Here is a 57,671-nt window from a genome sequence, read left to right as displayed (position 1 = left end):
TCTGTACAATTTCACATGAGAGTGGTATCAAAAGTTATTATTTACTTAATTTGCAGCAGATTAAGAGTAGCCCTAGCGAATTTAGGGTAGATGCAAAGTAATTAATCAAAAGTTAACTTTTAACTGCCATTTCCAGGAGAGGAGACTCTTGAGCGATTTGTTTAACAATCGCTTTGCCAATTTCTAGAGAAGATGTAGCTGCGGGAGAGGGTGCATTGCAAACATGAACAGAGTTATCACCTTGGATGATTAAAAAATCGTCTACCAAGGAGCCATTATTCATTAATGCTTGTGCGCGAACTCCTGCATGGGTGGGTACTAAATCTTCTGCTTGGACTTCGGGAATCAGTTTTTGCAAACTTCTGACAAAGGCGGCTTTACTAAAGGAACGAATAATTTCTTGAATGCCTTCATCAGCGTGTTTGGCAGCTAGTTTCCAAAATCCGGGATAAGTCATCACTTCGGCAAAATCCCGCAAGTCAAAATCGGTTTTTTTGTAACCTTCGCGTTTGAGACTGAGAACTGCATTTGGCCCTGCGTGAACGCTATTATCAATCATGCGGGTGAAGTGAACACCCAAAAAGGGAAAGTCCGGGTTAGGAACGGGATAAATTAGGGTTTTGACTAGATAGCGTTTTGCAGGTGTGAGTTCGTAGTATTCACCTCGGAAGGGGACGATTTTAGCTTCAGGATTAGCTTTTCCTAATTGTGCAATGCGATCGCTATGCAATCCGGCACAATTGATCAAAAATCTGGTTTGAAAACTACCATTGTTAGTTTCAATTACCTGATTTTTACCACTCGCAGAGATTTGCAGAACTTTGGTATTGAGGCGTAAATCTCCACCTTGCTTTTGAATTAGTTCAACGTATTTTAAACAAACTTGTTTGTAATTAACAATGCCTGTAGATAAGACCCTAATTCCACCTACACAACTAACATGAGGTTCGATTTCTTTAACTTCTTCAGAACTAATTCTCTGCACTGCTATGCCATTATCTAAACCTCGTTTGTAGAGGTTTTCTAGTCGTGGTATTTCTTGGGTATCTGTAGCCACAATTACTTTACCACAAACTTCATGTGCAATATCATGTTTTTGGCAGAACTCTACCATTGAGCGACTACCATCACGGCAAAATTGAGCTTTAAAACTGCCTGGTTTATAGTAAATCCCTGAATGAATTACGCCGCTATTATTACCTGTTTGATGAAATGCCCATTGACTTTCTTTTTCTAATACTAAAATCTTGGACTGGGGATAGCGTGTTCCTAAAGCCATTGCTGTAGAAAGTCCAACTATTCCCCCACCAATAATCGTAAAATCGTACATGAGAAATTCTTCCCCAATCTAAAATCTCAAATCCAAAAGCCAAAATTGATCCAGCGGTTGTCGGTGGTATGAGAACATAAAGTTATCATAAAACTTAGACAGTACAAGACTTTCAACTCTGTCACCTGTCACCTGCTATGTCACCAAACTTTCCAAGGAGCTTTATCATTTTTCCATAGCTCCTCTAAGTATTGTTTATCTCTTAAAGTATCCATTGGCTGCCAAAAACCATTGTGTTTATAAGCTGATAGCTGTTCCATATCAGCTAGTTTTTCTAATGGTTCTTTTTCCCAAACAGTGCTGTCATCAGTAATAAAGTTAATTACTTCAGGTTCTAGGACAAAATAACCACCATTAATCCAAGCACCATCACCTTCAGGTTTTTCCCGAAAACTAGCAATTTTAGTTTGTTCCTGTCCTAAAGAAATTGCTCCAAATCTTCCTGCTGGTTGGACTGCACTCAGTGTTGCTAAGGTTTTTTGTTCTTGATGAAATTTGATTAATTCGGTAATATTTACATCACAAACACCATCACCATAAGTAAAGCAAAAAGTGTCATTACCGATATGTTCTCTAACTTTTTTTAAGCGTCCACCTGTCATGGTATTATCACCTGTATTTACTAAGGTTACACGCCAAGGTTCAGCATATCCAGAATGTATACTCATCTGGTTAAACCGCATATCAAAAGTCACATCTGACATATGCAAGAAGTAGTTAGCAAAATACTCCTTGATGATGTAACCTTTGTACCCACAACAAATGATAAATTCATTAATACCATGAGCCGAATATATCTTCATGATATGCCAGAGAATTGGCTTACCTCCAATCTCAACCATCGGCTTTGGTCGGATACTGGTTTCTTCACTGAGGCGTGTACCCAGACCGCCAGCCAAAATTACCGCTTTCATGCAATTACCTCAAAGATTTATTTGTCTGTCGGTTATTATTTGATTTGTTTGGGATGAGGAGGATGCACAACAAATAGAGAAACCATCTAGATAAAAAATTAACTTCTATATAGTTTTCTCTATAACCAATCTAGAAATAATTTAACTGCAAACTGCGTAAAAATTATAAAGAATCAGTAAAATTAAAATATTTTATATGTAAAAAAACAATGAATACCAGTAATAATATTTCAGATTTATACATCCAACAAAAATCTATCAATATAATATAAATACCCTCAAAGAGTACCTACCTCTAGAGGGATACTTAGCTATCCAATCCTGATAAATGAGATCAAATTCAGCTAGTTAGGGCTTGCTGATAGCGGAGCGTGGCTTAAGCCATATAAACGCAAAAACACTAACAGATAAAACACTAACAGATAAGGCTTTCAGACTTTTTGATGTGAACAAAGTGCAAGGTTTTTCCAGGAGGAGTTTCAGAAAGAAAGCTCACAAATATGATAAGTATTCAACCTGACATGATATGAACACTTATGGATTTTGCGGCTTAACTTGATTAAGAATAGTTGAATTTTGGAATAAACTATCACATTTTTTGGAGACAATAACACAAATATTACTGAGAGCTTGCTGGTAGTTATCCATATCCTCATCCTCAAGATAAATTTGAGCAGATTTTTCTAAATCCTCAATAGCTCGAGCATGGTTTTCTTGCTCTTTACTTTCTCCATATTGTGCTAATTCATAATGAACCATACCTCGTTTGAGATAAACTTTAGCCATGCGGGGATTGATATTTAGGGCTTGGTTAAAATCAGCAATCGCCTGTTTATATTCTTGAGCATAATTACTGCTATATTGGGCAAATTGATAACGGGCAAGACCACGCTGAAAGTAAGCTTCAGCTTTATGAGCATTCAGTTTAATTGCCTCGCTAAAATCCGCAATTGAATTTTGGTATTCTTGTTGGAAATTACTGCTATATTTAGCTATTTGAGAACGAACAATACCCCGTCTAATATAAGCTTCAGTCTCACGATAATTGATGTCAATAGCGGTGTTAAAATTGTTGATAGCTTTTTTATACTCTTTGTCAGGGTCGCTACTATAATCAGCCAGCATATAATAAACATTGCCGCGATTTACCAAGGCTTTAACTTCATGGGGATTAATTTTTAGCGCCTGATTATAATCTGCTAATGCTCCTTCGTAATCACTCAAATTATAACGGGCATTCCCTCTATTGATATACAATTTAGAAAAGTTAGGATTTCTTTTGATACCTTGGGTAAAATTTTCAATTGCTTGTTCATAGCTCCGCTTTTGATAAGCATCATTACCTTGGTTATAGTAATCTTCAAAAGTGCGCTTGTCAGTCTGAAGAATATTATTTTCTGTGCTAGATATTAAGCTTTGTTGAGTGTAAGGATTTTGGGAAACAAAAGGACGAGTAAATTTAATCATTACGTCCAAATACCCCAATAAACCAACACCTAACAAACAAAAAATAATAGTATAAAACTTCAATTTGTTTGGCTTTTTGGCTGGTTGATAAGCATAAACATTTTGGTTAAATACTGGTTGCCAATGATGTAGTGGCGATGTGGGAATACCTGGCTTGCGTAGCCGAGGAGTTTGGATATGGCGCTTTCTGGATTTGCGGCGTGGTTTGAGATGTTCTCCAGAAGCAATCCCCTCCAATGATGGAAAAGGATCACGTCCACCTAATTGTAAAGCACGTTCACACCAAGGACATTTATCGAGGTGGTGATGATAGAAATGCTGAGGATTTACAGCACAAGTGACCAGGCTTTCTTCGGCCTCAGCTATTGCTGACAACCAAGCTTGAGCAGTAGGACGCAATTCAGGGTTGCTGTTACCATCTTCAAAACAACGCACAAACAGTTCCTGTAAGCGGGGATGAAGCATCTCCCAAGGGGGTGCTATGGGGGTGGGCAAATAAGGAACTTTTTGCTTTTGACTATAAGTGAAATGACCAGCAACTATTCTGGCTTCATAAGCGGGTGGGTCAAACAGACCTTGAAAAATTCCTGAAAATGGATGAGTGCCTTCCATTAATAATTGAAATATCAGCACTGCCAACCCAAATAAATCATGGTAACTTTCCCGATCATAGTCAGCAAAAGTTTTATTTTGTAGTTCTGGAGGTGTATACTCTGGTTTACCTACTGAACAACGATAAATAATATTTTGCTCTGGATCACGTACTTGGAATGAATCTGTATCTACTAAGGTGACTAATGCCGTATTACTCACCAAAATATTGGATTCATTTACATCCCCAATACAGTATTGACTCGCGTGCAAAGCTGCAAAGGCAGTTGCTAGATTACGCGCAGTACGCAGTAAATATTGATAACTAAATAACGGGCAATTTTGGCGACGAGTTCCTGGATTGTAAAAATCCATAATCGGCCGCATTCCCTGAATGCGCGGCATTAAAAAGCCGATGATGCTACCACTGCCATCCGCTGCTTGCAACAATTCCTGTGGCCAAGCGATGGAAATATGCCCCAAATTAGCTGTAGGGTTTTCGGGGGGATTGGCAATCATGGCCTGAAGTTTGTGAGCATAGGTATCAATTGGCTTGTGATAGATTTTTGCCACTAAATTTTCATCTGATGGCACTGCATAAACACAAGCTTCACCGCCACGCCCCAAACTAACAGTGAGATTGAGAGTTTCTTGCTTGGGAAGACAACGAAGTACCTGCATGGTGGAATAATGCTTAGAAGAAGTGATTAAAATTAGTCAACTGTTAAAGCCGAATGATGGGGTAATGGCAGGGAACAGGATTGAACATCTTTTTGTTACTGTTTTTATGATAACTGTCTGTTCTCATTCCACTGACAACCACTATAAATAATTTTGACCAATGATCCCTTAATGGTACAAGCCCCCGCATTTATCCGTGGGTCAATCCAAAATCCAAAATCCTGTGAGAAAATTACTTTGACTGTTTATGGCGCTCATGAGTTTCTTAATGCTGCTATCACCAAGGTCAAATCATCATCAGTTCGTTGGGTAATTCGCTCAGAGCATAAAAACTTTACTAACTGTTCTTTGGCCATAGTCTTATCCTCAGCATTCGCTACAAACTCGAATAAAGGTAAAAAGAATGGTTTGTGAGGCTCACCCACTAGCATATTCAAAGCCAGCATTTGTAGTCCATCGGTAAGAACACTAATATTGACTATTTCTTGATGCCATATTTTGATTTGTGCTGTCTCTAAGGCATCAGGTGAAGTTAAAAATGTGGTTTCATTAATGTATTCACCGCTCTTAGGGATGGTTAGGGCTATCAGGTTGCCTGTGCTATCTTTGGCTACGGCTAAACCATCACCGATTTGGGCTACAGCTACAACTTTTGGTGTGGCGATCGCAATAATTAAGGTAGTTGCTAAATCATGGGGTTGATGTTTGCCAACCTCTGCCTCATCTTCTACTGCTTTTTTGGCTGCTAACATAGCATCAGTTAGCAAACCCTGTAACAAAGCATCATCAGCAAAAGTGTTATGGCTAATTTCACTGTGTGAGATAGATTTTGTTGCCGTCTCCACAGCAATCATCGCTCCCACCTTACCCAAAGTTGCAGAACCAGCCCCATCTGCTGCGGCTATCACTAACACATTATTGGGCAATATTTGCCAATGGTGAGCATCTTGACACAACTGCTGGTTTTTGATGTGGCTAGTCCCACATACAGAAGCGGACACTATCCGCCATTGAGAAATCTGTTTTGGTGTGTTCATAACTTTTTTCACAGCTAAGTGCTGTAATTTTGATTAACCCAACCTTACACAGTCAAGAGTTATAGCAGTTGCCAGATAGCTGAGGAAATAGAGTGGGAAAAACTCACACAGGAAAAGATTTTCACCTCTGTTCCCTGCTATAACTGAATAACTGTTAAACAGATCCCCAACCTATTGGCGGTAGTGCTACTTGTTCATCTACTTTGGAGTGGGAGACAGCGGACATACTAGCTGAAAGCCACACAAACATTTCAATAAAGTTTAATCCTTTTAGCTTGAGTGGAGTACGCACTGCTATTTGATTTAATCTGGTCATGTTCGCATCTTCTACTCCTACAGTAAAAAAAGCAACGCGCTTATTTGCTTCATCTCCTTGTAGACGCTGTACTGCTTGCTCAATGACATTATCTAGCTCACCTTGCGGTTCACCATCTGTAATCATAAATACCCAAGGACGGTAGTAAGCAATGCCATTAGCGCGATATTGGGATTTACGTTCTTGAATTATTTCTAAAGATTTATGAATTCCTGCCCCCATTGTCGTTAGCCCTTGGGCTGTTAGAATAGGTGGGTTGAATTGATCTGCGGTGACAAAATCTTGCACAACGTTAACATGAGTATCAAATGTCACAATTGCCACTTCTACTCTTCTAGCAGCTAAGGAATTTTTTACTAGCTCATCCTTAAAGGTCAGCAGCCCTTGATTTAAAGCCTCGATTCGTTCTCCCTGCATTGAGCCAGATGTATCTAGCAACAGCACGCAGGGACAACGTGGTTCTGGGTTTTCTGCAAATTCTACGACTTCATCTAGTTTTAGTGTATCCAGCATAACCTTTTGTGTTATGTTATAGTCCAAAGCTTTAATTTCCTTTTCTCAAAGTATATAGTTTCCCAGACTAGTACGACTAGAATAATGGTATTTGGGGGTAGATCGCTGAAATTTCATTAATTCACTTATTCTCAACAAATTCTCTATTTCAGGAAACTTGAATCACCATATAGTTGATTTCAATCTCATTGATGAGGAGGTGTGAACATTATTTGTTGTAGTGGATGTACCATAATTTATTCAACAAATTCGCCAGATAATAATCAATATATACATTTACCTAAATAAAAAATTTAAAGATTTTATGTTGATTAAAAACCCGAAAATAATCATCATTAATTGATATGCTTATTGTTACACTGTAAAAAATTGAACTTGCAGTTGCAAGCAAATGATATAATAAGTAGAAAGTAACAGGTTGTTACTGAGTGTTTTTTTCTGGTTGGTATTTTACATTTAATTATCTCTCACTACTTATTATTTACCAATTGATGATTGATCACAGTTGTCAGTTGGATGAAAACAGGCAGTTCTCATCAACCACAAATCCAAGAAGACTTTCAAACCTGTTCTCTTCTATAGCAAAATATAAAATGGAATCCAATACTTAACCGGAAAACTTTTCTTTTTCAAGATTAAGTCAAATTTTTAGAAAAAACTGTAAAAATATGAATAATACTGGCACATTTAACAAACTATCTCCTGAAGGTTTATTAAGACAGTTAACTAACTGCTCGGATACTACTTGTTTACAAGTCTTGAATAACTCAGTGTTGTGGTTAATATACTTAGATCAGGGCAAAATTATCTATGCTACCCATTCAGTAGAACCTTTTGATAGATTAGAACGACATATACGTCGTCTTAGTCAGCAAATCCCACAACTGACTAATGAAATTAGAGTGCAATTACGTTTGACTTTTGAACCTGATTGGCAAACTCAGTCAAGTAAGCCTGAGCATAATTTCAACAGTCAACTGCCAGAATATCAAGCTATTCACTGGCTTGTGACGCAACAACATTTACCCTCTCACCAAGCAGCATTACTGATTCAAGAGTTGGTCAAAGAGGTGATTGAATCATTTTTGCTGGTTAGAGAAGGAACTTATGTTTTAACAGAACCAGTCAATAGTATTCCTAAAATTTGCAAGCTGGATACAGAAAATATTATAGACCGTTGCCAAAAACGGTTGCAAAATTGGCAATATTTCACGCCCCAAATATCCTCTCCTTTTCAACGTCCATACCTGCTGATTAACAGTAAGTTCTATGATAAACAACTACCAAAACTACAAGAAAATATCACTACCTGGATGAAGGGTTTTAGCCTGCGTCATTTGGGAGTCATTATGAATGTGGATGAAGTGGAACTGGCTCGAATTTTATACCCTTATATACTTCAGGGTTCAATTATTTTACATGAACCAGATCCTCCATTTGATAAATTACCTAAGACATTTACAGATTTTTCAGAATTTCCTCAATATAGGATACCAGTAATTAATGAAAAATCTTCCTCTGTCGAAGTATTAGCAGATGTAGCTGATGGAGTAGAAGATTATATACCTGAAACTTCTACTTTATCAACAGCAACCCTTGAGCAGTCAAACATACCCAATAACATAGAATCTGGTGAAGAAACCGTAAACACTGCTACGATAACCGCTAAGAAAATCTACAAAATTATTTCTGTAGATGATAGTCCGACTATTCTCAAAGAAATCAGCCGTTGTTTAGAAGATGAAAATGTGGCTGTAGTAACGATTAACGATCCAGTTAAAGCGGTGATGTCTATTATTAGGCATAAACCGGATTTGATTTTATTAGACCTGAGTATGGCAGGAATTGACGGTTATGAGTTATGCCGAATTATCCGTAACAATTCCATGTTTAAGGAAATCCCGATTATTTTTGTGACAGGAAGTAAGGGAATTGTTGATAAAGTAAAGGCGAGAATGGTAGGCGCTTCTGGTTATTTAACAAAACCTTTTACTCGTGCTGAGTTGCTAAAAATGATTTTTATGCATTTGGCATAGTTGACTTTTGGCAATTGTAGCTTTATTCATTCCACTCAGAAAGGATTGAGATCCCCGACTTTTGAGATCAGTCTGGGATCTTATTGTTAAGGAAGAGTTTGGTAGCAACCTGATTTTTCACATTTAATCAATTTTTATCAAAATCACACTTACTGAAATTCGCTGTTATTAAGAATTTGACAGCAAAACGCATATCTAATTTATGAAGATATGTATTGCAATTTTTTAATGATTTTTAATGATTTACTTAGTCCATTTTTGGTATTATGTCAGTTGAATTGCGTAAGTGCTTAAAAATTGATTTTACTCAGGGAAATAGATGGTAGAGTTTAAAACCGGATGGATCGTTGATGAAACTGATGATAGAGATTATTTCTTAGAAACTGTTATCAGCAAATTACCGCCACAGGAACGAGAAACAGAAGGAAAAAATATTAAACTTGAACGGGCTTTATTTGCTAATGATGATGATTCACCTATATTAAGAAGAGCATTGCGGTTAGTACCAGAAGAAGAATGGAAGGCGAAAAGACACAGATATAATCAGCCTACCTATTTATTTTTACCTTTAGTTAAAAGTAAGAAATATCAAAAATATCTGGCATCATTACAAAATCAAGATTTATTTTTACCAGAATCAGTTGATTTAAGAGAGTGGTTTTCTCCAGTTAAAAATCAAAAAAGTATACCAGCTTGTACAGCCTGTGCAGGGGTAGCTTTAATGGAATATTTTCAAAATCGCATGAATGGGAGTGTGAATAAAAATTCTGCTCCTCAAAATGAAAATGATGTTTCTGATTCAAAACAAGAGAATCTTTCTTGGATGTTTCTTTATAAAGTAACCAAAGAATTGATGGGCTTAACCAATAAAGCAAAAGTATCAAATGAAGATGAGGGAGCTACAATTAGAGATACATTTAAAGCAATGACATTGTTTGGTGTAGCCCCTGAAAAATGCTGGAATTCTGATGTAAAAACCTTAAATGATGAACCTTCACCATTTTGCTATGCTTATGCCCAAAATTATCAAGCGACTCATTATTTTAGATTAGATAAACAGGATGAATCTCAAAAAAGTAAAGAGGAGGTATTGGAAAGTAGAAAAATATTATTAGTCCAAATTAGAATTGCTCTAGCTTCTGGGTTTCCGGCAATTTTTGGGTTTCGTGATGCTAATATTCTGGAAAACAATATTACTAACGATGACCAGATAAAAGAAAAGTCGGAGAATATCGAGAGGTTAGGGCAAATTGATGTAGTTAAAATTAATAATTCCAAAAATCAAGAAGGCCATGCACTGGTGGCAGTTGGTTATGATGATAATATGGAATTTAAAAATCCTAATAAGTCTGAAGAACCTTTAAAAGGTGCATTTTTGGTTAGAAATTCTTGGGGAACAGAAACATGGGGAGATAAAGGTTATGGTTGGCTTCCCTATTATTATGTTGAACAAGGTTTAGCGACTAATTGGTGGTCTTTATTAAATGCTGAGTGGATTGATTTTAGTGGAGTTGGGTTAGAAGTGAGTCAAAGTGGAAGTTCTATATTTGAAAACATAAATTGTAGTTGTTGCAATAAACCGTGGGAAACAGCAAGTTGTTGTCATAAAAATTGTTGACAAATATCAAAAACTTCTTGAATATTTTGTTTGTTTTGGTCTTTATTAATTAATAAATAATCTTTGATATGTAAACAACTATCTTCTAATAAATTGCTGATATTTGAATTTTCTTTCAAATCCCAAATTTTAATTGTAGTGTCTCCACTAGCAGAAATAAGCGTCCAGGGATCTTGAGGATTAAAACTTATATCTTTAATATCTTCTTGATGTCCAAGTAATTGGATTTCATATGATGTTGTATTTTCATCTGTTGAGACTGATGGTTTATAATTTTTCCTTACTTTGTCTATATCCCAAAATAAAATACCTTTATCTATATCACGATAAGATGTCGCTATTTGGTTATTTTGGTTAAATGCTATACTGAGTAAACCTAGATAGGATTGAATTTTTCCTATTACAGTATAATTTTTGGTGCTATCTAAAATTTTAATTTCTCCATTATTTTTAGCAAAAGCTAATAGTTTTCCATCTGGACTAAAACGAATTTTATTAATTGCTGTATTATCTCTATTAATCGATTCCCATATTTTTGTTTTATTGGGAATATTCAATATATTAATATTACTACCTTGATAACTATAAGCTAAAGTTGCTGTGTTTGCGTCAAGACGAAAATCTAAACTAAAGTTCTGAGAAATAGTATTATTATTAATTGGTTCTTTAAAGATAGTTGTAACTTGCTCCAGTTGACTGTATTCACTTAATTTAGCAGTATTAATAGTACCGTCAGCGCAGGAGAAAGCAATTATTTTATCATCTTGTCCAAAAGTCACATCATATATATATGTATTGGATACTTTTTTAGTTGAGATATTGACTAATTTATCATCAACTATTTTCCATAATATTAAGTAACCATCTTCACTCCCAGAAACAATAATATCATTATTTTTGTTACTAAACCTAACAACATTAACTGCATTATTTGTAATTAAAAATGTATCTAATAATTTGCCTTTTATACTCCAAAGCTTAATAGTGTTATCAGCACTGGCAGAAACAATTTTATCTCCATCAGGACTAATACTAATACTCCACACTTTTTTGCCATGACCTTCTAATCTATTTCTCTCCTTAACTCCATATACTATAGTTTTAATGTCATCTCTAATTTCATTGGTTTTGTCTTTATCTAAATTAATTTTGTTTAATTTATCTAATGCTTTAACACTTGTCATCAATGCACCAATTTGATCATGTTTATCATAATAATCTTTTTTAGCTTCGTCACGTAAGTTGATAACAGACAGTAACTGTTCCTTATCTTTTTGCAAATTAATTCTGTATGATAATATTCCTAAAGAGGCAGAAAATAATAACAATCCACTAACAATAATAGTTGCAATTTTTTGAAATCTTGCTACTTGAAGTTGAATTTCTGCAAATTTTTGAAGTTTCCTTACTTGCTCTAATTCCCTTTCAATTCTGACAATTGTTTCTTGCTGATCTTTATCCCTTTTTTCTATACTCCTGCGAATATAATCTTCCTCTTGTTCAGGGAGTTTTTCTAAAGTTCTCTCTTTCCATTCTTCAATAGCAGCTAACCTCGCACCTGTGAGTAAAGCATCATCAGATTTATGGTAAATTTCTCGCCATTCTCGACAAGAAGTTTGTAAACTTTGACTTAAACGAATATCATCACGACTGTCTGTAATCCAATTCTTTAATAAAGACCATTCACTAAATAAAGCTTCGTGAGCAACTTCTACTGTTTTTTCAGTGGTGACAATTAAACGAGCATCTACTAAACGACTGATAATATTATTTAATTGTGATTCTGAATTAACTATCTCTTTTAATCTTTCCCAATTTGCTCGTTTTCTAGTAACTTCTTTTCCATCCCCTAAATTTACCAACTCCATCGCAAATAAACGACGGATAAACTTTTTATCATTTTCAGCAGTGAGACTATTGTAGAGACGATTTGCTGTTTTTTCTAATGCACCTTTTACTTCACCAATTTTTTGATAACCTGCAAAGGTTAACTGGGAATTTTCATTAGATTTATTTTGAATACAAGCATCCCATAATTCCTTTAAAGCATATTGCATTAAGGGTAAAGCGCCGGGTTGTTGTGCTACATCATCAATAATTTTTGATACTAAACCAGATTCAAAGGTGACACCATGTAATTTCGCAGGTTGTGCGATCGCAACTTCCAATTCTTCTAAAGATAGGGGTTGTACGAGATAAGATGTTATTTGATTTTGATTAATTAAATTTGCTGCTTCGGGATATTCAGCGCATTTATCTAAAAAATCTCCCCGCATAGCAATAATTACACGAGTCTGTTTTTCTTGGTTGGTGACTTCATTGGCAATTAATTGAATAAATCTAATTCTTTCTTCTTCGCTTTGGGTAAGAGTAAAAATTTCTTCAAATTGGTCAATAAATAAGATATAAGGTTGATTATCTGGATGATGGTCGAGAACTTCTTGTAATTTATAAAGAGGATGAGAACCTGGAGTTAAAATCTCCCTCTTCCAGTTACTACTACCCGCAAAATAATTATCACTCAATTCATGTAATAAACCCGCTTTCACTAAAGAGGATTTACCACATCCAGAAGCACCAATTACAGCTAAGAACCGAGAATTAGTCAGGCGTTCTAACAATGCTCTCACTGCATTTTGTCGTCCATGAAATAGATAAGCTTGCTCTAAATCAAAAGACTTTAATCCTAAATATGGATTATCTATATTGAGAGTAATTTCAATATTTTCTAAATCATTTTCTTGAGGAGGATAGGTTAATAATTGAATAGATTTTCCCCAACCAAAACGAATAGCTTCTTGCACTGAACCGTACAACTCTCGGCTAATACTGTCAAATAAGCGGTCGCCAGTAATACTTCTTTTTGGATCAGCGTTTTCTTCGGAAAATGCTTTAATTAAAGCAGTAGTAAAAACACTGTGGGATTCACCCTTAATAATTTTGCCTTCTTGAAAACTGCGACAACCTGCAATTAGATAATAATCTTTTTGGGCGCTAAAAGCATTGAAACTACTTTCTAATAGATTCCTTTCAATAAAATAACCACTGTGACAACAGTCTAAAATTACAACTAAGTTACTTAAATGAGAATTGCGAATTTCTTCATTGAGTTTACTAAAGGGAATACCATTTTTTTGTCCAATGATGCGACTACCATCTCTCTCTAATTGACAATCTGAGGCTGCTAAAAAACCTTCAGAATTTCCCAAATAAGGTGAAACTGTTATTCCATGTCCAGTAAAATAAATCAGTGCTTCGCTATCTTCTGCTTGTTTTGATAAGAACTCCTGTAATTGTTGCATTACTGACATTCCTGTCACTGGTTGATTTACCATTTCAGGATAGTTATGGTTCTCGATATTACGGCGGTAGGGATAACGTCTGACTTGTTGAAAATTGCCGTATTTTTCCAGTATTTGGGCAATTGCTTCAGCATCACCAGTTGGTGTTGGCAATTGACCAAAGTAACTATACTGAGAAATACCAATTACAAGTGCATATCGAGTCATAGGTAAACAAATGGTAATTGTTGTTGACAATTATCTCAATTTAGGATGTTATAGATACCAGTACGATAAACTATTTTGAGCGAAAAATAGTTAAAACTTTAGAAAAAGTAAATTTCAATTTATGTCAGAATCCCAATTAGAAATTCTCCGCTTTGAAGAAAATGGTGAATCTTATGAAATTTATATAGAGTCAAAAGGTAAAGAAGATGTATCTCTACCTAGCCCAGTTTATGATCATGACACGGGTGAAATTGGCATGGGAGATAATCCCGCATTGGTAAAATTGCAGCAAGCCAAAAAAATGATGCGGGGTTATGCGATGTATGCTGTCAGTGCTTTTAAGGATTTTGGCGCAGCAGAAATTGAGGAAGTAACCCTGAAGTTTGGAATGAAAATTGGTGGGAAAGCTGGCATTCCTTTTATTACGGAAGGTAGTGCTGAAAGTAATTTAGAAATAGAGGTAAAGTGTAAATTTCCTCCTAAAAACACTAATTTACCTGGATAAAATCTTTGTGTTCTGAATGAAAATAGTGATAATTTTGGACTTTTAACTAAGTTTAAAGTTGTAATCTGTACGCATATTCTCTAGGATTTTTCCACTTTGATTCAAAAACAAGAGAACCTGTTGTATAAGTTTACTTCTAGGCTAATCTAGGGATACTATACTGACTACTATACAGGTGAGAAAGTCCCACTTGTACAGATTAATCACTATTAAAGTAATTACCTATGGCACAAGTTGTATTAGAGAACGTTTATAAAAGTTTTCCTCCTCGCAAGGGGGAAGGTGTGACGACACAGATGTCATCACCAGAAAAAGAAGGTGCAGATAGTATAAATGTCCTGCGGCGCATTAATTTAACCATTGCCGATGGTGAATTTATGGTGCTGGTGGGTCCCTCTGGTTGCGGTAAAAGTACCTTGCTGCGGTTAATAGCTGGGTTAGAGGTGATGACTGGGGGTAATATCTGGGTGGGCGATAGCGCCAGTGCGCCCGCAGGGCTTCGCTTGATTAATGATTTACCTCCCAAAGAACGAGACATTGCAATGGTGTTTCAAAATTACGCCCTTTATCCGCACATGACGGTGTATGAAAACATCGCCTTTGGCTTACGTCGGCGCTTGGGAAATAGGGAAACTGTTTCTTCACCTTTACTACGCAAGTGGGGAGAAAATGTCCTGGTAGGAGTGACGAGAAAGTTGCCCAAAGGACTGCGTTATCTTTCTGAACAAGAACGAATAGTAGATCAAAGAGTGCGGAATGTTGCCCAATTATTACAAATTGAAACTTTATTAAATCGTTTACCCAAACAGTTATCTGGAGGACAAAGACAAAGGGTAGCATTAGGAAGAGCGATCGCCAGAAATCCCCAAGTATTTTTAATGGATGAACCATTATCTAACTTAGATGCGAAATTACGGGCGGAAACTCGCGCCCAAATTGTGAAATTGCAGCGTCAGTTGGGAACAACAACCATTTACGTCACTCATGATCAAACTGAAGCCATGACAATGGGCGATCGCATTGCCATTATGTCTGGCGGAAAAATTCAGCAAGTCGCACCACCATTAGAACTCTACAACCATCCTGCTAACCGCTTTGTAGCAGAATTTATTGGTTCACCACCAATGAATTTTATTCCTGTAGAATTTCATGCACCTTTATTAATTACCCATGCTAACTTTCGTTTCACCCTGCCAGAAGTATGGGGAAGACCATTACAAAAATATGATGGACAAACTTTAATTTTAGGTATTCGTCCAGAACATTTAACTTTGAGTGTACCCGCCACCAAAAATTTACCTGTGAAAGTAGATTTGGTAGAAAATTTAGGGAATGATAGTTTTTTATCTGTGAGAATTGATGATCCAGATTCACCAAGTACAGAAGGTCAATCTTTGCAAGTGCGAGTTCCTCCCGATAGATTTATTAGTTTAGGTGAGCAACTTTGGTTATCACTTATTCCTGAAAAGATTCACTTTTTTGATCCAGAAACCGAGTTAGCAATATAGCAACAGCTAAGGTGGTTAGGACATCAACAAATGATAAAACCCAGTAAGAATTCAGGAGTCAGGAGTCATAATTATTCCAGTCAGGTGGGCATTGCCCACCTATTTTTGTTGTTGATATATAGCTGTAGACAAGTGTAGTTAGGACATTTGCCAACACTAAAACTTAGACTCTTAAACCCGGATTTCTCACTGTCACCTGTCACCTGTCACCTGTCACCTGCTATAGTTGATGTCCTAATATTGATGGCTATAGCTATAGGAATAATATTTGATTGTTTTGAAGCTGGGTACACTTTAATCCTTTACAATCCTCTTGCCTAATTCACAATAGTATAAGTTGACTAAAACCTACTTCCTTTCTGGATGGGTTGTTTCCTCTGGAGAAGGAATAGCTAATTGGTTAATTGCGGCAATCATCTGATACAAACGCCCCAAATCACGCTGATTGAAATACAAAACTAACCGGGGTAAATCCGATGTTTCATCTTGACCTTCTTGGGGTAATGCCTGACTTTTCTTAATTCTGCCTGCCACCAGAATGTCACTGAAATTATCATTTAGTGCTTCTACATCTGCATCTAATAACTCTTGTTTGAGGCGGATGATCAATTGATCACCTACATAGCGACTAGAGTGATAAACTTGATAAAAACGGGTAATGGCATTGCAAGCAACTTCCAAATTATCTGTCACCGTGTACAGACTAGGATCATCTGGACTAACAAGACCTTTTGCCACCAATTGTTGATCAATATATTGACTCCAAGAATGCCAATAATCGCCACCAGGAGGATCAATTAAAACTAAAGGAACTGGACCAAATTTACCTGTTTGGCTTAATGTCATACATTCAAAAGCTTCATCCTGAGTTCCAAAGCCACCAGGAAATAAAGCCACAGCATCACTTTCTTTGAGGAGGAATAGCTTGCGGGTAAAGAAATATTTAAAATGAATTAGTTTAGGGTCTCCATTAATAATTGGATTTGCCTCTTGTTCAAAAGGTAACTGAATATTTAAACCAAAAGAATTATCTCGCCCTGCACCTTCTTGACCCGCGTGCATAATTCCACCACCACCGCCTGTAATCACCATAAATCCCAACTGACAAACAGCACGTGCAAACTGCACTGCCATTTCGTACTCAGGGGTTTCTGGCGCTAAACGAGCAGAACCAAATATAGTCACTTTGCGGATGTGCCGATAGCCATAAAAGAGTTGGAAACCCCTTTCCATATCTGCTAAAGCCGCAGATAAGATTTTCCAGTCCAAACGGTCAACTTCACTATCAGCCAAACGCACTATAGTAGCAAGTGCCTGCTGAATAAATTGCCGATGTTTTAAGGTCGGTAAACGATCTATTAATTCAGCAATATCAGCTTGGAGAGATTCTAGTATTTCAAATGAAGTTTCAGAAGTCATGAGAACTGCCACAACAATGGCATTATATTTTATCTAAATTTCAGTCAATCACAAACTTCAGTCAATCACTTTCCTTTTTTGTTGAGCTTGGGTGTAGGCGAGTAATGAGCAATGAGTGGAAATCCTAAGCAACCACTCGGTACTGCGTACTCCACTACTGTCACCTGCTATATATTTGTTCCCAATTGACAAAACAAGGACATACCCGTAATAAAAGATACATCCTTACCTGTAAAATATCTTAATTTATGTAGAAAAAGTTTTCTGGAGACGCAAATGTTACGCCTCAGAAACTAATTTACAATTATTAACCTAAAGCTCTAGGCAATGGACGACTCATTGACAATCTTCCGCCTTAGCGCAGTTACACCAGATACATCTGTAGTTTGTCCTCTGACAGACGATTTGTGTTTCACAGAAACCTGCTTTTTAGTACAAGTACCTACAGGTCTTACAGTTACATCTTTACAGATGTAGCAAAAGTCTTCTTGGAACATTCAAGATAGAAGTTTGTAGCCAATTGAGGTTTAAAGATACTTTTCCAAAGTTGTAGCTAATGTAGATTTAGGTACAGCACCGACAACCATATCCACTTTTACTCCCTCTTTAAAAATCATTAATGTGGGAATGCTACGGATACCATACTGACTGGCAACTTGAGGATTTTCATCAGTGTTGACTTTCACAACTTTGATTTGTCCTACATACTGAGCGGCGATTTCCTCAACGACAGGAGCTACCATACGGCAAGGACCGCACCAAGGAGCCCAAAAATCAACTAAAACAGGAACATCGCTATCGAGAACTTCCTGCTTAAAACTAGAATCTGTAACACTTGCAGCTGCTGACATTCCTAAAAACCTTTGACTATTATATTTATCAGTTTCGTGAAAATTCTACCATAGCAAAAACATCAGCTTAGGAGTTAAGGATGTACATTTGCAAAGAACCTATAGAATTTATGTCTGAACATAAGGAACCGCCCGAACAGTAGTCCGGGCGGAGTGTGGTGTGAGGAGTGAACGGAAACATGCGTCTCCGCTATCTCTATTGTAGGCGACATCTGGAATTTTTCCAGAGATTGTTTAAGGTACTGAAAAAATTTTTATTTGTCAGTTGTTAGTGGGAACAGGGAATAGGGAACAGGTAAGAGGCAAGAGGCAAGAGGCACTCATGCAAGAGGCAAAAAGTATTATTCTCCTTCGCTCCCCTGCTCCCCTACACCCTACACCCTACACCCTACCCCCTACACCCTACACCCTATTATTTACCCATACCCAATTGTTGGGCTTTTTGGTAAACTTTACCTTCCGTTAACAGGGAAGGAGCAATAACAACTTCAACTTGCTGCATTTCTTTGATATTTTTTGCTCCTAATGTACCCATGCTGGTTTTTAAAGCGCCCAGGAGATTATGAGTACCATCATCTAATCCGGCTGGGCCTGTCAGTATTTGCTCTAGAGTACCTGTCGTACCAACACGAATACGAGTACCACGGGGTAAAACTGGGCTAGGAGTTGCCATACCCCAATGATAACCTCGTCCAGGGGCTTGGGCGGCTCTAGCAAAGGGAGAACCAATCATCACTCCATCAGCACCACAAGCAATACATTTACAAATGTCGCCACCAGTAATTAAACCACCATCAGCAATAACAGGGATATAGTTACCAGTTTCTTGATAGTAATCATCTCTGGCTGCGGCACAGTCTGCGATCGCTGTTGCTTGCGGTACACCTACACCCAAAACCCCACGAGAAGTACAAGCAGCACCAGGGCCAATGCCCACCAAAACTGCTGCCGCACCGGCTTTCATTAAATCCAAAGTGACTTCATAAGTCACACAGTTACCCAATACCACTGGAATGGGCATAGAACGGCAAAATTCTGCCAAATCCAGAGGTGTAATAGACTCTGGTGACAGGTGGTCTGTAGAAACTACCGTCGCTTGGATAAAAAATAAATCAGCCCCAGCTTTAGCTACAACTTGACCGAATTTACTAGCACCTACTGGAGTAGCACTCACAGCTGCAATACCGCCCTGTTGTTTAATTTCCTGAATACGTTTTTCAATTAATTCTGGCTTGATGGGTTCGGCGTAAAGTTCTTGCATCAAGGAAACAAATTCATCTTTGCCCACAGATGCAATCCGATCTAAAATCGGGTCTGGGTCAGCATAGCGAGTTTGGATACCCTCTAAATTTAGAACTCCTAATGCTCCCAATTGGGACAAACGCACAGCCATCCCTACATCAACAACACCATCCATTGCACTGGCAATAATGGGAATTTCTCGCTCAATATTGCCAATTTGCCATTTAGTATCCGCTAAACTCGGATCGAGTGTTCTGTTACCAGGTACTAAAGCAATTTCATCAATGCCATAGGCTCGGCGAGCCTTTTTTCCCCGCCCAAGTTGAATTTCCACGCTTTCACTTTTCTCAAATCTGTTTAAGCTAGGGTATCAAATTGTGGCGATATTGGGTATTGGGTAGAAATCAATTCAAAATTCAAAATAGTGCTTCCAGCAGGCTACGCCAACAAAATTTCAACTTCAACAACTCCTGTCTACAGTTATAGCAGGAGGCAGGAGGCAGAGGGCTGTCTTGCAGGAGGCAGGAGTAAAAGCCTTGTTATATCTACGTTTCAAGGATTAATAATGTCCTAATTATCCTGGCTACAGTTATACTAGCCGCTCCTCCTGACACATACACCCTATTTTCGCTCATCTGTCACCTGCCACCTTTTCTTTTGCACCTGTGTAACCAGTTGCTACCCACAAAATAGCTCTGGCTCCATCACGGATAGATTTTTCAATAGGTTCTGATGCTTGTTCTGAGGGAACTGACACTGCTTTGAACTCAATACCTCGACTCCCTAAAACAATCTCGCCAATCACACAAGCGCGGCGCATATGAAAATCAGAAGTGATTAAATAAACGCTTTTAATCCCCCGTGCTTGCAAGTCATCTACGAGCGTAGTAAAATTAGTAACTGTATCCACAGCTTCATAATCTAAATTTAATCGGCGGGGATCAACTCCAGCTTTAGTAAATACTTCTCTTGTATATCTAGGCGGACTACCCCCAGTAATCCATATTGGTATATGCGGATGCTTTCTAGCAAAATCTGCTGTGAACTTCTCCCTTTCTAAACGTCTAGTAGAACCGCCCAAAACTAACATAGCTTGTGGATGTACAATTTGGTTTTGTACTTCCTTATATCCCCACCACACCAACAAGGGTACGATAAAAGACATAAGTCGCAAATATTTACCTGTAAACAGTAGCTTATTCAAGGCTCTATATGTGTGTCTGCAAAGACCAGGATTTTATTTAGAAATGATATGGAGTAAAAAAGATTTGGGGTATTTTGATTTTGAGAAGCATTTGATTCCAGGAAAATAGACTGCTGGCAGCAGTAAGGAGAAAGTTAGGTGATAAGGGCAAGAATTTTCCTGGATCTGTTAACCATTAGACCTCTTGCAAAAGTACATTTTGCCATGAGTCTCATCCTGATTGCTTCTTCGATGGATTATCCTAACCTAGATTTGACAACCCATGATATGGGTGCAACCCATTTTATTGATGAAATTGTTTTGAGACACTAGTAGGGAAGAGTGATCATCTTGTACATTTTGTAACTTAATGCCATAATTGCGAATCATTGAATATGGCAGCCGTCAGGATAATTAGGACTGCCTTAAATTTTGGGATCTTAGTCAGACTAAATATTAAAAAGCTCACTGTTATATAAGTAGTCGTGCAAAATAAATTTTATAGTTAGGAGAGGGAATAGGGAACAGGGAACAGGGGAAGTGTGCGGAGTGTTTTTCAAGAATCAAATATGATTCCTATATAAATTGCTACTTATATACGACAGTTTTTCACCTATGCAGTCACTGAGATATTCATTTCCTAATTTATGTTATCAGGATAGACTGGAAGATTTGTTCAACCAGCACAAAGAATTACCTTGTCCGTAGAGTTGTATGGAAGACATGAATTTTTCATTTCTACGGGACTGGTGCGACTTGAACGCACGACCTGACGCTTAGGAGGCGTCCGCTCTATCCAACTGAGCTACAACCCCAAATGTGAAGCACAAATAATTATAGCAGTAGTTTTACTCTGATTGCCAACTCTGATCCCAATTCCCTCCACCTATTTCTAAACCGCAAAGATTACTACTTGCTGTTAAGATAATTTTAGATTTACTGCCATGTAATTCTCGCAATTCTAAATCTAGTTTTCCTTGCATGGTGTCTCGACAACAGAAGGTTAAACCTTGGTTAGTGGGTGCGCGTAGGAGTGTACCTGGTAAGTCCGTAGTTCCTGTCAATTCAACTTCATAACTAGAGTTTTTGGCTTGCATTTGCCATCTTCCCCAAGGTTGAATTTGCCAATGTACTTGTGAGTTCCAAGGAACAAATTCATAAAACTTGCCTTGGTAATGTATACCAATCATAGCTACAGATTCCATCCACCACAAAACACCACGCCTTCCCCCACCGGCTGTTAATGCTAAATCAGGTTGATTATCAAAATAATTACAATTGAACCAAAACCATTTTTGAGGAAAAGCACCACCCCAATTTTTTTCTGCGTAGGCTGGGGCGTTGGTAAATTCGTAAATTTTTCCATTCCAGTCTATGAACCCAGTGGCTAAACCATGGGCCATTAAAATTTGCCATCCTGGTTCAAATATCTGCAAAAATGATAGCCAACCAGCGGTTGATTGCTGAATACTATTTTCATCACCCCAAGCGTATATAGGTTTAATTTCATACTGCCAACGACAATAATTATTTGTGGCAGGGTCAGTAATAATGCCTTGATTTAACGTTGCTGTGGCTTGATAACCTTGTTGAACATGATGTGCAAATTCCCTAGGCAGAAGATATAAAGGAGGAACTTGCAGATTAGTTTTACCCCAATGTCCTAAAGCTAAGACATCCTGACGCGCCCAAAATTTGTTGACATCAGGAAAAGTTCGACAAAGATATTCATCGTCTGGACCAAGGACTTGGGCTGCACCACCACTATCAGACTGCCCACCAATGGGATCTTCAATAGAGTACATGAAGGCGAAGGTTTGCCTAATGGCGGGTAATGTAACGCGATAATACCAACCTTCAAAAAAACGGCGACTGCTACCGTCCCAATGGTAGCCGCTATGGGGGGTTTGGGTTAGATTTAGGAAGTTTTTGGGCAGACTAACCATAAATTTTCAACATTAAAGTTGTGTATTTTGTGCGTTCAACCTCGTAATTCCGAAACAGAATTCAATTCTCAATTATCCTTTTCCAAGACAATTTCTGTGTATTTTCATGCCAATGCCAGCGTAATAGATTAGCCGGTTGATTGGCGCTAAGTTGTGGTAAATTGATTGCTTTTCTGGGTGCATCTGTAGCTAGGAAAATAGCTGTTTCTATATCACAAATTCCCCATTTCACTAAATTCTGTACTCCCGTCAACAAAGGTAAAGTCGTACCTGATAAAGTCCCATCTGCTAATCTAGCTGTACCATTAATAACTTCAATGTGCCGACTATCCCAAGGATACAATCCATCTGGTAATCCTAGTGGTGCCAGGGCATCACTAACAAGAAATAACCCTTTACTAGCACGGAGGAGAATTTCTAACATTGGGGAGACAATGTGCTGTCCGTCCGCAATAAAACTGCACATCACATCAGGGTGGTTCATGGCTGCACCTAATAATCCCGGTTCACGGTGATGTAATGGTGGCATGGCGTTGAAGGCGTGAGTTACCATTGTTGCACCTTGCTCAAAGGCGCATTGTGCTTGTGCGGCGGTGGCTTGGGAATGTCCTAAACTAACGGTAATGCCCAAGGAACGTAAATAAGGGATGACTTCACCTGTGGGATCTAATTCTGGTGCTAAGGTGATGATTTTGACAACTGAGGCATAATCACCTAAAACCCGCTTGACTTCGTTCATGGTCAAGGGTAATAAATATTCTGCGGGATGTGCGCCACGTTTACCGTAGTTTAAAAAAGGCCCTTCCAGATGGACTCCGAGAATTTGCGCCCCTGATTTTTGGTTGTACTTGGAGATTAGGGCAAGCGATCGCTGTATATTTTCTACAGAAGTTGTGACAATGGTGGGTAAATAGCCATCCACACCCACATTCCACAAAAATTGACAGATTTCATCTAGCATCTGGGTGTCTTTTACTGTCAAGTCAGGGAATGCTAAACCGAGTCCTCCGTTGATTTGCAAATCAACCCCACCCAGAGAAATCCAGTCACCAGCGACATCCAAAATTTGTAAATCTTGTGGTGCCACTCGTTTGCAGACTCTACCCATCGGCAAAATCTGCTCAATCATGCCATCTTTATTCACCCAAATCATCTGTAAATCTTGATAACCGGGTACTCTTGCATTGATAATATCTACGTTTGACAAGATGGAATTTAGTGTTGCTGTGGTCATTAACCTAGCCAAAAATTTCTCAATCTAAAAACGATTGTAAGCTTTAATCTAAAATTCAAAATCTAAAAATCCAAAATCTAAAATTCTATGACTCTTCAAGTTGGTATTATCATGGGCAGTGATTCCGATTTGCCCACAATGAAAGATGCGATCGCAGTTTGTGAAGAATTTGGGATTGAATGCGAAGTAGCGATCGTCTCTGCCCATCGTACCCCAGAACGGATGGTGGAATATGCCCAAACCGCACACCAACGAGGTATCAAAGTCATTATAGCTGGTGCTGGTGGTGCGGCACATCTTCCTGGTATGGTCGCATCTTTAACTCCACTACCTGTAATTGGTGTCCCCGTAGCCACCCGTAATTTACAAGGCGTAGATTCTCTGTATTCTATAGTGCAAATGCCTGCGGGAATACCCGTAGCTACAGTAGCTATTGGTAACGCCAAAAATGCCGGACTCTTAGCAGTGCAGATTCTGGCTACTCATCAACCAGAACTACTACAAAAAGTCCAGGCATACCGTCAAAGCTTATGTGATATGGTCATGGATAAACAAAGCAAATTAGAAGAATTAGGTTACAAGCAATATTTACAGCAGTAAGAAGGGAATAGGTGACAGGTGACAGGTGACAGGTGACAGGTGACAGAAACAATATTTAGGGTGGGCAATGCCCACCAAACCCTTCATGTAAACACTATGAGAAAATAAAAATAAATAATGATTTTCTATAACTTTTTTGGCAAATATTAATTTTTTATATAGTTATTATTTTAACTCTTTGTTGCACAGTCTAACTATTGGAAATGCTCATATTGTAAGGGATTAAGTGCCATTCACTGTTGATTTTTGGCAGCATCATTTACACCATCTGCCCAAAAATGTATTTTACGATACAGAATTTTGAGCTTTTTTAAATACAGAATCAAGCAAATTTATTTGATTATAAATTTAACCAACAACAAACAGGAGTTAACATAACTAATTCCTGTCTATTATCAATTGATAATTGACAATTGTTTCATTCAATGTTTAAAACCTCCCCTTTCAAAGGGCAAAAAAGACAAAAATTCCGATTTCTCAATCCTCTCGCTTTCAGGCAGAGGTAATTTTCAATTGTCCATTGTACATTATCCATTTTTTAAGATTCTGATTCATTCATTACTCAGCTACCTAGTTTGTGCCAGATTCTAAATTGCACCTTGACTCAGGATCAGCCCTCATGAGAGATAAGAAATTGTTAATCAAAACACAATTCTCATCTTTTGTGGCATAGTATCCGCAGATTTTATGCTATTCACAATAAATGTGTTTTAGCAGAGATATCAAATCTCTAAAAACTCAAAAATCAAAAACAAGATTTTTCACATTTATTAGCAAAATATCTTGTGTAATTACCCCAATTCATTTAATTTATTTGAATAAGCCAAAGGAAAACAATTTTAGCTTTTCTCACAGGAAATAAACAATGAATAAGCGGATTAGACCCTTATACCGCCTACTAGCACTAGCTATAGGCTCAATGGTGTTTGCGATTTTTGCTCCTACAATTGTACAAGCAGCAGATCCGCCAACTCTTGAATCTTTAGACAGCACAACAAAGCAATTACAAATTTCTATTGATACCACCTGGGTACTACTAACAGGGTTTTTAGTGTTCTTCATGCAAACCGGTTTTTCTATGTTAGAAGCAGGTTTGTTGCGACAAAGAGGAGTAGTAAACGCCTTATTAGAGAACTTTGTTGATGCTGCTGTCACCATCTTAGTTTGGTGGGGTGTCGGCTTTGGTATTGCTTTCGGTACAAGTGCGGGTGGTTTCATTGGCACTGATACCTTTTTCCTGAGTCAGTTACCAGTTGATGGAGCTTTCCCTAGTGGTGGTGTACCAGGTATAGCTTCAAACCTCAATGCTTACACCTTATTCTTCTTCCAATTTGCCTTTGCAGCCACAGCTAGTACAATTACTACAGGTGCAATGGCGGGAAGAACAGACTTCGTTGGTGACTTAATTTACAGTGCCGTCATGGGTGCATTCAGCTATCCTTTGATTGTCCACTGGGTTTGGAATGCTAACGGCTGGTTAGCGAAAATGAGTTTCCATGATTTTGCCGGTAGTGCTGTAGTTCACACCGTTGGTGGTTGGACAGCGATAGTAGGTGCTTATTTACTTGGACCCCGTCCTGGTCGTACTCCTTGGGGAACATTACCACCCGCACATAACTTAGGTTTAGCAACCTTGGGAACCATGATTTTATGGTTTGGTTGGTATGGGTTTAACCCTGGTTCAACCTTGGGTACTGCTAATCCTGGTTTAATAGGTTTAGTCACACTCAATACTACCCTAGGTGCTGGGGCTGGCGCTCTTGCGGGAATGCTTTTCCAATATTTCCGTTCTGGTAAATGGGATTTAGTTTATTGTCTGAATGGTTCTTTAGCTGGACTGGTAGGGATCACAGCAGGTTGCGCCTTTGTGGCACCTTGGGCTGCGGTTTTAATTGGTTTAACTGGGGGAATTTTGGTAGTTGTCGGCATTGATTTAATTGAAGCAATGCATATTGATGACCCAGTAAGTGCCTTTGCGGTTCACGGTATCAACGGTATGATGGGTACTTTAGCCGTGGGCTTATTTGGTCAAGCAGAACTAACCCTAAACAAAAAAGCTGGACTATTTTTAGGTGGTGGCTTTGATTTGCTGGGTGTGCAGATTTTGGGTTTAGTTGCTATCACCGCTTTTACTGTAGCTTTTGCCTTTTTAATGTTTGGTGGACTCAAGGCTATTGGCAGACTGCGTGTTGATTCTGAAGCTGATAAGATTGGTATTGATGCTTACGAACATGGCGCGACTGTGTGGCCTGATTTCTATGCAGTTGAAGAGTCTGTCGAAGAACAACAACATCGTTCTAAAAATCCTCGCGTTGGCGCTTTTGAAGGTGAATAATTTCACTACGGATTCAGTTCTCTCCCACCTGCTATAAAAGACCTAGAAAATAGATCCCTGACTTCTCTAAGAAGCCGGGGATTTGAATTAAGACCGTAGACGAGACGGTTAGGACATTATTAATCCTTGAAACGTAGAGATAACAAGGCTTTCCCTCCTGCCTCCTGCTATAAGACCGTAGACGAGACGGTTAGGACATAAACCAAAACTAAAACCTAAACACTGCAAGGCTTTGAGCATCGTCACCTGTCACCTGTCACCTGTCCCCTGTCCCCTGTTCCCTTTCTTGTTGCCATTTTTCCAGCAAATCGGGACGACGGGAAGCAGTACGTTCAATTTGTTGTTGGCAACGCCACTTAGCAATTTCTGCATGATTTCCGCTCAGTAGTACATCCGGCACTTTCCAGCCTCGAAAATTGGCAGGACGAGTGTACTGAGGAAAGTCTAACAACCCCTCTTCAAAACTTTCTGCTTTGAGAGATTCCTCCTTACCCACCGTCCCTGGTAATAAGCGCACTACTCCATTCAGCAAAGCCATAGCCGGAATTTCTCCACCAGTGAGAATAAAATCCCCCAAAGATACCTCACGTGTTACCAAATTTAGCACTCTTTCATCGACCCCTTCATAGTGACCACAAATCACCACCAACTGGTCATAATTGGCTGCCAAATCCCGCAACAGGGGTTGATTAATAGTTTGACCTTGGGGACTCATTAAGATGACATCTCGGCGAGGTAGAGTTGGCAGCGATTCCACAGCCGCGAAAATTGGTTCAGGCTTCATGAGCATTCCCACCCCACCTCCATAAGGTTCATCATCGACCTTACGATGTTTATCAGTGGTAAAGTCCCTAGGATTAACCAGATGTACTTGGGCAATCTGCTTGGCTAGGGCTTTGCTCAAAAGACCAGAACTGAGAACCGAGCTAAAACAGTCAGGAAAAAGCGTAACTATATCAAAACGCACAGTAATTCGTATTCAATGACACTAATCTAAGATTGGAACATTTAACGTAAATTGCTAATTAACGTCAGTGTTTAAGGAATTCAGGAGAAAGGTTGCAGCTGGCAAGAGGCACGAGAAGAGGCAGAAGGCAGAAGTTGATTAACTTTTAATTTTTAATTTTTAATTAATTTCTCCCTTCCACCCTATACCCTACACCCTACACCCTCTTCTTACCCTTGATCAATAGTATCTAAAATTACCTAAACTCTTGAGTTTTTCGTGCCATCCAAAATTTTTCTAATTTTTCTAATTACTTAATTTATGTTTAAATATTGTCACAACTAAATTTAAATTAATAATCCGACCCAAGTTAACAACTTCCAGGAGGCATCGTGTGGGTTAGCGAAAAACTTGGAACGGCTTGCACCGAGCCAATCTTCCGAAAAGTGTCCTCTCAAAAAGCAAAAGGCAAAAATCAACAGGCTATTAAACCTTGTTAAATTTACCTGAAGTTGTTGACAGGAGCTAATAACCTGTTGAATGCAAACCTTAAATCTGTACGCCTAGCTCTGGCGGAACTTAAGCCCGTTGACAAGAATCCCCCTTCGTGGCTCTGGTGGAAGCGGGAAATAAACAGCAATGTATGGCTTGCGCCAACCTGCGCTATCAGCATTGTATAAGTTTTATGGAGCAGCAGAAACACAATGCAGCAATTAAAAGCTAAATCGCTGGAAATGAGGACACCCCAAGCAACCAAAACCGCCGTTCTAGTTATCGGAGGCGCAGAAGACAAAGTTCACGGACGCGAAATCCTGCGGACTTTTGTTGCTCGTGCTGGTGCTAGTAAGGCGTATATTACAATTATTCCATCCGCCTCCCGCGAACCTGCCATCATTGGTGGTAGGTATATTCGCATTTTTGAAGAAATGGGTGCCCAAAAGGTTGAGATTTTAGACATTCGGGAACGTGAACAATGCGACAGTTCCCAAATTAAAGCATCTCTAGAAGCCTGTACTGGGGTCTTTTTAACAGGAGGAGACCAATTACGACTTTGTGGCGTTCTTTCAGACACAGCAGCAATGGATATTATCCGGCAGCGAGTCCGGGCAGGACAATTAACCCTGGCCGGAACAAGTGCAGGTGCTGCGGTGATGGGACATCACATGATTGCAGGTGGTGGGAGTGGTGAAACACCGAATCGTTCCCTAGTTGATATGGCAACCGGTTTGGGATTCATTCCGGAAGTGATTGTGGATCAACACTTTCACAATCGCAATCGCATGGGGCGGCTGGTAAGTGCGATCGCCGCCCATCCTGATCGTTTAGGCATTGGCATTGATGAAGATACTTGTGCTGTATTTGAACGTGATGGTTGGTTGCAAGTCATGGGCAAAGGCAGTGTCACCATTGTTGATCCCACAGAACTTACCCATACCAACGAACCTCATGTTAGTGCCAATGAACCATTAACAGTGCATAATTTACGCCTACATATCCTCAGTTACGGAGATCGTTTCCATCTATACCAACGTACTGTTTTACCCGCTGTGCATCGGATCTCCAGCTGACGGGATAGAGTATCTGAGGTTACACTGATTTGACCGCACCTTGATTTCTTACTGTCAAAAAATTGGACTGAATACTATCTGAAAAGAAAAAACTGTTCATAATAAACAGTTTAGCGGTCAATTCCAGTAAGAAACTAGAATTTTGGTTCCGAATCTCCATCTACCTATTCCCATGAGAATCCTCAAGATCCAAACCCTACGCGGCCCAAACTACTGGAGCATTCGACGCCATAAACTGATCGTCATGCGCCTCGATCTAGAAAACCTAGCGGAAACGCCCTCAAATGAAATCCCTGGCTTTTATGAAGGATTAGTTGAGGCACTACCCAGTCTGGAGGGTCATTATTGCTCACCGGGCTGTCGTGGTGGTTTTTTGATGCGGGTACGAGAAGGCACGATGATGGGTCACATCGTAGAACACGTAGCCCTAGAACTCCAGGAATTAGCTGGAATGCACGTAGGTTTTGGCCGCACCCGTGAGACTGCCACACCTGGAGTTTACCAGGTTGTGATTGAGTACATTAATGAGGAAGCGGGACGCTATGCCGGACGTGCAGCAGTGCGGCTATGTCAAAGTATTGTTGATCGGGGCCGTTATCCCAAGGCAGAACTAGAGCAAGATATCCAAGACTTGAAAGACTTTTGCCGTGAAGCTTCCTTGGGCCCTTCTACAGAAGCCATTGTCAAAGAAGCAGAAAAAAGAGGTATTCCCTGGATGCCCCTAGCGGCAAGGTTTCTGATTCAACTAGGGTACGGTGTCAACCAGAAGCGAATGCAGGCAACGATGACCGATAACACGAGCATTCTGGGAGTAGAACTAGCCTGTGATAAAGAAGCCACTAAACGCATCCTTGCTGCTAATGGTGTACCAGTACCTAGAGGTACAGTAATTAACTTTTTGGATGACTTAGAAGAAGCTATTGAATATGTGGGTGGTTATCCGATTGTGATTAAACCCTTGGATGGTAATCATGGACGGGGGATCACCATAGATATCAGAACTTGGGATGAAGCTGAAGCAGCTTATGAAGCAGCCAGACAAGTTTCCCGTTCGATTATTGTGGAACGGTATTATGTTGGGCGCGACCATCGGGTATTAGTGGTAGATGGTAAAGTTGTCGCCGTAGCGGAACGAGTTCCAGCACACGTAGTTGGTAATGGCAAATCCTCTATTGCTGAACTGATTGAGGAAACCAACAAAGACCCTAATCGCGGTGAAGGACATGATAACGTTCTCACGAAAATTGAACTAGACCGTACCAGCTATCAGCTATTAGAAAGACAAGGTTACACGGTAAATAGCGTACCACCGAAAGGAACAATTTGTTATCTGCGAGCCACGGCTAACCTGAGTACAGGTGGTATTGCGGTAGACCGCACCGACGAAATCCACCCGGAAAATGTTTGGTTAGCACAACGGGTTGTGAAAATTATCGGTTTGGATATTGCCGGCTTGGATGTTGTCACTACGGATATTAGCCGACCCCTCCGGGATTTGGATGGGGTAATTGTGGAAGTTAACGCTGCCCCTGGTTTTCGGATGCACGTTGCTCCCAGTCAAGGTGTGCCACGTAACGTTGCTGGTGCAGTAATGGATATGCTGTTCTCCAGCGAAAAACCTAGCCGCATTCCCATCCTCAGCATTACAGGCACTAATGGCAAAACGACTACGACTCGTCTGTTAGCACATATTTATAAGCAAACAGGAAAAGTTGTAGGTTATACCACTACTGATGGTACATACATTGGTGATTATCTGGTGGAAGCTGGAGATAACACTGGTCCCCAAAGCGCCCATGTTATTCTGCAAGACCCAACAGTAGAGGTAGCGGTATTGGAATCTGCTCGTGGCGGTATTCTCCGTTCTGGGTTAGGTTTTGATTCTGCTAATGTGGGTGTGGTGTTGAATGTGGCAGCAGATCATTTAGGCATCGGCGATATTGATACCATTGAACAATTAGCTAACCTGAAAAGTGTGGTTGCAGAAGCTGTATATCCTGATGGTTATGCAGTTCTTAATGCTGATGATCATCGTGTAGCGGCGATGGCTGAAAAAACAAAAGCGAATATTGCCTACTTCACCATGAACCCAGACTCGGAACTGGTGCGGAAGCATATCCAAAAGGGAGGAGTGGCAGCAGTATATGAAAATAGCTATCTGTCAATTGTCAAAGGCGATTGGACACACCGCATAGAAAGAGCAGAAAATATACCCTTGACAATGGGCGGAAAAGCCCCGTTTATGATTGCCAATGCTTTAGCCGCAAGTTTGGCAGCTTTTGTGCAGAATGTAACTATTGAGCAAATTCGCGCTGGTTTAAAGACTTTCCGCGCTTCGGTTAGTCAAACGCCGGGACGCATGAATTTATTTAATTTGGGTAAACACCACGCTTTGGTCGATTATGCCCATAATCCCGCTAGTTATGAAGCTGTGGGATCATTTGTTCGTAACTGGACAAGTGGACAGCGCATAGGTGTGGTTGGTGGCCCTGGCGATCGCCGTGATGAAGATTTTGTGACTCTGGGTAAATTGGCGGCTGATATCTTTGATTACATCATTGTCAAAGAAGATGACGACACAAGAGGCAGGCCAAGGGGTTCTGCTTCAGATTTGATTGTTCAAGGCATTAATCAGGCTAAACCTAATTGCCGTTATGAATCAATTCTGGATGAAACCCAAGCTATTAACAAAGGCTTAGATATGGCTCCTGATGGTAGTCTGGTGGTAATTTTGCCAGAAAGCGTCAGTCGGGCAATTCGGTTAATTAAGGTGCGGGGTGTTCAGGAAGAAATACAACCACCAAGTGCAACTACAACTATTAATGATTCCCAAAATGGGGTAGCACCTTCTTCCGTGGTTAATACCCTACTCTAATTTCAGCTAGGGATAATTCATTAATTGTCCCTACTGATGATTTTTCTTTGTGTTATTGGTTCGTCTGGTTGTCGGTTTTTTTTGTCTGAATCAGGATTTCAGGATTTCAGGATTTTCAGGATTTTTTGTCTGAATCAGGCGCTTATCGAGCGAAGTCGAGATAATGTCCAGGATTTCAGGATTTTCAGGATGAAAACGTAAATTTAATTACTAATTACATAAGATTAGATAACTAGAAAGTTAAGTTATGTAAAATTCTGATACAATAAGTGATTACCAATCCAAAATTCAAAATTTAAAATCTAAAATCTAAAATCTAAAATCTAAAATCCAAAATCCAAAATCAAAAATCCAAAATTCTAACACCTTGAGGTAAACATAATGAACCCTACTACTTTACCTCCTAATCTCAAATTAAACATTAACTTAACAGATGAGCAATTTTTTCAACTCTGTCAAAATAATCGTGATTTAAGATTTGAACGCACAAGATCAGGAGAATTAATAATTATGCCTCCTACTGGCAGCGAAACTGGAAATTGTAATTTTGATATTGCTGTAGAAGTAGGAATTTGGAATAAACAAACGAAATTAGGTAAAGGTTTTGATTCTTCTACAGGTTTTAAATTACCTAATGGCAAAGATGTTTCTCCTGATGTTGCTTGGATTAAAAAAGAACGTTGGGATAGTTTAACACCAGAACAAAAAAGTAAATTTGCTCCTATTGTTCCTGATTTTGTAATTGAATTACGTTCTATTAGTGACAACTTAAAGCCATTACAAGAAAAGATGGAAGAGGATTTAGAAAATGGTGTGAAATTAGGTTGGTTAATTGATAGAAAACAGCGTAAAGTATTTATTTATCGTCCTGGGCAAGTTGTGGAAGAATTAGATAATCCAGCTATGTTAAATGGTGAGGATATTTTACCAGGATTTGTTTTAGATTTAAGAGAGATTTGGTAATCACTTTATCATATATTTTTCTTGTATTTACAAATAAAATCCCCGGCTTCTTTTTTCATTCTGAAAATTATATGAGCAATTAATCTCAGAAGTCGAGGATATAAAAGTTTAGTGATTAAGGTTTCCAAGTGTTGAGAGATTGACGAATTAATATTAATTCCTGTAGATATTCATTCAATTTCTCTTTTTGCAGATTCAAGCTATTAATGATTTTATCTGATTCTGCTTCTTTTGTCTCTCTTTCTTTGAGAAGACTATCAAAATCATCTTGAAATTTCTTGATGTAATCATTAATTTGTTGTTCGGCTTTTTTGAAATCATCTGCAATCTGTTATTCAATCACCTTCTGTAGTAATTCTCGGTTATTTTAAACTGGTTCATCAATTTTTTGGTAAATTAATTCTGTTGTTTGACGTAAATCTACTTCATAGAAGTCTTGCCTTTCTTCATAATCAACAGGAACATAGTAAGTTTTACTAGAACAGCAATTTTTCTCCGTTCTTTCTTCTTGCTTTGTCCTTTTAAATATCTCTTGCTGTTGTTTAATTCTTGCGTCAATACCTGGAAATTCAAATTTAGGAAATTGAATTTTATTAATATTTAATTTGACTTGTAATTCTTTCCCCAAATAATCAGATAGTTCATTTGATATCTCTTGGATATCATTTTCTATTTTCAAAGCCAACTTTTCCCGAATATTAGTACCATCTCTTACCAATGTATCTTGAGTATCTACCCAAAACTTTTGAATCAGAGAAGCACAAGATTTATTGATAATTCTACTAATCTTATCAGCTTCAGTTTTACTGCGAACTCTGATGATATATGGATCAGAGATTTTTGGTATTTCACCCATATCTTCATTTGCAGAATCAAAAACTTGAGGAATTTCTTTAGAAAGAGATTGCAGTAAAGATGTACCTCCTTTTACACCTGCTCTAAATACACTTCCCAACCCTTTACTAAAAAGTTCCAAAATACCACCTCCCACATCAGCGACAATATCACCAAAATTACCCCACCAATCAATACTTTGACTTGTCTTCATAACTGGTGAGCGATGAGCTTTCACTTTTTGGGTGGTAGATGATTTTGTAGATTGAGATTCAGCAATTTGATCAATTTGATATTGAATTTCCGCTTTAGTTTCCTCTGCAAAGAAATCAATACCTTGGCTAAAACCAAGTAAAAACAACTAATATTGAAAACACGGACACAAGCAAGACGCTTACAATACTAAATATCATAATTATGTTTAAGTCTAATTGTAATTACTTAATTGATTATTTTTTTGATAATTTTTTTTAAAATAAATACATAAAAATTAAATTATTTTAATAATTTAGGGAATAAATTCTCTGTCTCAAAGACAAAGTTTAATGTACTGAGGGAACATTTAACAATTACATCCTGTAAATCCTCAAATCCTGGACATTATCTCGACTTCGCTCAATAAGCGCCTGATTCTGACAATTAAAAAATAGATGAGGTTAATAAAAAAATCCTCATCCTGTAAATCCTTAAATCCTGGACATTATCTCGACTTCGCTCGATAAGCGCCTGATTCTGACAATTATGATTGTTCTGAATTATCATCTTCATCAGTTTTTTTCATTCCCTCTTGGAAATTCCTCAGACTTTTTCCTAACACTCCTCCTAAATCAGGAATTTTCTTCGGTCCAAAAATCAAAATCGCAACTATGGCAATTATCGCTACTTCTCGCCATCCTAATCCAAACATATAAATTTCCTCTTGCATCACTGTCATTGATTATAGAATTTATTCCGTCCTAATTTGTAAATTTAACCAATCACTTAATTCATGTACCAGCCAATCAAGTTCTGATTCAGATATTAACTCATTATCATTACCAAGAATGTATTGTTTATGTTTACCAGCCCAAATTATAATTTTGGCTTTAATTTCTACTGTATTAACCTTCAGGTCTTTATACTCTGCTTTTCTGATTATTTGCAGTAAACAAATATCTTCTTTTTTCCCTGGTCTGGTAAATTTTATTTTTGTACCCAACAATTCATGGGTTAATGTAATTTGACGTTGATTGATCAATAATCTGATTTTACCAAACAAGCGAAAAATAAATTTATATATTAATGTTACTGACGCAATTAAAAAACCAGACAAAAATGTTAATACCAAGGTATCAAATGCTGAACTTTGTATATATATGATCGCATACAACCAAGTTACATAACTTAAAACTACACTGCCAAGAAATAAGCCGACTGTAGATAGTTTTAAGCCCACAGGGGGAATGATGATTTCGATGTAATCTTGATCCTTTGTTAGCTTAATTTTACTATCAGTTGGTTTTTTAGCAGTTAAATTAGTATTGTTTGACTTTGGTAACAGAGGCTTTTCTAATGCTTTCAATGCTTCATCCGCAGAATTTAAACGTTTTCCTAAACTGGGTTCAGTCATCAATTTTAACCAGGTAGTAAAATTTTCACTTAAATTAGCAACTTCTGCAAATTGAATCCGAAAATCCTTTTCTGGTAAGTCAGCAGGATGAGAACCTGTGACTAAATAAATTAATGTTGCACCTAAACTATAAAGATCCGAAGCGGGAACAGTTCTACCTCCAAATTGTTCCTGTGGCATATAACCATAAGTACCGACAATTGTTCTTGTTCCTGTTCCTTCCGTGGCTAAAACTGTTTGTACTGAACCGAAATCTATGAGATAAACTTCACCGACGCTATTACCTGTTCTGTCTCCCAATAATATATTACTAGGCTTAAGATCACGATGAATTACAGGAGGTTTCAGACTGTGTAAATAAACAAGAATCTTGAGTACAGATTTAGCAATTTGTTTAACTTCTGATTCTGTAAACTTGCGTCCACTTTGTAAGTATTGTTCTAGTGTTTTGGCTGGAATATAAGTTTGGATGAGAGCAAAACCTTTAAATTCATCAGAGTTGATTTCAAAATAATCTAAATAACGCGGTATACAAGGATGAGACAAAGATTTTAAAGTTTCGGCTTCTCGCTCAAATAATTTCAGATCATCCCATTGAAAATCACCACCAAAAGAAAGTAATTTAACTATTACCAATTCCTCAGTTTGTAAATCTTTTGCTAACAGCGTGCGTCGTCCGGCTTTTTTACCTAACTGCTTTTGCACTTCATAGCGATTTGCTAAGATATTGCCCATAGCTTTACGAGTTTACACCCTAGTTGTTTTACTAAATCAATCATGGCTTAGGTGGGATGCGATCGCCAAGAGGTTTAGATAATTTCCGCTTTTTGCACTCGACAGGGACAGGTTAGTAATTACGAATTACGTATCCCTTACGGGAGCCGGAGGCACTATTACGAATTACGAATTACGAATTACGAATTACGAATTACGAATTACGAATTACGAATTATAATTTACCTATTCTGTTTCTAGTGGTATACCTAACCAATCACTTAATTCATTCGCTATCCATTCTAATTCTGGTTGAGATTTAATACTGATATTATCAACATTAAACTCAAACTTTTTGACTCCTGACCAAATTACTAATTTGGGTGGTCTTTGAATTTTATCGCCATCACCATCTATGGTAAAATATTTGGGATTGTAAATTATTTTATTAATATTGATTCTAGGAGATGAACGGCGAGGAATTTGCAATTTCCAAAATTGATGACTAATAGCAATTTGTTTTTGGTCTATACGTATTTTAAGCTGGCCAAAAATACAATATACAACTCCATATATCATCCACAAACCAATTCCCCAAAAAGGTAGTGCAAATAAAATAAATGGAAAATTACCGGGAAAAGTTATAGAGATACCGCTAGTTGACCACAAATAAATAAATAGATTCCAAGCGACAGAAAACAAAGTGGCGAATACCATTGAACCATCAAAACCCACTGCGGGAACGGCAATTTCCAAAAACTCATCATTTTTGGTGAGTTTAATTTTACTACCTGCTGGTTTATCAACGGTTAAAGCAATATCAGTATCTTGTGGTTGTTCTAAAGCTTGCAGTGCTTCAGTTGCAGATGCAAACCGCTTTTCTAAATCTGGTTCTATCATTCGCTTCAACCAATTAGTCAAGCTGGGACTCAAAGAAGCAAGTTGCTCAAATTGAATACGAAAATTCTTGTGGGGTAAGTCTGCGGGGTGAGTACCCGTGACTAAATAAATCAAAGTTGCACCTAAACTATAAAGGTCAGAAGCGGGAACTGTGCGGCCACCAAATTGCTCTTGTGGCATATAACCATAGGTGCCTACTACTGTTCTTGTGCCTGTTTCTGCGGCTAAAATGGTTTGGACTGAACCAAAATCTACTAAATAAACTTTTCCTACACTATTGCCAGATCGCTCTCCCAACAAAATATTGCTAGGCTTAATATCACGGTGGATCACAGGTGGATTTAACCCATGTAGATAAATGAGTATCTCTAAAACTGATGCAGCAATTTCTTTCACTTCAACTTCTGTAAAAGTCCGTCCAGTTTGTAAGTATTGCTCTAGGGTTGTAGCTGGGATATGAGTCTGGATCAGGGCAAATCCTTGATAATTGGGTGAATTTACCTCAAAATAGTCGAGATAACGGGGTATAGAAGGATGGGATAAAGATTTTAAGGTTTGGGCTTCTCGCTCAAATAATTTGAGATCATCCCATTCAAAGTCACTACCAAATGCCAGTAACTTAACTATTACCAAGTCACCAGTTACCAAATCACGCGCTAATAAAGTTCGTCGTCCTGACTTTTTGCCTAACTGCTGTTGAACTTCGTAGCGTTCTCCTAATACTTCCCTACTCATCATGATTACTTATAGGGCGATGTTACTAAACTTTCTCTATTTTATTACTCGTTAAATTAGTTCAGCCAGTATCCTGTGTTAAATATTCCACATCTAAAATTCCCCATTTAACTAGGATGCTTGTCAAACCTAGCTTTCCCATTTTGAATTTTGAATTTTGAATTTTGAATTTTGAATCGCTTATGCCTTCCCAACTTTGGCCTTATGTTACCCCTGGTATTCCTGATGAGTTATTTGAGAATTTACCAGGTATTCCCTTGAGTCAGCGAGAATTAAGATTGTTGCTAATTTCCCAACTGCGACTCCAACCCGATTCAGTATTATGGGATATTGGGGCAGGGACGGGTACAATTCCCGTGGAGGTGGGATTGCTGTGTCCAAAGGGAAGGGTTATTGCTGTAGAAAGAGATGAAGAAGTGGCTAATTTAATTAAACGTAACTGCGATCGCTTTGAGGTAAAAAATGTAGAAGTCGTTGAAGGCAGCGCCCCAGAGTGTTTGCATGATATTAAAGTCGCCCCTCACCGTGTTTGTCTTGAAGGCGGAAGACCTATCCCAGAAATTTTACAAGCTGTGTGGCCTTATTTGCCCCCATCCGGTCGAGTTGTAGCTACAGCTGGTAATCTAGAAAGTCTGTATGCTATTTCCCAGAGCTTTTCCCAGTTAAGAGCTAGAAATATCGAAGTTGTGCAGTCGGCTGTGAACCGCTTAGAAACAAGGGGTTTTTCTCAAACCTTTGTCGCGGCTGATCCCATTTTTATTCTCAGTGGTGAGAAACTAGATTAAACCTGTTCGGTTTTCGGTTTTGGATTCAATCCAAAATCCAAAATCCAAAATCTAAAATCTAAAATCTAAAATCTAAAATCTAAAATACTATATATTATGCCCTGGTCTAGAATTATTAGTGGAATTATTGCGATCGCCCTGGCTTTATCTTCAACCCTGTTAGGGGGGTGGTACTTTACCATAGCAATTGCGATCGTTGTCTTTTTAGGTCAACAGGAATATTTTAATTTGGTACGAGCCAGAGGCATAGCTCCTGCTGCGAAAACTACTATGTTTGTTAGTCAAGTTTTATTAGCAATTTGCACTCTTAATGGTAGTTTAGCTGATGCCATCATGCCCATAGCAGGGACTCTGATTTGTTTTTACCTGTTGTTTCAACCCAAATTTGCGACAATTGCTGATATTTCCGCTTCCATTATGGGGCTATTTTATGTTGGTTATTTGCCTAGTTATTGGGTCAGATTAAGAAATCTTGATAGTGCAGCTATTAGCAATCTCCCTTTTGGTGGTTATTGGCCTAATAACTGGAACGACATTTTTACCCAGGGAAACTTTACCAACCTACTACAAGGTTTAACAATTACAATCTTAACTTTTTTATGTATTTGGGCTGCTGATATTGGCGCTTACATTTTTGGTAAGTTCTTCGGTAAAACCCGTTTATCAGATATTAGCCCGAAAAAAACTGTCGAAGGAGCAGTTTTTGGGATCACAGCCAGCGTTATAGTAGGTTTAGCCGGGAGTTATTTTCTCGATTTTCCTTACTACCTGATTACTGGTTTAACTTTGGGTTTGTTGATTGGTATTGCCAGTCTTTTAGGTGATTTAACTGAATCTATGTTGAAGAGGGATGCAGGTGTGAAAGATTCAGGACAATTGATCCCCGGTCACGGTGGTATATTGGATCGGACTGATAGTTATATTTTTACTGCTCCTTTAGTTTACTATTTTGTCACCCTGATTTTGCCTTTATTAAAGTAATTTGTAATGATCAATTACTTCCATTTACTGCCATTTGCTATGGCTAATGCCCTGATAACTGATCACTAATAACTGATAATTAAATTTAGGGGTTGACATTAATCCGTCCACGGCATATTAATTGATGAGATTTCAAATTTATTTCCTGGAGATCAACATCTGATCCCAGGTTCATACTATATCCTGCATCATTTTCTAACACTGGTTCTTGGTTGTATTTAATCTGAATCTGCGATAGTTGTAATTCCTGCCCGTTGAGTAGTTCTAAACTCACAGCCATCTCAATCAATGTAGATTGGCTTTGGGGTGATGAAACACCAGATACTATTAAGCGCCCATTGTCAAGTGTAATTTCCTGCCAAGAAACTGGCTTGGATTTTTCCCCCTGTTCTGGTAATAATTTAACCAGGATATCATTTATAGCTGTTGATAATAATTCTGATGTCAGGGAGTTATTTAGATGCTGTTCCTCCACCATTAGTTCAGCCACCACAGGCACAATTTCTAATAACTGTAAGGATTTACCCTTCAGTACACCGCCAATATTTACCCGTATATTCTCTGCTTTCATTTGAATGCTTGTCACATGGACACCCCGATAAACTGCATCAGTAGCCAAAATAAATACTGAGGGAATACAACCAGAAAGGAGTTGGTGATCGCTTGCTCCAATCTCAACCTCAATCTGGGATACTTGAGTTAGTTGTGTTCTTAACCAAAGCTTGATTGCGGTGGTGAGAGCCTTCGTAATTAATCGTATTTTCTTACCTGTCGTCACTGGGAAACGTTTATCTGTCATTTAACAAGTTTAGCTGGTATTTTTGGTGAAAATCTGGGAATCTTAACCAGTTCTTAAATATAAAACTTATGGCTATTAACTACAAAATGGGAAGATGAGATTTTGAATATTCAATTAAGAAACAGCGCACAGCAGATAAATTGACAACTGATCACAAGCAAAGGAATAAGCAATTTTTACATGGAGGCACGGGTACAAAAAATAATTTCTCAATGGGGTATAGCCTCACGTCGTGAAGCCGAAGAGATGATTAAGGAATCACGAGTGAAGATCAATGGGATTTTGGCACATTTAGGTCAAAAAGTCGATCCCCAAATAGACACCATCAGCATTGATGGCAAACCTGTTTCTCAAAGTCAGCGTCCCTCTTTAATCTATTTGTTACTACACAAGCCACCTGGTGTTGTTTCCACCTGTGACGATCCCCAAGGAAGAACGACCGTTTTGGATTTACTGCTACCAAAATTACAACATGGTTCAGGTATTCACCCAGTTGGACGTTTGGATGCAGACTCTACAGGAGCATTAATATTAACAAATGATGGGGACTTGACATTTGCCCTAACTCATCCTAGTCATAATATTGCTAAGACATATCATATTGTTGTTAAAGGACATCCCCCAGAAGCAGTTCTAAGGATGTGGCGTGAAGGCGTAATTCTGGAAGGACGCAAAACACGCCCAGCTAAGGTGCGATTAATCGAATCTTGGTCTCATCAAAGCAGATTAGAAATTATTTTGCAAGAGGGGAGAAATCGCCAGATTCGTCGTGTAGCTGAACAGCTAGGATATCCAGTTATTCAACTCCATCGCACGGCCATAGGTTCAATTCAATTACAAAACCCCAAGACTGGATTTCTCAGTGTAGGTGACTATCGTCATCTGACTTCAGAGGAAATGATTTTTTTAAACAAGCAGATAAAGCGGATACCTATTAACGATTAAGCTGAGTTACGGAGTGTAATCAAAATTATGAAATGGCTAAAAAGAAAAAATGAAAAATTGAGTAAACCTTCAATAGAGCAGCAACAAGCAGAAAAATTAACACAGTTGGGCAATAAATTGGCAGCTTTGCGTGAACAACAGGGTTTAACTCTAGATGAAGTTGTGGTACAAACTAGAATTCCCAGACGACTACTACACGCAATTGAAGTAGGTGATTTAAACGATTTACCAGAACCAATTTATATTCAGGGTTTAATTAGACAGTTTGCTGATGCGCTTGGACTCAAGGGAGCAGAATTTGCCAGCAATTTTCCTGTCGGTTATCAACAGGTGAGTTTCCAAAGCAATAGTCCACTCAAACCTATTCCTCAACTACGTCCTGTTCATCTGTACTTACTGTACATTTTCGTGATTATCTGCTCTGTCAACGGCTTGTCTCAGTTATTGAATCAGGCCGCTTTGGAAGCAAACAATGGACAAAATCAACAAAAGCTACAAAAGAACTCGGATTTAACAGTAGATAAATTCCCAACCCAGGAGACACAAGAAATTCAAGTTGCCAGTAACACAACTGAATCTCAAGTTGTAGAGATTGGTGTCACATTGAAGTCATCATCCTGGATTCGTGTGGTTGCTGATGGTAAAACCGAATTTGAGGGTGTTTTACCAGAAGGAACTCACCGCAATTGGAAAGCTACTGAGGAACTGACAGTGAAAACCGATAATGCTGGTGGTGTGTTAATGAGTGTGAATCAACAACAACCGAAACAGATGGGAAAACCGGGGAAAATGGAAGAAATCAGGATTGCATCTGGTAAAGTCAGGTCTTAATCACATCTGTTTCAGTAGGGTTGAGGTTAACTATTGCAAGGAGGAAAGAAACTCATAGCCAAGTTAGAAATCAAGCTGGATGAACTTTTTTCTTAGGGTAGTTGTCTTTGCTATGCTTCATGAAATAGAAAATTCATCACTGGGATACAGATGAATCTCAGACACATTTACGTAAATTCTAATGTGTTTTTATTATACAACTACCTTTCCCTGGAAGTGAAAGGTTTGGGGAATTGGAATGGTTTGATTTTTTCTCCTTGAAAAAAGAGGTTTTAAACCGGGAATGAAACAATTGTCAATTATCAATTGATAAAATAACTGTGTTGCGATCGTATCCCAACCCAATCAAACCTAGCCCTGAATAAACACTGAGGTAGGAGTATTGAAAGCAAGCATAGTTTACTTTATATTACTCACTCCTAACCTCCTGATCAGGAATTTCTGGGAGCGCGTCCATAAAGTTTGGTAATAATTTTTAAGCGATCGCTCAATTCCTGAGTTAAAACCCCGGACTGATAGCGCCACTCCCAATTACCCTCAGCTGTACTGGGATAGTTCATTCTGGCTTCGGTTCCCAATCCTAAAACGTCTTGTAAAGGAATAATCGCTTGATTGGCGATGGAACTCAAAGCTAATCGAATTAAATCCCAGTTTATACCATCAGGACTGATAGATCCCAAATATAACAACAAATTTTGCTTTTCGTAATCATTCGCAGTATTAAACCAGCCTACAGTTGTGTCATTGTCATGAGTACCAGTATAAACTACAGCATTTCTGGGATAATTGAACGGTAAAAACGGATTACCGGGATCTGAACCAAAGGCAAAATGTAATACCTTCATACCGGGAAACTCAAATTGATCTCGTAGTGCTTCTACTTCCGGTGTAATAATTCCTAAGTCTTCCGCCAAAATTGGTAATTTACCCAACTTTTGTTTAATTACCTCAAAAAACGCTACACCTGGGGCTTCAATCCATTCACCATTGATAGCAGTTTCTTCACCTTGGGGTACAGCCCAAAAAGCCTCAAATCCTCGGAAGTGGTCAATCCGAATTATATCTACATAATCCAGCATGGCTTCAAAACGTTGTACCCACCATTTAAAGTCTTGCTTTTGCAACTCTTCCCATTTGTAAACTGGGTTGCCCCACAATTGACCTGTGGCGCTAAAATAATCTGGTGGTACACCCGCCATTAAAGCCGCTGCACCAGTTTCTTCATCTAAAGCGAAAATATCAGGATTAGCCCACACATCAGCACTATCATGGGCTACATAAATGGGGATATCACCAATAATTTCTATGCCGTTTTGATTAGCGTAATTTTTTAGTTCTGACCACTGACGGAAAAACTCATATTGAATGAACTTGTAATAAAATATCTCCTGTGCTAACTCTTGCTCTATTCGGGCTAATACTGCGGGTTCACGTTTTGCTAGTTCTGGTTCCCAATTGTTCCAACTTGCACCATTTCGGGCATCTTTGAGCGCCATAAACAAAGCATAATTATTGAGCCAATAGCCTCTAGTATTACAGAAAGTGTGAAATGCTTTTCTTTGGATCTCAGTGGCGTGATGTTTAAAATTCTCACTAGCTTTTTTGAGTAAATTTACCTTAACAGGTATAACTTGCTCAAAATTCACTTTATCAGCGGAAAATGCTGGTAAATTAGCAAAATCTTCGGCAACCAACAAACCCTCATTTACTAGCTTTTCTGGACTAATTAAAAAGTAATTTCCTGCCATTGCTGAGTAGCACATATAGGGAGAATTACCATAACCAGTGGGTCCGAGTGGTAAAACTTGCCAATATTGCTGGTAGCTATTTTTGAGAAAATCAATAAAACGATAAGCTTCTAAACCTAAATCCCCAATTCCGAAGCGACTGGGAAAAGAACTAGGATGGAGTAAAATACCGCTTGATCTAGGAAAAGGCATAATTAACCTAAAATATAAAAGAAAGCAATTGCGCGGATCGCAGTGCCAAAGGCGATCGCCTAAAAGACACGCATCGAATTGATCATGCCATACTCAGGGTTGACATTTGTTGTTCATGAAGAAATAGGAAAGATGGTAAAGAAATGAGAAGATTAATCAAGATACATCAGGAGTCAGTAGAGACGTTCCGCTGGAACGTCTGTACAGGAGTAAAACTCTCTTTCTGTCTATATTTCAATTTAGATGCTGTACCTCATTGATCTGCAATCTGCTGTAATTAATACTCAATCTAAAATCTAAAATCTAAAATCTAAAATCTAAAATCTAAAATCTAAAATCTAAAATCTAAAATCTAAAATTGTATGACTTACAGAAATCCTGCACCTACCGTTGATATTGTTATCGAATTAATTGATAGACCCCATCGACCGATTATATTAATTGAGAGACATAATGAGCCTTTAGGATGGGCTATACCAGGTGGGTTTGTAGATTATGGTGAACCTGTGGAAGAGGCAGCACGGAGAGAAGCTGAGGAAGAAATAGGTTTAAAAATAGAGTTAATTGAGCAGTTTTTGGTTTATTCTGATCCCAGTCGTGACCCCCGTCAGCATACGATTAGTATTGTATTTTTGGCAACTGCAACGGGTGAACCTGTGGCTGGTGATGATGCTAAGGGTGTGGGGATTTTTGAGCCTTGGTGTGTTCCCGGTAATTTATGTTTTGACCATGACCGGATTTTGCGGGATTATTGGCGGTATAGAAATTATGGGATTCGTCCGAGGTTGGGGTAAGGTGACAGGTGACAGGTGACAGGTGACAGTGAAGAAAGCAGGGGAGCAGGGGGAGAAAAAGTCGTTTTATTGACATAAATTTGAATGATTTATTTTTTGCTTCTCTTTAATATCAATGAACCACAAAGACACGAAGGAAGAGAGGAGGATTAAGATTACATAGATTCATCAAAACTATTTAATTATGTTAATAATTCTTTACTTTCTTTCCAGAGGTTAATCTTGCCATCACGATAGATTTTGGCGATAAATGGAGCAGGATGTTTACGAACAAATTCTTGCATTGGAACTATTGCTTTCAGAAAGAATCTTTAGATGCAAACCTGGCCAGAACTAACCTTAATTCAGCAAATTTTACTAATGCTAATTTAACTGATTGTGATTTGAGTCAAGCAAACAATCTAACTAATGTCATATTCAAAGATACGAATTATCAACGAGCAAAGATTCGGGGCGTTAATCTATTAAATAAAGATTTATCAGCTATAAATCTGGCTGAGGCTGATTTAGGTGCAGCAAATCTCAATGGCGTAAACTTCCGAAAAGCTTATTTGAAAGGTACAAATTGAGAAAGAGCAGATTTGCAAAAAGCGGATTTAATGAATGCAAATCTCGATGGTGCAAACTTGAGACGAGCAGACTTAACTGGTGCAAATATCTATGGTGCAACCTTTAAAAATGCTGACCTCATAGGTGCGATAATGCCAGATGGAGAAGTTTACACAACAGATGTTGATTTAGACTTCCTTAAACCAGATGCACCCTTAAAAAAAGATATTCCTATGACTCGTCAAGTTATCCGTACCGATAATGCACCCGCACCAGTTGGCCCCTATAATCAAGCTATTCTCGCTTCTGGACAAATGCTGTTTGTTGCTGGACAGATAGCCATTGATCCTCGGTTGGGTGATGTTGTTTATACCGATGATGTCACCAAGCAAACGGAACAGGTAATGAGAAATATTGAAGCTATCCTGACCGCAGCAGGAGCTACATTTAAAGATGTTGTGAAAACAGGTGTATTTTTAGCTGATATGAAAGATTTCGCCGCCATGAATGCGGTTTATGCCAAATATTTTTCTGAAGATACAGCCCCTGCGCGTGCTTGTGTGGAGGTATCGCGTTTACCTAAAGATGTGTTGGTAGAAATTGAGTGTATTGCTGTTATTAACAGTTAATTATACGGTGGGCAATGCCCACCCTGGGTTTTTTCCACAATTAAATAAATTTTGATAGTATTATCAAATACAATTAACTTAAGGGTGATTGCAGGTGAAAGTGGTGCTGATGGTAATTTTGGCGGTACTTGTAGGGTTGTTTGTAGTGATAGAGTTAGGATTGCGATCGCTATTTGGTTTTGGTAATCCTTTGATTTACATTGGTGATGAACAAATTGGTTATTTATTAGCACCAAATCAGAAAACCTACCGCTTTGGAAGTCGAATTGAAATTAATGAATTTTCCATGCGGAGTGACCCAATTTCCAAAATACCTGCACCTGGAACACTAAGAGTTTTGCTATTAGGTGATTCTATTTCTAATGGTGGTTGGTGGACTGACCAAGAAAATACTATTTCTCATCTGCTGATGAAATCTTTATCTGAAAGCAGTAATTATCAACAAGTTGAAGTTTTAAATGCTTCTGCTAACTCCTGGAGTCCCCGCAATGAATTAGCATATTTACAAAAATTTGGTACTTTTCAATCTCAAGTAATAGTATTATTAATTAATACAGACGATTTATTTGGAACTGCACCAACTTCCTTACCAGTGGGAAGAGATAAGAATTATCCTGATCGTAAACCACCTCTGGCAATTGTGGAAGTATTACAGCGTTATACTTTTAAACAAAAGCCAATTCCCGAACTAGAAGCTTTGTATCGAGAAGGAGGCGATCGCGTAGGGATAATTTTGGCAGCAATTGGTAATATTCAAACCTTGACTCAAGCAAATAATAGTCAATTGATTGTAGCTATGACTCCCTTACTACGGGAATTGGAAGCCAATGGAACACGGGATTATGAAATAAAAGCGCGTCAACGTTTGCAGGATTTTGTGACAGAAAGGAATATTACCTACATAGATTTTTTACCTATCTTACAAGGAGTTTCTAATCCAAAAAGCTTGTATCATGACCACATTCATCTCAATTTAAAAGGTAATCAGTTAGTGAGAAATGAAATTGAGCGATCGCTTTTAGGGAAAATTAAATAATAGATTAGCAGATATTTGATTTAAGAAGTGATAGTTCCCAATAATGGTAAAACTTTGCGTTTTAATAATTCAACTAACTCTGCTTGCATATATTCATATTCATCCGGAATATCTAAACAGATAATTTTTTTATCTTTGAGAAAGGGTTGAAAGTTTTTAGATAGTTTACTTTTATGGGATTGTTCCATTACAAATATTATATCAGCCCATTCTATAGCTTCTGTAGAAACTGGAATTTCGGCGGTTCTGTCTAAACCTGCGGAGTCTACTTCTAGTCCTGGATATTCACAGAATACAGCTTCAGCAGTGGGACTGCGGAGTCTATTTTGGCTACAGAGGAATAATAGTTTTTTCATTCACATGAGGTACAAGGTTTAATAATTAAACGCAGATGGACGCAGATAAACGCAGATGATTTTGTATTTCATCAACTAGGGAATTTTATAGCATAACATTAGTTGATTCTTGCTATTTAGACCTTAATTTTTCTCTTTCAACTAGTCTTTCTTCACTATTCATTTGTAATAACTTGACTGTTGTGCGTCCTTCAGGAGTTAAACCGACTAAAACCACTTCTGAAAAGCTGAAATGAGAATTCCATTTCTGAGTGCGAGGGTTGAATAAAAAGCTAAAACTGCCTGTTTCTGGGTCAAATGATCCTAAATCACTACCTTTATAACGGTTGCAACGCCAACAAGTGAGTGCTAGATTTTCAGCAGTTGTTTTTCCACCGTGCTTTTCAGCAATAACATGATCAATTTCATGAGAAAAAAAAGCAACTCCTGCGGGTAGTAAGCAATATTCACATTGATAATTTGCACGTTCTTCTACTAAGCGGCGAAGTGCAGACGGAATGTAGGATGTACTCACGGTTGATTAGTCAAATAAGATAAATTACCAGCTTTAATCATCACAATTAAATGTTCAATACGTTCATACTCATTCAGTTCTTGTAACTCAATGGGTGTAAGTTCTCCTGCTTTGCTGCGTGTTAGTAAAGTACGCAACCTATCTTGCATTTCCGGTGTGGGTTTAAATTCAGCAATTTGTTGAGGAGTGGGGTTACTGGCAAGAAAATTAAGGATATATTGATAAACTTGTGCTGGTATTGCTGGTTGTTGAAGACTCAAAGCAAGTAGTTCTGGTAGGCGGTCATTGCCTATTTGTGCTAGTTGTTGGGATAATTCTTCTGATACTTCTAGAGTAATTTTGGGCATGGTTGATTTTTTCCAAGTGTGTTATTTTCTATATTTAAATTGTGACATTTATTTTAATAATGCAAATACATTTCACAATTATTCAAAACCTTCTTGAATAATCTTTACATCTTCCAGTAAATTAACTTCAGTATAATGTCGTTGAATTTTCCTGTTTCCTAAAAGCTGCTGAAATTCCCAAACAGATAAATTAGCTAAACGTCGCGCTTGTCCAAAGGTAAATATATTTTGCTCATACAATTGTAAAGTTAATTCTTGACAAATAGCTTGCTCACCTTCGTTAATTAAATCAGATGATAATTGGAAATTAATAGAAGTCATAAGATGTGAAAAAATACTTTATGTCAATATATTAGCAGTCTTGTTTTATTGCTTCACTCATTAGCTGTAAATCTTCTTTGGGTATTGAACCTGCAAAATGTAGTAATTCTTTACCAGGAACACCTTTGATTTTTGAATTTGTCAAATTGCGGGCAAATTCTAGGACTTGATATTGCAAGTCTTGAGGCATGATTTTTAATTGTTCAATAATTTGGTCAGAAATAGATACATTCATAATGTTTCTTCCTAGTATTTTGAAATACTGTGTTTTTGGGAAATCAACGTCTAGGGGTACTCATAGTCTGTTTCTTGTTGATCTAATTCTAAAAAAAGTTCTTCAGCATTCCACACTAAATCGTCATCTGATAAAGGTGGAAAGTCTAAATTTGTAAACCGTTTCAAAATCTCTACAGCTATTTCTAGTCTTGCTGATTCTGGTAAACTATCAAATATGTTTAATAATTCTTTCACTAAAGTAGTCATGGATCTTTTCTCCATACACTTTTATAGCATAACATGATTATAATATTTCTGTGATACAATTGTGAATATATTTATTTACTCAATCACATACAATGGGCAAAGCTGTTAAAACCCAAATTGTCAAAATTGGAGATTCGCAAGGTGTTTTTATTCCTAAAACATTATTAGAACAAAGCGGAATTACTTCAGAAGTAGAAATAGAAGTTCAAGGAAATCATCTAATTATTCGCCCAGTTAAACAAGTAAGAAAGGGTTGGGAAAAAGCATTTATAGAAATGGCAGAAAACGGCGATGATGTTTTATTAGATGATGTCTAGAAGCTGGTGTAAGTAAAGTTTTTTTATACATTTTATAGTCAAAATTTAACCAAATTATTTAAAAATAAAAGTCAGTCAAGGGTAGACCTTGCTACCACGATCTGAAAAGTCAGACCTCTTGACTGATAATTTAATTATAATATATCTAGTTTCTAATCTAACAATTCTACTACAGCAGATTTTTAATTTCAGGACTTATACCACCAGCAGATAAATAAAAATCTTGAATTTTCTGGACGTACTCGTAAATCAGTTTGTGCAAACCTGAATCAAAATCTGAAAATCCTTCCTCTGATAAATCTTCATTTTCATGTTGCCAAGCTAAATGACCCGGACATGGTGCTTTTGACTTCCAAATTTTCTTGTCTTTGTCTGTTGGAGTCATGCTTTTATCCCAGATACGAATTATATATATATTATTTGGCCAGCTAAAGTAAACTCCCAACTCAATGAAAGATTTTTCTAAATTAGCTTCTATTTCGTAATATCTTGATGAAGGAAAATTTTCATTATATTGATGATCAACTATTAATTCCAATTTATTAGATTTGTAAGCCTGAATAATTGAATCTGAAATATATATCAAGTTATTTTCAAGTTGGCGATAATTAAAGTCAGTTCTTTTCTTTTCTGTCATGAGATTTCTAATTGTGAAATTTTTGCTAAATATTAACAGCAGTCAATTTAATTTGCTGCTTGAGATAGTTTTCCAAAAATTACCCCAGCAGAGTTACTATGTAATGTTCCTGATAAAGTCATAATTACTCTACTTCTATCTGTTGCTTGAGGTAACTGATTAACATTAATATTATATTCTTCTAAATCGCGGCTTTTTAGTTTAGCATTCACGGTAACTTCAAATGATTTAGGAAAATCACATCTATAATCAATAATATCTGAAAAATTTTGATTAATTATTTTTTTAATTATTGCTAAATCTAAACCAAAAAAGAAGTATTCATCTGAGCTTATTGGGAACACTTCAACTACTCCACTTCTATTTAAAACTAATGTTCGTGATAATGTATATGAATCAGGTATTTCAAATCTATCACTAAATCTATTTATCACGCGTTGTAAATTTAATTCTTCTTATTTATCCATTACCTGATTATCTCTTTTACGATTTGCTAATGCTATCAAATAATTGGCTCTAGAAAGTAGATTTAGTTGCTGAAGATAAAAGCTAAGTCTAGATAGTAATCGCATCTTTCTAGGGTTATTAAATTCATAAACTACTGGAGGATCTAAAATCCGACAATGTGCCATAACTTCAGGATTAGAGGAATAAGATGTTATGACACCGTAGAGTATATTGTTATTATTTGCTTTTGTGCGTTGTACTTGTTTCTTAGCTTCAATATCACTTTTCATAGTGTAAATTGAATTAGAATTTTTATTAGTCTCCGCATATGAACCTTTAGCCTCAACTTCAATAAATTGTTCCCCATCGGAAGCTATACAAAAATCCAAATCTTTTAGCTTTTGTGAATTATGAGGAGGAATAATATTCCAATCTGCTTGAGTCAGTCCATGAATATGACTAATTAAAGCTAGTGCTACTCCAATTCCTAATGTTTCAGTAAGTGATTTATCTTGGTTATCTGAACCATGATATTTTGCTCTGATAGTATCAGCATTTAGATCAAAATAATCTTCAATATATCCCCATCTTTTAGGTAATTTAGACTTTAATTCTTCATAACTATTGAATCCAAAGATAGGTTTTTGCTCTCTAAAAAGTCCATAAGTCCATAAATCTTCATTGCTACAATCAAACCCGTCCTCAACTAGCTTTGTTATAAGTTCATATTTCGGAGTGTTTTCTAATAATTTTCTGTGTTCTTCATTATAAAAGGATACCTTTATACTAGGCATAATAAATATTTTCACTCAACTTGATATCCATAATTGTATTACATAAAACTAACAAAGAATATGTATATCTTAGTGGAAATGTTCGCAGAATAAATAACCTTCCCTCTTCTTCCTCTTCTTCCTTCGTGTCCTTCGCGCCTTCGTGGTTCATTCCTCATAAAACAAAAGACGCAGAAAACGCCTCTCTTGCGCCTCTGCGTCTCTGCGTGAAAAAACCTAAACCATCTCAGAAGTCTGCACCGTAGGCTGTGCTTGAGGCTGGAACATAAACAGCGAATAAACCACATCACGGCGGATATTCACCATCATATCCAAGAACAACTCATAACCCTCACTCTTATACTCAATCAGCGGGTCTTTTTGACCATAACCACGCAAACCAACCGACTCGCGCAAAGCATCCATTTGTTGCAGATGTTCCCGCCACAAAGTATCTATGCGTTGGAGAATAAAGAACCGTTCAGCTTGACGCATCAAACCCGGTTGAATTTGGTCAATTTGCGCTTCCTTCATATCATAAGCAATACGCGCTTGTTCATGGAGGAAAGCCTTAATTTCCGGTACACCCATGTCCTCCAACTGACTGGCCTGCATATCAGCCAACAGGTAAACAAACTCCTTCACCTTATCCACCAACTTGTCTAATTCCCATTCTTCCGAAGGTAACTCAGGGTTGATGTAATAATCAACGATGTCATCCATCGTTTTTTCAGCGTATTTAATGACCTGTTCCTTTAAATCTTGACCTTCCAACACCCGGCGACGTTCCGCATAGATAGCACGACGTTGGTTATTCATTACCTCGTCATACTCAAACACCTGTTTACGGATATCGTAGTAATAAGTCTCGACCTTTTTCTGTGCGCCTTCCAAACTGCGAGTCAACATACCCGACTCAATAGGCATATCTTCCTCTACCTGGAACGCATTCATCAACCCAGCAACGCGATCGCCCCCAAAGATCCGTAATAAGTTATCCTCTAAACTGAGGAAAAACCTTGTCGTTCCAGGGTCGCCTTGTCTTCCCGCCCGTCCGCGCAACTGGTTATCAATACGGCGTGACTCATGGCGTTCTGTACCAATTACGTGCAAACCGCCTCTGTTGACCACATCATCATGTTCAGTGCTGGTAAACTCTTCATACTCATGCTTAATGCGCTGGTAAGCTTCCCGCAATTTCTGAATTACAGGGTCATCTGTAGGCGCTTTTTCCGCTGCTACAGCTACCTTTTCCTCTGCTTCCAACTCTGGTAAACTGCGTTCACCGTACTCCTTCACAGCCACTTCTACAGCTTCTTTTAATAGCTGTTCTGTCTCCTTCGATAGCTGGGTGGGGAAAATTTCTGGGGAAGCCCGCCAAGTTTTCACCTTTTTACCAGGAACAAAACCTTGACCGCCACCATGACCTGTAGGTAGTCCAGAAGCCCTTTGCATACTAAAAACATCTTCATCTTCTGGGCTGACGATACGGGGCATAAAATATTCCCGCAGTTTCAACCGCGCCATATATTCAGAGTTACCACCCAGGATAATATCTGTACCCCGTCCCGCCATGTTGGTGGCGATAGTTACAGCACCCCTGCGTCCTGCTTGGGCGACAATTTCCGCTTCCCGTTCCACGTTTTCCGGTCTAGCGTTGAGTAACTCGTGGGGAATATTGATTTCCTTCAGGAGTCGGCTAAGAAGTTCGGATTTTTCGACGCTAGTTGTACCCACTAACACAGGTCTACCATTTTCGTGCATTTCTGCACATTCTTTAGCGATCGCTCTCCATTTTCCAGCTTCGGTCTTAAACACCATATCAGACAGGTCTTCCCGTCTTCTCACCCGGTTGGTAGGAATAACAGTTACTTCTAACTTATAAATTTTTTCAAATTCCACCTCTTCCGTCTTTGCTGTTCCCGTCATTCCCCCCAACTTGGGATACAGCAAAAACAGGTTTTGATAGGTAATAGTTGCCAAAGTCTGGGTTTCTGGTTGAATTTCCACCCGTTCCTTCGCTTCAATGGCTTGGTGTAAACCATCACTCCAACGTCGTCCTGGTAGTACCCGACCTGTAAATTCATCCACAATTACAACTTCATCATTGCGGACTATATAATTCACATCCTTGAGGAACAATTCCTTAGCCTTAATTGCATTAAAGACAAAATGCGCCCAAGGATTTTCCGGGTCAAACAAATCTGTCACACCCAACAGATTTTCCGCTTCTGCAAAACCCTCATCAGTTAAAAGAACGTTACGATCCTTTTCATTAACTTCGTAATGTTCATCTTTTTGGAGAGTAAAGGCAATTTCCGCTGCTTGCAAATATTTTTCTGTCGGTCTTTCCACCTGACCAGAAATAATTAACGGTGTCCGGGCTTCATCAACTAAAATCGAGTCTACTTCGTCAATAACGCAATAATTAAACGGACGTTGCACCACCTCAGCCATAGAGGTAGCCATGTTATCCCGCAGGTAGTCAAAACCGATTTCACTGTTAGTTACATAAGTAATATCACAGTCATAGTTTTTCCTCCGTTCCGTTGGACTCATGGTAGCTTGAATCAGCCCCACGCTTAAACCCAAGAACCGGTGTACCTGACCCATCCATTCTGCGTCCCGACGTGCCAAGTAATCGTTAACAGTAATAACGTGAACACCTTTACCAGTGAGGGCATTTAAATAACTCGGTAAGGTAGCCACCAAGGTTTTACCTTCACCTGTTTTCATTTCGGCAATTTGCCCAGAATGCAGAATCACCCCACCTAATAATTGCACATCAAAGTGGCGTAACCCTAACACACGCCGTCCTGACTCTCGGACAACAGCAAAAGCTTCCGGTAAAATATCATCCAGAGTTTCACCTTTAGCTAGTCTTTGTCTAAATTCAGCGGTTTTACCTTTTAACTCATCATCAGAAAGTGCTTTAATTTCTTCCTCTAACAGGTTAATTTCTGTAATGTAAGGCTGGTATTTTTTAAGTTTACGAGCGTTGGGATCGCCCAACAAGAGTTTTAGCATGGCAGTTTATGGAAATAAATCAAGGGGAATGGAAATTAAAGTTTTAGCTAATAGCTATATGATTATAGACACTTTACCCAACCCAGCTATTATGCTTATGGATGGCTGAGAAATGAGAATTTACTCAAAAACCAAATGAAAAAACCCCAATCACCTGGATATGATGATTGGTTTCAATCTATATTTTATATTTAAAGTCCCTTTATAGTATCATTTTGTCAGCAGAAGGCGCAGGGGACAGGTAACAGGTGACTGATGTTCACAAGCAAAAATGAATTTTTAATTTTTAACTTACCTTTGGGGGTGAAAATCCCCTGCTTCTACAAGCAGCGGGTTTTGCGTCGGCGTAAAATCCCCGTTGCAAAACGTAATTCTAAATTCTAAATTCTAAATTCTGCATTCTTTTAATTGTTTTCTGGTGTCAAGCTGCGGAAATTATAATCCTTAGCACCAGGATGACAACTGATACAACCGTCCATTGTCACAGGGTTTGGTAATTTTACACCAGGATGCAAAGCCTTGAAATAACGAGATTTCCCGAGGCGATAGGGTGTATCTTCGTCTTGGAGTTGCACACGAGAGAATGTAGAAACATATTTCCACACAAATATGCGCTGCGGATCTGCTAAAGGCTGAATTTGTGCGCCGTAATGCTGGGAGTCTTCGAGAATATTTTTCCAAGTTTGGGTGGGAAATACTTGTGGTGGTAAGGCAATATGACAGGTTGAACAGTTTTCTATGTATAATTGTTGCCCTAATTGGTAATTTGCGGGTACTACGTCAACGGTGCCAATTGCTGGGGGGTTAGCGGCCTGGGTGCTGGTGGCTAAACCCAGTATAAATCCTATGGCGATACTCCAAGCGAAAATCACCAGCATGACAATCAGCAGTTGGCGTTTGAGTTTTTTGTGGGATGATTTAGGTTTAAATAAAGTAGACATTAGTTTAAGTGCTTGAAGTTAGATATCTAGTATTTTGCACACCTAATATACAATTTATAACATTTAATTGCATCATTTATGATTTATTAACAGGGTTTATTTTTTAAACTTAATTAAATTAATTCTTTTTCAATAAGTTCAATTAATTCCAGAATATTACGAGATTCACTAGCTTCTACATTAGATTCTTCTATTATATGAACATGATGGGGAAAATTAGGTAAATCTGGAAAATGTTGCATATTATCCCAGCGTTTTCTTAAATTTTGCTTTTCTTCATCCATCCACTGATAATGATAATCCAGGGTGAAAAAATGTCCGTTAATAATAGTAAAGGATTCTGCTATTTCTAAAAAATCATTATTTACTAAAGTTAATCTAGCTCGGAAATATCCCCGATCAAATAAAGTTTTTTCTTCCACGATAGAGATTTTGATAATGATGCGACTTGTTGCCAGCTTAATTTTTACCGTATTAATATAATCTTGTAATTCCATCGGTTCACTATGCTATTATATTAAGTCTATTATTTATTGTGAATTTGTTGTTTAGCATTTGTCCACTTTTCATAAAATACACTCCATTCTATCATATCTATTTCATCTCCTAATTGTCCTTCTTGAAATTTTTGATAGAAGTCGCTAGAAGACATTTGATATTTTGTCTCAAAATTCTTTAAACTTTGTTCTAAGTCTGAAATATCTTGCTGGGTTGAATTGACCGATAGTGAAGATGATTTTACCTGATTAACTTTACTTTCTAAAAGCTGTCTTTCTGCTGGAGATAAAGAGAGGATAATTTGAGCGATAGATTCAACTAATTGGGTATTCATAATGTAATTTTTACCGTTGATTAGTTTATACCAGGTTAATTTTGAAAACTCTTATTTTACAAGGATGGTTGGTTGTCTTACCTCATGGATATTCAAAGTGCTATATTTCTTCATTATATTTTATTTATCCAAATTTAACTAGCAGTTAAGAAATTAGGTTAATACAGATTTGGGCAATTCTATTTTTTTACACGATGTGTTATTTACAGTTTTTATAATTTCTTTCAAAAAGTTCAATCCCATAATATTCTTCTGCAAACTCTATCGCCAATGCTTGCCAACTTGCATCAAATCTAGGGTAAAATTTAGGAGTGCAAACATAAGCTTCTAGAATTAACCCGGCGTAGTTTCTATTTAATTTAAAGTTAAATAAACTAATAGTATTTGTTTATTGCGTAATAGCCTCTTATCTGTACCTATGTCTAGCCCTTGCTTCTGCGCTGGTTGCCCTTACTTAGAACTCTCCGTAACATGAATAACTGTCATCACCAAGTACAAATTCGCCATGAGAATCACCACATCCTAGAAGTCCCTGTTTACCATCTATAGGAATAAAACCAACCCTCGTAGCATTGCTGACAGTAAATAATTTATTGCCATCAAATCCTTCTACAATAGTTTCAGTACCTTTAAATTTAATAATAAATGTATTATCATCGAAGTCAATACTGGCAATGATAAAAGATTGTCCTTTATAGTCTGTGACTGAAAATTCTTCTCTCAACTCTATTTGTAGAAAATCAGCAAAATTTGGAAAAACGTTTGATAGAAGTTCCTTAATATCGTCAAATTTGCTCATCTTCTTTTAAAAGTTCTAGCGTGGATACTGTCCAAAGCCTGAAAATCACCACCAAAAATTTCGGAAACAGTATCCAAATAATTTTGTTGAATAGTACCTTTTTCAGTATTAAAAATTTATTCACCATAATTTGTTTTTTCAGAAATAGATTGATTACCTAATGAGTAAGCAGAAAAATCATTTGCTTTTAACCAGGAGTCTTTAGGAATTATTTGTGCTACTTCAGCTTCTGCTGCGGGATTTTTTTCCACTACTCTATTTGCAAAGAGTAGATTATTAAAAACTGTGAGTATGTAAGGACTATGGGTAGTAATAATCAGTTGATTATCTTCATCGTGATTCACCATTAAAGCTAATAATTCAATCAGTTGTTTTTGGGCAACAGGAAATAAATGTGCTTCTGGTTCTTCTATGATTCTTAATACTTTTACATCGTCAAGTATGTTAAGGAAAATATCTTGTAAAATCCTTATACACTCTTGCTGTCCTGATGAAGCATTAGACAGATAAACATATTCCTCTGTTTCCTGGTTAAATACAATTTTTTCTCCTCTGTTATCAATACAGTATTCACCTTTCATTATTTTATTTATTTTATATGTAATTAGA

General features: G+C 38.0%; 52 protein-coding genes, 1 tRNA gene and 2 pseudogenes (1 of these 55 running past the window's edge). 19 read left to right on the top strand and 36 right to left on the bottom strand.

The window, feature by feature from the left end; translation table 11 throughout:
• The 6 genes from A0J48_RS03930 to A0J48_RS03905 form a co-directional block, all read right to left on the bottom strand.
• Positions 1 to 31, bottom strand: partial view of a glycosyltransferase gene (locus tag A0J48_RS03930; protein ID WP_234300704.1) — the 5' portion only. The gene continues 338 nt to the left of window position 1, outside the view; 31 of the gene's 369 nt are visible here — the first part of the coding sequence; the start codon lies at positions 29 to 31; its stop codon lies off the left edge, out of view.
• An 81-nt stretch (positions 32 to 112) separates the two neighbouring features.
• A complete protein-coding gene (lhgO, locus tag A0J48_RS03925) occupies positions 113 to 1,330 on the bottom strand; it encodes an L-2-hydroxyglutarate oxidase (RefSeq protein WP_200320510.1) in 1,218 nt (405 codons plus the stop codon).
• 140 nt (positions 1,331 to 1,470) lie between these two features.
• Positions 1,471 to 2,244: a glucose-1-phosphate cytidylyltransferase gene (gene rfbF, locus A0J48_RS03920; protein WP_200320508.1), complete on the bottom strand. Its 774-nt coding sequence runs from the start codon at positions 2,242 to 2,244 to the stop codon at positions 1,471 to 1,473.
• A gap of 534 nt (positions 2,245 to 2,778) precedes the next feature.
• The gene (locus tag A0J48_RS03915) at positions 2,779 to 4,983 is read right to left on the bottom strand and encodes a tetratricopeptide repeat protein (RefSeq protein ID WP_200320506.1); all 2,205 of its coding nucleotides are present in this window, start codon (positions 4,981 to 4,983) and stop codon (positions 2,779 to 2,781) included.
• Positions 4,984 to 5,237: 254 nt separating this feature from the next.
• A complete protein-coding gene (locus A0J48_RS03910; protein WP_200320504.1) occupies positions 5,238 to 6,020 on the bottom strand; it encodes a PP2C family serine/threonine-protein phosphatase in 783 nt (260 codons plus the stop codon).
• A 154-nt stretch (positions 6,021 to 6,174) separates the two neighbouring features.
• Entirely contained in the window at positions 6,175 to 6,849 is a 675-nt protein-coding gene (locus A0J48_RS03905; RefSeq protein WP_200320502.1) for a vWA domain-containing protein, read from the bottom strand.
• 668 nt (positions 6,850 to 7,517) lie between these two features.
• Here A0J48_RS03905 and A0J48_RS03900 point away from each other — a divergent pair.
• Positions 7,518 to 8,885, top strand: coding sequence for a response regulator (locus A0J48_RS03900; protein WP_200320500.1), 1,368 nt, complete (start codon positions 7,518 to 7,520; stop codon positions 8,883 to 8,885).
• 319 nt (positions 8,886 to 9,204) lie between these two features.
• Positions 9,205 to 10,503, top strand: coding sequence for a C1 family peptidase (locus A0J48_RS03895; RefSeq protein WP_200320498.1), 1,299 nt, complete (start codon positions 9,205 to 9,207; stop codon positions 10,501 to 10,503).
• On the opposite strand, the gene A0J48_RS03890 is transcribed toward A0J48_RS03895, so the two are convergent.
• Complete coding sequence (locus A0J48_RS03890) at positions 10,488 to 14,012, bottom strand: nSTAND1 domain-containing NTPase (RefSeq protein WP_200320496.1); 3,525 nt, start codon at positions 14,010 to 14,012, stop codon at positions 10,488 to 10,490. The genes A0J48_RS03895 and A0J48_RS03890 overlap by 16 nt on opposite strands.
• Positions 14,013 to 14,133: 121 nt before the next feature.
• Between A0J48_RS03890 and A0J48_RS03885 the strand changes: the two genes are divergently transcribed.
• Positions 14,134 to 14,517 (top strand): CU044_2847 family protein, encoded by a 384-nt coding sequence (locus A0J48_RS03885; protein WP_200320494.1) that lies wholly within the window; start codon positions 14,134 to 14,136, stop codon positions 14,515 to 14,517.
• Positions 14,518 to 14,741: 224 nt separating this feature from the next.
• Entirely contained in the window at positions 14,742 to 16,025 is a 1,284-nt protein-coding gene (locus tag A0J48_RS03880; RefSeq protein WP_200320492.1) for an ABC transporter ATP-binding protein, read from the top strand.
• 348 nt (positions 16,026 to 16,373) lie between these two features.
• Here A0J48_RS03880 and A0J48_RS03875 read toward each other — a convergent pair whose 3' ends face one another.
• Positions 16,374 to 17,444 (bottom strand): LOG family protein, encoded by a 1,071-nt coding sequence (locus A0J48_RS03875; protein ID WP_200320491.1) that lies wholly within the window; start codon positions 17,442 to 17,444, stop codon positions 16,374 to 16,376.
• A 327-nt stretch (positions 17,445 to 17,771) separates the two neighbouring features.
• On the opposite strand from A0J48_RS03875, the gene A0J48_RS03870 reads away from it, so the two are divergent.
• Entirely contained in the window at positions 17,772 to 17,921 is a 150-nt protein-coding gene (locus A0J48_RS03870; protein WP_200320490.1) for a hypothetical protein, read from the top strand.
• 50 nt (positions 17,922 to 17,971) lie between these two features.
• Here A0J48_RS03870 and trxA read toward each other — a convergent pair.
• The 6 genes and pseudogenes from trxA to nagA all read right to left on the bottom strand — a co-directional run.
• A pseudogene (trxA, locus tag A0J48_RS03865) lies at positions 17,972 to 18,313 on the bottom strand (thioredoxin); the annotation flags it as partial.
• 394 nt (positions 18,314 to 18,707) lie between these two features.
• Complete coding sequence (locus A0J48_RS03860; protein WP_200320486.1) at positions 18,708 to 19,871, bottom strand: GuaB3 family IMP dehydrogenase-related protein; 1,164 nt, start codon at positions 19,869 to 19,871, stop codon at positions 18,708 to 18,710.
• A 297-nt stretch (positions 19,872 to 20,168) separates the two neighbouring features.
• Positions 20,169 to 20,702: a YdcF family protein gene (locus A0J48_RS03855; protein ID WP_200320484.1), complete on the bottom strand. Its 534-nt coding sequence runs from the start codon at positions 20,700 to 20,702 to the stop codon at positions 20,169 to 20,171.
• A 759-nt stretch (positions 20,703 to 21,461) separates the two neighbouring features.
• Positions 21,462 to 21,535 (bottom strand) — tRNA-Arg (locus A0J48_RS03850).
• 33 nt (positions 21,536 to 21,568) lie between these two features.
• Positions 21,569 to 22,666 (bottom strand): tocopherol cyclase family protein, encoded by a 1,098-nt coding sequence (locus A0J48_RS03845; protein WP_200320482.1) that lies wholly within the window; start codon positions 22,664 to 22,666, stop codon positions 21,569 to 21,571.
• A gap of 61 nt (positions 22,667 to 22,727) precedes the next feature.
• Positions 22,728 to 23,900: an N-acetylglucosamine-6-phosphate deacetylase gene (gene nagA / locus A0J48_RS03840; protein ID WP_200320480.1), complete on the bottom strand. Its 1,173-nt coding sequence runs from the start codon at positions 23,898 to 23,900 to the stop codon at positions 22,728 to 22,730.
• Between the two features lie 87 nt (positions 23,901 to 23,987).
• Here nagA and purE point away from each other — a divergent pair, with 87 nt between their 5' ends.
• Both purE and A0J48_RS03830 read left to right on the top strand, forming a co-directional pair.
• On the top strand, positions 23,988 to 24,500 hold the full coding sequence (gene purE, locus A0J48_RS03835; RefSeq protein WP_200320478.1) for a 5-(carboxyamino)imidazole ribonucleotide mutase: 513 nt from the start codon (positions 23,988 to 23,990) through the stop codon (positions 24,498 to 24,500).
• An 865-nt stretch (positions 24,501 to 25,365) separates the two neighbouring features.
• The gene (locus A0J48_RS03830) at positions 25,366 to 26,835 is read left to right on the top strand and encodes an ammonium transporter (protein ID WP_200320476.1); all 1,470 of its coding nucleotides are present in this window, start codon (positions 25,366 to 25,368) and stop codon (positions 26,833 to 26,835) included.
• A gap of 256 nt (positions 26,836 to 27,091) precedes the next feature.
• Here the strand turns inward: A0J48_RS03830 and trmD are convergent, their stop codons facing one another.
• Entirely contained in the window at positions 27,092 to 27,802 is a 711-nt protein-coding gene (trmD, locus tag A0J48_RS03825) for a tRNA (guanosine(37)-N1)-methyltransferase TrmD (RefSeq protein ID WP_200320474.1), read from the bottom strand.
• A gap of 683 nt (positions 27,803 to 28,485) precedes the next feature.
• On the opposite strand from trmD, the gene A0J48_RS03820 reads away from it, so the two are divergent.
• From A0J48_RS03820 to A0J48_RS03810, 3 genes are all read left to right on the top strand, one after another.
• Entirely contained in the window at positions 28,486 to 29,349 is an 864-nt protein-coding gene (locus A0J48_RS03820) for a cyanophycinase (RefSeq protein ID WP_200320473.1), read from the top strand.
• Positions 29,350 to 29,521: 172 nt separating this feature from the next.
• A complete protein-coding gene (cphA, locus tag A0J48_RS03815) occupies positions 29,522 to 32,224 on the top strand; it encodes a cyanophycin synthetase (protein WP_200320553.1) in 2,703 nt (900 codons plus the stop codon).
• A 381-nt stretch (positions 32,225 to 32,605) separates the two neighbouring features.
• Positions 32,606 to 33,187 (top strand): Uma2 family endonuclease, encoded by a 582-nt coding sequence (locus tag A0J48_RS03810; protein WP_200320472.1) that lies wholly within the window; start codon positions 32,606 to 32,608, stop codon positions 33,185 to 33,187.
• A 367-nt stretch (positions 33,188 to 33,554) separates the two neighbouring features.
• Here A0J48_RS03810 and A0J48_RS03805 read toward each other — a convergent pair whose 3' ends face one another.
• The 4 genes from A0J48_RS03805 to A0J48_RS03790 all read right to left on the bottom strand — a co-directional run bounded on the left by A0J48_RS03805 (position 33,555) and on the right by A0J48_RS03790 (position 37,979).
• Complete coding sequence (locus A0J48_RS03805; RefSeq protein ID WP_200320471.1) at positions 33,555 to 34,382, bottom strand: hypothetical protein; 828 nt, start codon at positions 34,380 to 34,382, stop codon at positions 33,555 to 33,557.
• A gap of 378 nt (positions 34,383 to 34,760) precedes the next feature.
• A complete protein-coding gene (gene tatA / locus A0J48_RS03800) occupies positions 34,761 to 34,928 on the bottom strand; it encodes a twin-arginine translocase TatA/TatE family subunit (RefSeq protein ID WP_200320551.1) in 168 nt (55 codons plus the stop codon).
• A gap of 39 nt (positions 34,929 to 34,967) precedes the next feature.
• Positions 34,968 to 36,365 carry a serine/threonine protein kinase gene (locus A0J48_RS03795; protein ID WP_200320470.1) on the bottom strand — a complete coding sequence of 466 codons (1,398 nt, stop codon included), beginning with the start codon at positions 36,363 to 36,365 and terminating at the stop codon, positions 34,968 to 34,970.
• A 225-nt stretch (positions 36,366 to 36,590) separates the two neighbouring features.
• Complete coding sequence (locus tag A0J48_RS03790; protein ID WP_200320549.1) at positions 36,591 to 37,979, bottom strand: serine/threonine protein kinase; 1,389 nt, start codon at positions 37,977 to 37,979, stop codon at positions 36,591 to 36,593.
• 182 nt (positions 37,980 to 38,161) lie between these two features.
• Here A0J48_RS03790 and cbiT point away from each other — a divergent pair, with 182 nt between their 5' ends.
• Both cbiT and A0J48_RS03780 read left to right on the top strand, forming a co-directional pair.
• Complete coding sequence (gene cbiT, locus A0J48_RS03785) at positions 38,162 to 38,764, top strand: precorrin-6Y C5,15-methyltransferase subunit CbiT (RefSeq protein WP_200320469.1); 603 nt, start codon at positions 38,162 to 38,164, stop codon at positions 38,762 to 38,764.
• 96 nt (positions 38,765 to 38,860) lie between these two features.
• Complete coding sequence (locus A0J48_RS03780; RefSeq protein ID WP_200320468.1) at positions 38,861 to 39,745, top strand: phosphatidate cytidylyltransferase; 885 nt, start codon at positions 38,861 to 38,863, stop codon at positions 39,743 to 39,745.
• 85 nt (positions 39,746 to 39,830) lie between these two features.
• Here A0J48_RS03780 and A0J48_RS03775 read toward each other — a convergent pair whose 3' ends face one another.
• Positions 39,831 to 40,544: an LmeA family phospholipid-binding protein gene (locus tag A0J48_RS03775; protein WP_200320467.1), complete on the bottom strand. Its 714-nt coding sequence runs from the start codon at positions 40,542 to 40,544 to the stop codon at positions 39,831 to 39,833.
• Between the two features lie 180 nt (positions 40,545 to 40,724).
• On the opposite strand from A0J48_RS03775, the gene A0J48_RS03770 reads away from it, so the two are divergent.
• Both A0J48_RS03770 and A0J48_RS03765 read left to right on the top strand, forming a co-directional pair.
• Positions 40,725 to 41,489: a pseudouridine synthase gene (locus A0J48_RS03770; RefSeq protein WP_200320466.1), complete on the top strand. Its 765-nt coding sequence runs from the start codon at positions 40,725 to 40,727 to the stop codon at positions 41,487 to 41,489.
• Between the two features lie 27 nt (positions 41,490 to 41,516).
• The gene (locus A0J48_RS03765; protein WP_200320465.1) at positions 41,517 to 42,320 is read left to right on the top strand and encodes a helix-turn-helix domain-containing protein; all 804 of its coding nucleotides are present in this window, start codon (positions 41,517 to 41,519) and stop codon (positions 42,318 to 42,320) included.
• 431 nt (positions 42,321 to 42,751) lie between these two features.
• Here the strand turns inward: A0J48_RS03765 and malQ are convergent, their stop codons facing one another.
• A complete protein-coding gene (gene malQ / locus A0J48_RS03760; RefSeq protein ID WP_200320464.1) occupies positions 42,752 to 44,260 on the bottom strand; it encodes a 4-alpha-glucanotransferase in 1,509 nt (502 codons plus the stop codon).
• Positions 44,261 to 44,622: 362 nt separating this feature from the next.
• Between malQ and A0J48_RS03755 the strand changes: the two genes are divergently transcribed.
• The 4 genes and pseudogenes from A0J48_RS03755 to A0J48_RS03745 all read left to right on the top strand — a co-directional run bounded on the left by A0J48_RS03755 (position 44,623) and on the right by A0J48_RS03745 (position 47,268).
• Positions 44,623 to 45,054, top strand: coding sequence for an NUDIX domain-containing protein (locus A0J48_RS03755; protein ID WP_200320463.1), 432 nt, complete (start codon positions 44,623 to 44,625; stop codon positions 45,052 to 45,054).
• Between the two features lie 260 nt (positions 45,055 to 45,314).
• Positions 45,315 to 45,731 (top strand): annotated as a pseudogene (locus A0J48_RS26740) (pentapeptide repeat-containing protein); the annotation flags it as partial.
• Positions 45,732 to 45,755: 24 nt separating this feature from the next.
• Entirely contained in the window at positions 45,756 to 46,232 is a 477-nt protein-coding gene (locus A0J48_RS26735; protein WP_411841118.1) for a RidA family protein, read from the top strand.
• A gap of 94 nt (positions 46,233 to 46,326) precedes the next feature.
• Positions 46,327 to 47,268 (top strand): SGNH/GDSL hydrolase family protein, encoded by a 942-nt coding sequence (locus A0J48_RS03745; protein WP_325078404.1) that lies wholly within the window; start codon positions 46,327 to 46,329, stop codon positions 47,266 to 47,268.
• 20 nt (positions 47,269 to 47,288) lie between these two features.
• Here A0J48_RS03745 and A0J48_RS03740 read toward each other — a convergent pair whose 3' ends face one another.
• From A0J48_RS03740 to A0J48_RS03715, 6 genes are all read right to left on the bottom strand, one after another.
• Positions 47,289 to 47,624, bottom strand: coding sequence for a low molecular weight protein tyrosine phosphatase family protein (locus tag A0J48_RS03740; protein ID WP_200320462.1), 336 nt, complete (start codon positions 47,622 to 47,624; stop codon positions 47,289 to 47,291).
• A gap of 112 nt (positions 47,625 to 47,736) precedes the next feature.
• Positions 47,737 to 48,138 (bottom strand): HNH endonuclease, encoded by a 402-nt coding sequence (locus tag A0J48_RS03735; RefSeq protein WP_200320461.1) that lies wholly within the window; start codon positions 48,136 to 48,138, stop codon positions 47,737 to 47,739.
• Positions 48,135 to 48,485, bottom strand: coding sequence for a hypothetical protein (locus tag A0J48_RS03730; protein ID WP_200320460.1), 351 nt, complete (start codon positions 48,483 to 48,485; stop codon positions 48,135 to 48,137). The genes A0J48_RS03735 and A0J48_RS03730 overlap by 4 nt, the downstream gene beginning before the upstream one ends.
• Positions 48,486 to 48,563: 78 nt before the next feature.
• Positions 48,564 to 48,806: a UPF0175 family protein gene (locus A0J48_RS03725; protein WP_200320459.1), complete on the bottom strand. Its 243-nt coding sequence runs from the start codon at positions 48,804 to 48,806 to the stop codon at positions 48,564 to 48,566.
• A gap of 31 nt (positions 48,807 to 48,837) precedes the next feature.
• Positions 48,838 to 49,041 (bottom strand): hypothetical protein, encoded by a 204-nt coding sequence (locus A0J48_RS03720; protein ID WP_200320458.1) that lies wholly within the window; start codon positions 49,039 to 49,041, stop codon positions 48,838 to 48,840.
• A 50-nt stretch (positions 49,042 to 49,091) separates the two neighbouring features.
• Positions 49,092 to 49,289, bottom strand: a complete 198-nt coding sequence (locus A0J48_RS03715) for a hypothetical protein (protein WP_200320457.1) — start codon at positions 49,287 to 49,289, stop codon at positions 49,092 to 49,094.
• Positions 49,290 to 49,381: 92 nt separating this feature from the next.
• Between A0J48_RS03715 and A0J48_RS03710 the strand changes: the two genes are divergently transcribed.
• Positions 49,382 to 49,606 (top strand): AbrB/MazE/SpoVT family DNA-binding domain-containing protein, encoded by a 225-nt coding sequence (locus A0J48_RS03710; RefSeq protein WP_200320456.1) that lies wholly within the window; start codon positions 49,382 to 49,384, stop codon positions 49,604 to 49,606.
• 169 nt (positions 49,607 to 49,775) lie between these two features.
• Here A0J48_RS03710 and A0J48_RS03705 read toward each other — a convergent pair whose 3' ends face one another.
• The 9 genes from A0J48_RS03705 to A0J48_RS03665 all read right to left on the bottom strand — a co-directional run.
• Positions 49,776 to 50,243: a hypothetical protein gene (locus A0J48_RS03705; RefSeq protein WP_200320455.1), complete on the bottom strand. Its 468-nt coding sequence runs from the start codon at positions 50,241 to 50,243 to the stop codon at positions 49,776 to 49,778.
• A 47-nt stretch (positions 50,244 to 50,290) separates the two neighbouring features.
• Positions 50,291 to 50,677, bottom strand: coding sequence for a hypothetical protein (locus A0J48_RS03700; RefSeq protein ID WP_200320454.1), 387 nt, complete (start codon positions 50,675 to 50,677; stop codon positions 50,291 to 50,293).
• Between the two features lie 21 nt (positions 50,678 to 50,698).
• Entirely contained in the window at positions 50,699 to 51,484 is a 786-nt protein-coding gene (locus A0J48_RS03695) for a hypothetical protein (protein WP_200320452.1), read from the bottom strand.
• A 216-nt stretch (positions 51,485 to 51,700) separates the two neighbouring features.
• Positions 51,701 to 54,490 (bottom strand): preprotein translocase subunit SecA, encoded by a 2,790-nt coding sequence (gene secA / locus A0J48_RS03690; RefSeq protein WP_200320450.1) that lies wholly within the window; start codon positions 54,488 to 54,490, stop codon positions 51,701 to 51,703.
• Between the two features lie 404 nt (positions 54,491 to 54,894).
• Positions 54,895 to 55,431: a cytochrome C gene (locus A0J48_RS03685; protein WP_200320448.1), complete on the bottom strand. Its 537-nt coding sequence runs from the start codon at positions 55,429 to 55,431 to the stop codon at positions 54,895 to 54,897.
• A 113-nt stretch (positions 55,432 to 55,544) separates the two neighbouring features.
• On the bottom strand, positions 55,545 to 55,928 hold the full coding sequence (locus A0J48_RS03680) for a toxin-antitoxin system TumE family protein (protein WP_200320446.1): 384 nt from the start codon (positions 55,926 to 55,928) through the stop codon (positions 55,545 to 55,547).
• Between the two features lie 29 nt (positions 55,929 to 55,957).
• Positions 55,958 to 56,263 (bottom strand): hypothetical protein, encoded by a 306-nt coding sequence (locus A0J48_RS03675; RefSeq protein ID WP_200320444.1) that lies wholly within the window; start codon positions 56,261 to 56,263, stop codon positions 55,958 to 55,960.
• Between the two features lie 454 nt (positions 56,264 to 56,717).
• Positions 56,718 to 57,062, bottom strand: coding sequence for a hypothetical protein (locus tag A0J48_RS03670; RefSeq protein WP_200320442.1), 345 nt, complete (start codon positions 57,060 to 57,062; stop codon positions 56,718 to 56,720).
• 116 nt (positions 57,063 to 57,178) lie between these two features.
• A partial coding sequence (locus A0J48_RS03665; RefSeq protein WP_234300701.1) for an AAA family ATPase occupies positions 57,179 to 57,671 on the bottom strand: 493 nt, incomplete at its 5' end.

It is taken from the genome of Sphaerospermopsis aphanizomenoides BCCUSP55 (assembly GCF_001586785.1).
Lineage (GTDB): Bacteria > Cyanobacteriota > Cyanobacteriia > Cyanobacteriales > Nostocaceae > Sphaerospermopsis_A > Sphaerospermopsis_A aphanizomenoides_A.
Note: the sequence above shows the minus strand (reverse complement) of the source record. Positions and strands in the feature narration are given on the sequence as shown.

Coding starts and splice junctions, on each gene's coding strand:
- A0J48_RS03715 (WP_200320457.1), bottom strand. CDS start 49,289: ATGACTACTTTAGTGAAAGAATTATTAAACATATTTGATAGTTTACCA.
- A0J48_RS03905 (WP_200320502.1), bottom strand. CDS start 6,849: ATGCTGGATACACTAAAACTAGATGAAGTCGTAGAATTTGCAGAAAAC.
- A0J48_RS03890 (WP_200320496.1), bottom strand. CDS start 14,012: ATGACTCGATATGCACTTGTAATTGGTATTTCTCAGTATAGTTACTTT.
- A0J48_RS03880 (WP_200320492.1), top strand. CDS start 14,742: ATGGCACAAGTTGTATTAGAGAACGTTTATAAAAGTTTTCCTCCTCGC.
- A0J48_RS03830 (WP_200320476.1), top strand. CDS start 25,366: ATGAATAAGCGGATTAGACCCTTATACCGCCTACTAGCACTAGCTATA.
- A0J48_RS03730 (WP_200320460.1), bottom strand. CDS start 48,485: ATGCCCAAAATTACTCTAGAAGTATCAGAAGAATTATCCCAACAACTA.
- A0J48_RS03695 (WP_200320452.1), bottom strand. CDS start 51,484: ATGCCTAGTATAAAGGTATCCTTTTATAATGAAGAACACAGAAAATTA.
- A0J48_RS03855 (WP_200320484.1), bottom strand. CDS start 20,702: ATGTCTTTTATCGTACCCTTGTTGGTGTGGTGGGGATATAAGGAAGTA.
- A0J48_RS03680 (WP_200320446.1), bottom strand. CDS start 55,928: ATGGAATTACAAGATTATATTAATACGGTAAAAATTAAGCTGGCAACA.
- A0J48_RS03675 (WP_200320444.1), bottom strand. CDS start 56,263: ATGAATACCCAATTAGTTGAATCTATCGCTCAAATTATCCTCTCTTTA.
- A0J48_RS03770 (WP_200320466.1), top strand. CDS start 40,725: ATGGAGGCACGGGTACAAAAAATAATTTCTCAATGGGGTATAGCCTCA.
- rfbF (WP_200320508.1), bottom strand. CDS start 2,244: ATGAAAGCGGTAATTTTGGCTGGCGGTCTGGGTACACGCCTCAGTGAA.
- A0J48_RS03875 (WP_200320491.1), bottom strand. CDS start 17,444: ATGACTTCTGAAACTTCATTTGAAATACTAGAATCTCTCCAAGCTGAT.
- A0J48_RS03820 (WP_200320473.1), top strand. CDS start 28,486: ATGCAGCAATTAAAAGCTAAATCGCTGGAAATGAGGACACCCCAAGCA.
- A0J48_RS03885 (WP_200320494.1), top strand. CDS start 14,134: ATGTCAGAATCCCAATTAGAAATTCTCCGCTTTGAAGAAAATGGTGAA.
- A0J48_RS03725 (WP_200320459.1), bottom strand. CDS start 48,806: ATGACTTCTATTAATTTCCAATTATCATCTGATTTAATTAACGAAGGT.
- A0J48_RS03910 (WP_200320504.1), bottom strand. CDS start 6,020: ATGAACACACCAAAACAGATTTCTCAATGGCGGATAGTGTCCGCTTCT.
- A0J48_RS03705 (WP_200320455.1), bottom strand. CDS start 50,243: ATGACAGAAAAGAAAAGAACTGACTTTAATTATCGCCAACTTGAAAAT.
- A0J48_RS03895 (WP_200320498.1), top strand. CDS start 9,205: ATGGTAGAGTTTAAAACCGGATGGATCGTTGATGAAACTGATGATAGA.
- nagA (WP_200320480.1), bottom strand. CDS start 23,900: ATGACCACAGCAACACTAAATTCCATCTTGTCAAACGTAGATATTATC.
- A0J48_RS03775 (WP_200320467.1), bottom strand. CDS start 40,544: ATGACAGATAAACGTTTCCCAGTGACGACAGGTAAGAAAATACGATTA.
- purE (WP_200320478.1), top strand. CDS start 23,988: ATGACTCTTCAAGTTGGTATTATCATGGGCAGTGATTCCGATTTGCCC.
- A0J48_RS03765 (WP_200320465.1), top strand. CDS start 41,517: ATGAAATGGCTAAAAAGAAAAAATGAAAAATTGAGTAAACCTTCAATA.
- A0J48_RS26735 (WP_411841118.1), top strand. CDS start 45,756: ATGCCAGATGGAGAAGTTTACACAACAGATGTTGATTTAGACTTCCTT.
- A0J48_RS03870 (WP_200320490.1), top strand. CDS start 17,772: ATGGACGACTCATTGACAATCTTCCGCCTTAGCGCAGTTACACCAGAT.
- A0J48_RS03685 (WP_200320448.1), bottom strand. CDS start 55,431: ATGTCTACTTTATTTAAACCTAAATCATCCCACAAAAAACTCAAACGC.
- secA (WP_200320450.1), bottom strand. CDS start 54,490: ATGCTAAAACTCTTGTTGGGCGATCCCAACGCTCGTAAACTTAAAAAA.
- A0J48_RS03720 (WP_200320458.1), bottom strand. CDS start 49,041: ATGAATGTATCTATTTCTGACCAAATTATTGAACAATTAAAAATCATG.
- cphA (WP_200320553.1), top strand. CDS start 29,522: ATGAGAATCCTCAAGATCCAAACCCTACGCGGCCCAAACTACTGGAGC.
- malQ (WP_200320464.1), bottom strand. CDS start 44,260: ATGCCTTTTCCTAGATCAAGCGGTATTTTACTCCATCCTAGTTCTTTT.
- A0J48_RS03710 (WP_200320456.1), top strand. CDS start 49,382: ATGGGCAAAGCTGTTAAAACCCAAATTGTCAAAATTGGAGATTCGCAA.
- A0J48_RS03795 (WP_200320470.1), bottom strand. CDS start 36,365: ATGGGCAATATCTTAGCAAATCGCTATGAAGTGCAAAAGCAGTTAGGT.
- A0J48_RS03845 (WP_200320482.1), bottom strand. CDS start 22,666: ATGGTTAGTCTGCCCAAAAACTTCCTAAATCTAACCCAAACCCCCCAT.
- A0J48_RS03740 (WP_200320462.1), bottom strand. CDS start 47,624: ATGAAAAAACTATTATTCCTCTGTAGCCAAAATAGACTCCGCAGTCCC.
- A0J48_RS03790 (WP_200320549.1), bottom strand. CDS start 37,979: ATGAGTAGGGAAGTATTAGGAGAACGCTACGAAGTTCAACAGCAGTTA.
- tatA (WP_200320551.1), bottom strand. CDS start 34,928: ATGTTTGGATTAGGATGGCGAGAAGTAGCGATAATTGCCATAGTTGCG.
- A0J48_RS03780 (WP_200320468.1), top strand. CDS start 38,861: ATGCCCTGGTCTAGAATTATTAGTGGAATTATTGCGATCGCCCTGGCT.
- lhgO (WP_200320510.1), bottom strand. CDS start 1,330: ATGTACGATTTTACGATTATTGGTGGGGGAATAGTTGGACTTTCTACA.
- A0J48_RS03810 (WP_200320472.1), top strand. CDS start 32,606: ATGAACCCTACTACTTTACCTCCTAATCTCAAATTAAACATTAACTTA.
- A0J48_RS03670 (WP_200320442.1), bottom strand. CDS start 57,062: ATGAGCAAATTTGACGATATTAAGGAACTTCTATCAAACGTTTTTCCA.
- A0J48_RS03915 (WP_200320506.1), bottom strand. CDS start 4,983: ATGCAGGTACTTCGTTGTCTTCCCAAGCAAGAAACTCTCAATCTCACT.
- A0J48_RS03900 (WP_200320500.1), top strand. CDS start 7,518: ATGAATAATACTGGCACATTTAACAAACTATCTCCTGAAGGTTTATTA.
- A0J48_RS03755 (WP_200320463.1), top strand. CDS start 44,623: ATGACTTACAGAAATCCTGCACCTACCGTTGATATTGTTATCGAATTA.
- cbiT (WP_200320469.1), top strand. CDS start 38,162: ATGCCTTCCCAACTTTGGCCTTATGTTACCCCTGGTATTCCTGATGAG.